General features: G+C 56.7%; 54 protein-coding genes and 2 riboswitches (1 of these 56 cut by a window edge). Of the genes, 9 read left to right on the forward strand and 45 right to left on the reverse strand.

Translation table 11 applies throughout. From position 1 onward, the window contains the following. Positions 1–540 precede the first annotated feature (540 nt). From ACFO1S_RS08550 to upp, 12 genes are all read right to left on the reverse strand, one after another. Positions 541–945 (reverse strand): F0F1 ATP synthase subunit epsilon, encoded by a 405-nt coding sequence (locus tag ACFO1S_RS08550; RefSeq protein ID WP_204602775.1) that lies wholly within the window; start codon positions 943–945, stop codon positions 541–543. A 27-nt stretch (positions 946–972) separates the two neighbouring features. Next, positions 973–2,391: a F0F1 ATP synthase subunit beta gene (atpD, locus tag ACFO1S_RS08555; RefSeq protein ID WP_204602774.1), complete on the reverse strand. Its 1,419-nt coding sequence runs from the start codon at positions 2,389–2,391 to the stop codon at positions 973–975. Positions 2,392–2,456: 65 nt separating this feature from the next. Next, on the reverse strand, positions 2,457–3,317 hold the full coding sequence (gene atpG, locus ACFO1S_RS08560) for an ATP synthase F1 subunit gamma (protein WP_378126600.1): 861 nt from the start codon (positions 3,315–3,317) through the stop codon (positions 2,457–2,459). Positions 3,318–3,400: 83 nt separating this feature from the next. Then, positions 3,401–4,915, reverse strand: coding sequence for a F0F1 ATP synthase subunit alpha (gene atpA / locus ACFO1S_RS08565; protein WP_204602773.1), 1,515 nt, complete (start codon positions 4,913–4,915; stop codon positions 3,401–3,403). A gap of 46 nt (positions 4,916–4,961) precedes the next feature. Further along, entirely contained in the window at positions 4,962–5,510 is a 549-nt protein-coding gene (locus tag ACFO1S_RS08570; RefSeq protein ID WP_204602772.1) for a F0F1 ATP synthase subunit delta, read from the reverse strand. Further along, the gene (atpF, locus tag ACFO1S_RS08575; protein ID WP_204602771.1) at positions 5,507–5,992 is read right to left on the reverse strand and encodes a F0F1 ATP synthase subunit B; all 486 of its coding nucleotides are present in this window, start codon (positions 5,990–5,992) and stop codon (positions 5,507–5,509) included. Before atpF ends, ACFO1S_RS08570 begins: the two co-directional genes overlap by 4 nt. Positions 5,993–6,098: 106 nt before the next feature. Continuing rightward, positions 6,099–6,323 (reverse strand): F0F1 ATP synthase subunit C, encoded by a 225-nt coding sequence (gene atpE, locus ACFO1S_RS08580; protein WP_204602770.1) that lies wholly within the window; start codon positions 6,321–6,323, stop codon positions 6,099–6,101. Positions 6,324–6,379: 56 nt separating this feature from the next. Beyond that, a complete protein-coding gene (atpB, locus tag ACFO1S_RS08585; protein WP_204602769.1) occupies positions 6,380–7,135 on the reverse strand; it encodes a F0F1 ATP synthase subunit A in 756 nt (251 codons plus the stop codon). A 1-nt stretch (position 7,136) separates the two neighbouring features. After that, on the reverse strand, positions 7,137–7,547 hold the full coding sequence (locus ACFO1S_RS08590; protein ID WP_204602768.1) for an ATP synthase subunit I: 411 nt from the start codon (positions 7,545–7,547) through the stop codon (positions 7,137–7,139). After that, entirely contained in the window at positions 7,544–7,786 is a 243-nt protein-coding gene (locus tag ACFO1S_RS08595; RefSeq protein ID WP_204602767.1) for an AtpZ/AtpI family protein, read from the reverse strand. Before ACFO1S_RS08595 ends, ACFO1S_RS08590 begins: the two co-directional genes overlap by 4 nt. Before the next feature lie 249 nt (positions 7,787–8,035). Then, the gene (gene wecB, locus ACFO1S_RS08600; protein ID WP_378126663.1) at positions 8,036–9,157 is read right to left on the reverse strand and encodes a non-hydrolyzing UDP-N-acetylglucosamine 2-epimerase; all 1,122 of its coding nucleotides are present in this window, start codon (positions 9,155–9,157) and stop codon (positions 8,036–8,038) included. A gap of 51 nt (positions 9,158–9,208) precedes the next feature. Next, positions 9,209–9,838, reverse strand: a complete 630-nt coding sequence (gene upp / locus ACFO1S_RS08605) for a uracil phosphoribosyltransferase (protein WP_204602765.1) — start codon at positions 9,836–9,838, stop codon at positions 9,209–9,211. A gap of 227 nt (positions 9,839–10,065) precedes the next feature. Between upp and ACFO1S_RS08610 the strand changes: the two genes are divergently transcribed. Then, entirely contained in the window at positions 10,066–10,359 is a 294-nt protein-coding gene (locus tag ACFO1S_RS08610) for an LSm family protein (protein WP_204602764.1), read from the forward strand. A gap of 67 nt (positions 10,360–10,426) precedes the next feature. Here ACFO1S_RS08610 and rbsK read toward each other — a convergent pair whose 3' ends face one another. From rbsK to ACFO1S_RS08710, 20 genes are all read right to left on the reverse strand, one after another. Then, on the reverse strand, positions 10,427–11,353 hold the full coding sequence (gene rbsK, locus ACFO1S_RS08615) for a ribokinase (RefSeq protein ID WP_204602763.1): 927 nt from the start codon (positions 11,351–11,353) through the stop codon (positions 10,427–10,429). A 43-nt stretch (positions 11,354–11,396) separates the two neighbouring features. After that, positions 11,397–12,413: a LacI family DNA-binding transcriptional regulator gene (locus ACFO1S_RS08620; RefSeq protein WP_204602762.1), complete on the reverse strand. Its 1,017-nt coding sequence runs from the start codon at positions 12,411–12,413 to the stop codon at positions 11,397–11,399. Positions 12,414–13,340: 927 nt separating this feature from the next. Continuing rightward, entirely contained in the window at positions 13,341–14,156 is an 816-nt protein-coding gene (locus ACFO1S_RS08625) for a sugar phosphate isomerase/epimerase family protein (RefSeq protein ID WP_204602761.1), read from the reverse strand. Between the two features lie 21 nt (positions 14,157–14,177). Further along, complete coding sequence (locus tag ACFO1S_RS08630) at positions 14,178–14,990, reverse strand: carbohydrate ABC transporter permease (RefSeq protein ID WP_204602760.1); 813 nt, start codon at positions 14,988–14,990, stop codon at positions 14,178–14,180. Between the two features lie 18 nt (positions 14,991–15,008). After that, positions 15,009–15,896: a carbohydrate ABC transporter permease gene (locus tag ACFO1S_RS08635; protein ID WP_204602759.1), complete on the reverse strand. Its 888-nt coding sequence runs from the start codon at positions 15,894–15,896 to the stop codon at positions 15,009–15,011. Between the two features lie 97 nt (positions 15,897–15,993). Next, positions 15,994–17,349, reverse strand: coding sequence for an ABC transporter substrate-binding protein (locus ACFO1S_RS08640; protein ID WP_204602758.1), 1,356 nt, complete (start codon positions 17,347–17,349; stop codon positions 15,994–15,996). Positions 17,350–17,470: 121 nt separating this feature from the next. After that, complete coding sequence (locus ACFO1S_RS08645; protein WP_378126604.1) at positions 17,471–18,286, reverse strand: HAD-IIA family hydrolase; 816 nt, start codon at positions 18,284–18,286, stop codon at positions 17,471–17,473. A gap of 220 nt (positions 18,287–18,506) precedes the next feature. Continuing rightward, positions 18,507–23,975: a glycerophosphodiester phosphodiesterase family protein gene (locus ACFO1S_RS08650; protein ID WP_204602757.1), complete on the reverse strand. Its 5,469-nt coding sequence runs from the start codon at positions 23,973–23,975 to the stop codon at positions 18,507–18,509. Positions 23,976–24,227: 252 nt separating this feature from the next. Further along, the gene (locus ACFO1S_RS08655; protein ID WP_204602756.1) at positions 24,228–24,791 is read right to left on the reverse strand and encodes a glycerol-3-phosphate responsive antiterminator; all 564 of its coding nucleotides are present in this window, start codon (positions 24,789–24,791) and stop codon (positions 24,228–24,230) included. Positions 24,792–24,954: 163 nt separating this feature from the next. Continuing rightward, positions 24,955–26,205, reverse strand: coding sequence for a serine hydroxymethyltransferase (locus ACFO1S_RS08660; RefSeq protein ID WP_378126607.1), 1,251 nt, complete (start codon positions 26,203–26,205; stop codon positions 24,955–24,957). A 33-nt stretch (positions 26,206–26,238) separates the two neighbouring features. Then, positions 26,239–26,832: a TIGR01440 family protein gene (locus ACFO1S_RS08665; RefSeq protein ID WP_204602755.1), complete on the reverse strand. Its 594-nt coding sequence runs from the start codon at positions 26,830–26,832 to the stop codon at positions 26,239–26,241. A 171-nt stretch (positions 26,833–27,003) separates the two neighbouring features. Then, positions 27,004–27,085: riboswitch (ZMP/ZTP riboswitch) on the reverse strand. A gap of 44 nt (positions 27,086–27,129) precedes the next feature. Further along, the gene (locus tag ACFO1S_RS08670) at positions 27,130–27,720 is read right to left on the reverse strand and encodes a low molecular weight protein arginine phosphatase (protein WP_204602754.1); all 591 of its coding nucleotides are present in this window, start codon (positions 27,718–27,720) and stop codon (positions 27,130–27,132) included. 31 nt (positions 27,721–27,751) lie between these two features. Beyond that, on the reverse strand, positions 27,752–28,312 hold the full coding sequence (locus ACFO1S_RS08675) for a manganese efflux pump MntP (RefSeq protein ID WP_204602913.1): 561 nt from the start codon (positions 28,310–28,312) through the stop codon (positions 27,752–27,754). 129 nt (positions 28,313–28,441) lie between these two features. Then, positions 28,442–29,536: an L-threonylcarbamoyladenylate synthase gene (locus tag ACFO1S_RS08680; protein WP_204602753.1), complete on the reverse strand. Its 1,095-nt coding sequence runs from the start codon at positions 29,534–29,536 to the stop codon at positions 28,442–28,444. Between the two features lie 69 nt (positions 29,537–29,605). Continuing rightward, complete coding sequence (locus ACFO1S_RS08685; protein WP_204602752.1) at positions 29,606–30,280, reverse strand: stage II sporulation protein R; 675 nt, start codon at positions 30,278–30,280, stop codon at positions 29,606–29,608. A 191-nt stretch (positions 30,281–30,471) separates the two neighbouring features. Next, positions 30,472–31,377: a peptide chain release factor N(5)-glutamine methyltransferase gene (prmC, locus tag ACFO1S_RS08690; protein ID WP_204602751.1), complete on the reverse strand. Its 906-nt coding sequence runs from the start codon at positions 31,375–31,377 to the stop codon at positions 30,472–30,474. Positions 31,378–31,390: 13 nt separating this feature from the next. After that, entirely contained in the window at positions 31,391–32,467 is a 1,077-nt protein-coding gene (gene prfA / locus ACFO1S_RS08695; protein WP_204602750.1) for a peptide chain release factor 1, read from the reverse strand. Between the two features lie 141 nt (positions 32,468–32,608). Next, positions 32,609–33,727: a stalk domain-containing protein gene (locus tag ACFO1S_RS08700; RefSeq protein WP_204602749.1), complete on the reverse strand. Its 1,119-nt coding sequence runs from the start codon at positions 33,725–33,727 to the stop codon at positions 32,609–32,611. A 186-nt stretch (positions 33,728–33,913) separates the two neighbouring features. Further along, positions 33,914–35,014 (reverse strand): redox-regulated ATPase YchF, encoded by a 1,101-nt coding sequence (gene ychF, locus ACFO1S_RS08705; protein WP_204602748.1) that lies wholly within the window; start codon positions 35,012–35,014, stop codon positions 33,914–33,916. A 169-nt stretch (positions 35,015–35,183) separates the two neighbouring features. After that, positions 35,184–36,068, reverse strand: coding sequence for a DUF6612 family protein (locus ACFO1S_RS08710; protein ID WP_378126665.1), 885 nt, complete (start codon positions 36,066–36,068; stop codon positions 35,184–35,186). A 76-nt stretch (positions 36,069–36,144) separates the two neighbouring features. Here ACFO1S_RS08710 and ACFO1S_RS08715 point away from each other — a divergent pair, with 76 nt between their 5' ends. Both ACFO1S_RS08715 and ACFO1S_RS08720 read left to right on the forward strand, forming a co-directional pair. After that, a complete protein-coding gene (locus ACFO1S_RS08715; protein WP_204602746.1) occupies positions 36,145–36,288 on the forward strand; it encodes a hypothetical protein in 144 nt (47 codons plus the stop codon). A 310-nt stretch (positions 36,289–36,598) separates the two neighbouring features. Next, positions 36,599–37,324, forward strand: a complete 726-nt coding sequence (locus ACFO1S_RS08720; protein WP_204602745.1) for a hypothetical protein — start codon at positions 36,599–36,601, stop codon at positions 37,322–37,324. 67 nt (positions 37,325–37,391) lie between these two features. Here ACFO1S_RS08720 and ACFO1S_RS08725 read toward each other — a convergent pair whose 3' ends face one another. From ACFO1S_RS08725 to ACFO1S_RS08745, 5 genes are all read right to left on the reverse strand, one after another. Then, entirely contained in the window at positions 37,392–39,413 is a 2,022-nt protein-coding gene (locus tag ACFO1S_RS08725) for a YhgE/Pip family protein (protein ID WP_204602744.1), read from the reverse strand. Positions 39,414–39,512: 99 nt separating this feature from the next. Beyond that, positions 39,513–40,088: a TetR/AcrR family transcriptional regulator gene (locus ACFO1S_RS08730; protein WP_204602743.1), complete on the reverse strand. Its 576-nt coding sequence runs from the start codon at positions 40,086–40,088 to the stop codon at positions 39,513–39,515. A gap of 156 nt (positions 40,089–40,244) precedes the next feature. Continuing rightward, positions 40,245–40,556: a thioredoxin gene (gene trxA, locus ACFO1S_RS08735; protein ID WP_204602742.1), complete on the reverse strand. Its 312-nt coding sequence runs from the start codon at positions 40,554–40,556 to the stop codon at positions 40,245–40,247. 116 nt (positions 40,557–40,672) lie between these two features. Further along, positions 40,673–41,098, reverse strand: a complete 426-nt coding sequence (locus tag ACFO1S_RS08740; RefSeq protein WP_204602741.1) for an RrF2 family transcriptional regulator — start codon at positions 41,096–41,098, stop codon at positions 40,673–40,675. Positions 41,099–41,231: 133 nt separating this feature from the next. Next, a complete protein-coding gene (locus ACFO1S_RS08745; RefSeq protein ID WP_204602912.1) occupies positions 41,232–42,011 on the reverse strand; it encodes an aldo/keto reductase in 780 nt (259 codons plus the stop codon). 180 nt (positions 42,012–42,191) lie between these two features. Between ACFO1S_RS08745 and ACFO1S_RS08750 the strand changes: the two genes are divergently transcribed. After that, positions 42,192–42,827 (forward strand): DsbA family oxidoreductase, encoded by a 636-nt coding sequence (locus ACFO1S_RS08750; RefSeq protein WP_204602740.1) that lies wholly within the window; start codon positions 42,192–42,194, stop codon positions 42,825–42,827. Here the strand turns inward: ACFO1S_RS08750 and ACFO1S_RS08755 are convergent. Continuing rightward, the gene (locus ACFO1S_RS08755; protein ID WP_204602739.1) at positions 42,815–43,738 is read right to left on the reverse strand and encodes a LysR family transcriptional regulator; all 924 of its coding nucleotides are present in this window, start codon (positions 43,736–43,738) and stop codon (positions 42,815–42,817) included. The genes ACFO1S_RS08750 and ACFO1S_RS08755 overlap by 13 nt on opposite strands. A gap of 121 nt (positions 43,739–43,859) precedes the next feature. Between ACFO1S_RS08755 and ACFO1S_RS08760 the strand changes: the two genes are divergently transcribed. Continuing rightward, a complete protein-coding gene (locus tag ACFO1S_RS08760; protein WP_204602738.1) occupies positions 43,860–44,900 on the forward strand; it encodes a YeiH family protein in 1,041 nt (346 codons plus the stop codon). A gap of 68 nt (positions 44,901–44,968) precedes the next feature. On the opposite strand, the gene ACFO1S_RS08765 is transcribed toward ACFO1S_RS08760, so the two are convergent. The 4 genes from ACFO1S_RS08765 to ACFO1S_RS08780 form a co-directional block, all read right to left on the reverse strand. Further along, on the reverse strand, positions 44,969–46,405 hold the full coding sequence (locus ACFO1S_RS08765; protein WP_204602737.1) for an NAD(P)/FAD-dependent oxidoreductase: 1,437 nt from the start codon (positions 46,403–46,405) through the stop codon (positions 44,969–44,971). 180 nt (positions 46,406–46,585) lie between these two features. After that, a riboswitch (purine riboswitch) is annotated at positions 46,586–46,685 on the reverse strand. A 170-nt stretch (positions 46,686–46,855) separates the two neighbouring features. Next, the gene (locus tag ACFO1S_RS08770) at positions 46,856–47,722 is read right to left on the reverse strand and encodes a transglutaminase family protein (RefSeq protein WP_204602736.1); all 867 of its coding nucleotides are present in this window, start codon (positions 47,720–47,722) and stop codon (positions 46,856–46,858) included. Continuing rightward, the gene (locus tag ACFO1S_RS08775; RefSeq protein WP_204602735.1) at positions 47,719–48,672 is read right to left on the reverse strand and encodes an alpha-E domain-containing protein; all 954 of its coding nucleotides are present in this window, start codon (positions 48,670–48,672) and stop codon (positions 47,719–47,721) included. The genes ACFO1S_RS08770 and ACFO1S_RS08775 overlap by 4 nt, the downstream gene beginning before the upstream one ends. A 47-nt stretch (positions 48,673–48,719) precedes the next feature. Further along, positions 48,720–50,174: a circularly permuted type 2 ATP-grasp protein gene (locus ACFO1S_RS08780; protein ID WP_204602734.1), complete on the reverse strand. Its 1,455-nt coding sequence runs from the start codon at positions 50,172–50,174 to the stop codon at positions 48,720–48,722. 378 nt (positions 50,175–50,552) lie between these two features. Here ACFO1S_RS08780 and ACFO1S_RS08785 point away from each other — a divergent pair, with 378 nt between their 5' ends. Continuing rightward, the gene (locus tag ACFO1S_RS08785) at positions 50,553–51,461 is read left to right on the forward strand and encodes a cation diffusion facilitator family transporter (protein WP_204602733.1); all 909 of its coding nucleotides are present in this window, start codon (positions 50,553–50,555) and stop codon (positions 51,459–51,461) included. Between the two features lie 83 nt (positions 51,462–51,544). Further along, the gene (locus ACFO1S_RS08790; protein ID WP_204602732.1) at positions 51,545–52,027 is read left to right on the forward strand and encodes a DL-endopeptidase inhibitor IseA family protein; all 483 of its coding nucleotides are present in this window, start codon (positions 51,545–51,547) and stop codon (positions 52,025–52,027) included. Between the two features lie 110 nt (positions 52,028–52,137). Here the strand turns inward: ACFO1S_RS08790 and ACFO1S_RS08795 are convergent, their stop codons facing one another. The 3 genes from ACFO1S_RS08795 to ACFO1S_RS08805 all read right to left on the reverse strand — a co-directional run bounded on the left by ACFO1S_RS08795 (position 52,138) and on the right by ACFO1S_RS08805 (position 55,314). Further along, positions 52,138–52,962, reverse strand: coding sequence for a carbohydrate ABC transporter permease (locus tag ACFO1S_RS08795; protein WP_204602731.1), 825 nt, complete (start codon positions 52,960–52,962; stop codon positions 52,138–52,140). Between the two features lie 11 nt (positions 52,963–52,973). Then, positions 52,974–53,864, reverse strand: coding sequence for a carbohydrate ABC transporter permease (locus ACFO1S_RS08800; protein WP_204602730.1), 891 nt, complete (start codon positions 53,862–53,864; stop codon positions 52,974–52,976). Positions 53,865–53,961: 97 nt separating this feature from the next. Further along, a complete protein-coding gene (locus ACFO1S_RS08805) occupies positions 53,962–55,314 on the reverse strand; it encodes an ABC transporter substrate-binding protein (RefSeq protein ID WP_204602729.1) in 1,353 nt (450 codons plus the stop codon). 187 nt (positions 55,315–55,501) lie between these two features. Here ACFO1S_RS08805 and ACFO1S_RS08810 point away from each other — a divergent pair, with 187 nt between their 5' ends. Together ACFO1S_RS08810 and ACFO1S_RS08815 are read left to right on the forward strand one after the other, a co-directional pair. Continuing rightward, on the forward strand, positions 55,502–57,316 hold the full coding sequence (locus ACFO1S_RS08810; protein WP_378126616.1) for a sensor histidine kinase: 1,815 nt from the start codon (positions 55,502–55,504) through the stop codon (positions 57,314–57,316). Continuing rightward, positions 57,313–57,671, forward strand: the 5' portion of a protein-coding gene (locus tag ACFO1S_RS08815) for a response regulator (RefSeq protein ID WP_204602727.1). 1,249 nt of this gene lie beyond the right edge of the window; only the first 359 of its 1,608 coding nucleotides appear in the window; its start codon is at positions 57,313–57,315; its stop codon lies off the right edge, out of view. Before ACFO1S_RS08810 ends, ACFO1S_RS08815 begins: the two co-directional genes overlap by 4 nt.

A 57,671-nucleotide genomic window follows, 5' to 3' on the forward strand; every position in this document is an offset into this window, starting at 1 on the left:
ATAGATAGCGGTTGATTTAGCATCTTGTGCTAGCGTGGGGCGGTTCCTCTTTGGCGTCGATGGTGTGGCGGACACAGGAGCCTTTATTCATGCGATTTCCCCAGTACTTAAGCTCTTCGCGGACATGAGCACCGTTATTCACCCTATATTTCGGAAATTTAAGGGTTTCTAGACCATTTAACGGCTCTCAGGTCCACATCATCTTAAAAATCGCTCTGATTTTTAAAATAAGGTCTCTGATGTCCGCAAACTTGGATAGTCCAAGCGATTTAGAGAGTCATTCAATCATCCAAAGTGACTCGGCTACTTATGGCGGTCCTGCAGCTTAGGGTGACTCACAGCAACTTAGCGCAAGCCATAGCAACTTACATCAATTCACTCAATCAATAATGTCTGTCGCCGTCCCTGGGCACGGTGGCAGACATTTTGTATCGTGCTATCAGATGTCGATAAAGCATGCCTGAATCTTAACCTCTCTGATCGTTCAAAAAAAACCGCCCTCCGCAGGATTCTCTCGAATCCCGCAGAAGGCGGTCTGACTTATTTCTTGTGCTCGACCGCTTCCAACCGGGCAATCGCGCGCATGAGGGCCATTTCGGCACGCTGTGCGCTAATATCCGCTTGCTTTTGCGCCAAACGGCGCTCAGCGCGTTCCTTGGCAAGACGAGCGCGAGAGACGTCGATGTCGCTTTCGAGCTCGGCAGCCTCGGCGAGAATGACGACTTTGTCTTTACGCACTTCCATAAAGCCGCCGTGAACGGCAATAAACTCTTCCGAATTGCCGATCTTGGCTTTCACCGGAGCCACCTTCAGCGGCGTAACCAGAGGAATATGGTTGGGCAGAATCCCAAGCTCGCCCGAAACGCCCTTGACGACGACCATATTCACGTCTTTCTCGTAAACCTTGTGCTCCGGAGTGACGATCTCCAACCGTAAGGTACTCATATCGTTCCCTCCAAACCGGCCGCTTGATTATACCTCAGCAGCGAGTCTCTTCGCTTTCTCGACCGCTTCCTCGATGACGCCGACGTTGTGGAAAGCCGGTTCCGGAAGATCGTCATGTTTCCCTTCGAGGATCTCCTTAAAGCTGCGGATCGTTTCTTTAATAGGCGCATACACGCCCGGGATACCGTTGAACGCCTCGGCGACGTGCAGCGGCTGAGACAGGAACAGCTGGATGCGGCGTGCGCGTTGCACCACTTGTTTGTCTTCGTCGGACAATTCGTCCATCCCGAGAATCGCGATAATATCTTGAAGCTCTTTGTAGCGCTGGAGCAATCTCTTTACGCCTTGAGCAACGTTGTAGTGCTCTTCGCCCACGATTTCAGGCGCAAGAATCCGGGAAGAGGAAGCCAGCGGATCAACCGCAGGGAAAATCCCCATCGCCGCGATGTTACGCTCCAGGTTCGTCGTCGCGTCCAAGTGAGCGAACGCCGTAGCCGGAGCCGGGTCAGTATAGTCATCCGCAGGAACGTAGATCGCTTGGATCGACGTAACGGAGCCTTTTTTCGTGGAGGTAATACGCTCTTGAAGCTGACCCATCTCGGTTGCCAGCGTCGGTTGGTAACCAACCGCGGAAGGCATACGGCCGAGCAAGGCGGAAACCTCGGAGCCCGCTTGGGTGAAACGGAAAATGTTGTCGACGAACAGAAGCACGTCCAGACCGTCCTGGTCGCGGAAGTATTCCGCCATCGTCAAGCCTGTCAGAGCGACACGCATACGCGCGCCTGGAGGCTCGTTCATCTGGCCGAACACCATCGCCAGCTTGGCGATAACGCCGGACTCGGTCATTTCGTGATAGAGGTCGTTACCTTCGCGAGTACGCTCCCCTACGCCGGCGAATACGGAAATACCGCCGTGCTCGGATGCAATGTTATGAATCAACTCTTGCATAAGAACGGTTTTACCTACGCCCGCACCGCCGAACAGTCCGATCTTACCGCCCTTGGTATAAGGAGCAAGCAAGTCGACGACTTTAATTCCCGTCTCCAACATCTCGGTCTGGGTAGTCAGTTCTTCGAAGGTAGGCGCCGAACGGTGAATCGGATTCGTGTGCGTGCGATCTGGCTCACCTTTGCCGTCGATGGGGTCGCCAAGGACGTTAAAGACGCGGCCAAGCGTCGCAGGGCCGACCGGAATTGTGATTGGCACGCCAAGATCCACGGCTTCCGTACCTCTAACCAGACCGTCCGTGGAAGACATTGCAATTGCGCGAACAAGATTGTCGCCCAGATGCTGAGCGACTTCAACCGTCAAGCTGACATCGCTGCCGCCAGCGCTCTCGGCTTTCGCTTCAATTTTAACCGCATTGAGAATGTCAGGCAGGTGCCCGTGGTCGAATTCGATATCGACGACCGGTCCCAGTACCTGAACAACGCGACCTTTGCTCATGGATTTACCTCCTATAGTGCAATTGTATCGTTAACCGCATGGTATTAGATCAACTGTCACGCTTGTTATTGCTGTGCGTTCGCTCCGCCGACGATTTCCGCAATCTCTTGCGTGATCGCCGCTTGACGCGCACGGTTGTAGACGAGCGTCAAGTCGCCGATCATCTTCGTCGCGTTCTTCGTCGCATTGCCCATCGCCGTCATCCGCGCTCCGAACTCGCTGGCTTTGCCTTCGAGAACTGCACTGAACACAAGCGTCTCCGCATACTTCGGAAGAAGTACCTTGAGCACTTCCTCCGACGACGGTTCATACTCGTAGTCGGCTTTGTCGCTTCCTGCCTTCATATCCGCAAGCGGAAGCAGGCGTTTGAGCGTCGGGATTTGCGTGACCGCGTTCTGGAACTCGTTATAAGCCAGGTACAGCTCGTCGTAAGTGCCGGATTCGAAGCCTTGTACCGCTCTGGCGGCAATGTCTTTGATGTCCGAGAACTTCGGCGAATCGGATAAGCCCGTTACCTGATCGACAAGAGGAATGTTGCGGCGCTGGAAGAAATCGCGCCCCTTGCGTCCAATTACGAATACCGCATATTCGTCCTGGGAACGGTGCTTCTCTTTAATCGTCAATAGCACTTTACGAAGGATGTTGGCGTTGTATCCGCCGGCCAGACCGCGATCGGAGGTAATGACCAGGTAGGCCGTCCTCTTGATCGGACGGCTTTGAAGCATAGGATGCTTGCTCCCTCCGGATGCGGACGCGATGCTGGACACTACTTCCTTCAGCTTGTCCGTGTACGGTCGGGCGGCAAGCGCAGCCTCCTGGGCTCTCCGCAATCTTGAAGCCGCGACCATTTCCATCGCCTTCGTAATTTGCTTTGTATTTTGTTTGCTCTTGATCGAGCGTTTAATTTCGCGCATGCCTTTAGCCAATCGTTTCACCACCTTATTGCCAGACTTGCCGACGGCAAGCCCGGCTCAAGCTATTGTTGCGTCCCGAATTCGGTCATTCAAGCTTATCCAGTTACGGCAAAGCCCTTCTTGAACGCTGCGATCGCGTCGATCAAAGCCTTGTCGGTTTCAGCCGTCAAATCCTTCGTGTCACGGATCGAGCTGAAGATTTCCGGACGATTCGCATCCACATAAGACAGGAACTCGGATTCGAAACGGCGAACGTCCTGAACCGGAATCGTATCCAAGTGGCCTTTGGTTACAACGTAGAGGGAAACGACTTGGCGCTCGACCGCAAGCGGCTGGTTAACGCCTTGCTTGAGGATTTCGAGCGTACGAATCCCGCGATCCAGTCTCGACTTCGTGACTTTATCGAGGTCGGAGCCGAATTGCGCGAACGCCGCCAATTCGCGATATTGCGCGAGGTCGGTTTTGAGCGTGCCCGCAACCTTCTTCATCGCTTTAATTTGCGCGGAGCTACCTACCCGGGATACGGAAATACCGACGTTAACCGCCGGACGTTGGCCGGAGTAGAACAGATCCGATTCAAGGAAGATTTGACCGTCCGTAATGGAGATAACGTTGGTCGGAATATAAGCGGAGACATCGCCCGCTTGCGTCTCGATGAACGGCAACGCGGTCATCGAACCGCCGCCCAATTCGTCGCTCAGCTTGGCCGCGCGCTCCAACAAACGGGAGTGCAAGTAGAAGACGTCGCCCGGATAAGCTTCGCGGCCCGGAGGACGGCGAAGAAGCAAGGAAAGCTCACGGTATGCAGCCGCTTGCTTCGTCAAGTCATCATAGATGATCAGAACGTGCTTGCCGTTGTACATGAACTCCTCGCCCATGGATACGCCCGTATACGGCGCAAGATACAAGAGCGGAGCAGGTTCGGATGCGCTGGCCGTAACGACGATTGTGTAATCGAGAGCGTCATGCTTGCGCAGCGTTTCGACCAAGCCGCGCACGGTCGATTGCTTCTGGCCGATTGCGACGTAGATACAAATAACACCGTTGCCCTTCTGGTTAACGATGGTATCGATCGCGATCGTCGTTTTACCCGTTTGACGGTCGCCGATGATCAATTCCCGTTGGCCGCGGCCAATTGGAATCATCGCGTCGATCGCTTTAATGCCGGTTTGCATCGGCTCGTGAACGGATTTACGCGCCATAACGCCCGGAGCCGGGGATTCGACTGGACGGGTTTTGGTCGTGTTGATCGGGCCGTTGCCGTCAACCGGCTGACCCAGAGCGTTCACGACGCGGCCAAGCAATTGCTCGCCTACCGGAACTTCCATGATCCGGCCGGTTCTTTTCACTTGGTCGCCTTCGCGAATACCCTTATAAGGTCCCATGATAACGACACCAACGTTGTCTTCCTCCAAGTTGAGGGCCATGCCGACAACGCCGTTGGAGAACTCCAGAAGCTCCCCGGACATACATTTTTCCAAACCGTGCACGCGCGCGATTCCGTCACCGACCTGGATGACGGTGCCTACGTCGACGACTTGAATATCGGATTGGTATTGCTCGATTTGTTGCTTGATCAGCGTGCTGATTTCTTCGGGCCTAATACTCAATTCGTTCACCCCTGTCTCCATTGCTTGCAAATGGTATTGTTATTCGTTAGATCGCCGCCGATTGCAGCGCTTTGTCCAGACGTTCAAGCTTGCCCTTCAGGCTTCCGTCATACAGCGTATCTCCGATGCGGACGGTGAGACCGCCCAGCAGCTCGGGATTAACGGTATTGGTTACCCGGATTTTCTTGTTCAGCAAAGCTCCGAATTTCTCGGCCAGCTTCGCTTGCTCCTCCGCGCTCAAAGGCACGGCCGAAGTCACATGCGCGTCGGAACGCCCCAGAGCGTTACCCGCGACTTGCAGGTACGCGGCCAGAACGGACGCAATCTCGCCTTCGCGGCCGCGCTCGATCAGCAGACCGACCACGTTCAGCACGAGCGGGGAAACCTGCGCCCCGAATGCTTGCAGAAGCGTCTGCTTCTTCGTATCAAGCGTGATGTTCGGCGCGGTGAGGAAAGCCCGCAGATTCGCGTCTCCCTCGATCACCTCGACGACCAGACTAAGCTGAGATTCCGTCTCCGCTACGAGCCCTTTGTCTTGCGCCGCTTGGAACAGCCCCTTCGCATAGCGCTTGGCGACTACCGAACTGCGGCTCATGATTGCTTCCCTACATTCTGCAGGTATTGATCAACGAGTTCCTTCTGCGATTGCTCGTCAACTTGTTTCTCGATGATCTTGGATGCGATCAGCACGGACAGGCCGCTGACTTGCGCTCTAAGCGCCGCAACCGCTTTGTTCTTCTCGGCTTCGATCTCGCGAAGCGCCTCTTCCTTCATTCGGCTGGATTCATTGCGAGCCGACTGGACGATATCGTCCGCTTGCTTCGAGCTTGTCACACGGGCTTGCTCGATAATGTCGTGAGCTTCCTTGCGCGCTTGCTGAAGCGCTTGCTTCTGCTCTTCTATGAATTGATCCGCTTCCGCGCGATTTTTCTCGGCGCTGTTCATTTGCTCCAGAACCATCTGGCGGCGTTGCTCCATAATTCCGAACAGCGGCTTGAACGCGAAGCGTTGCAGCAGGAGGAACAAGATGATAAACGCGACCAGTTGAACGAAAAAGTTAGACCATATGATATTCATGGACGGATCTGCTCTCCTTTCACACGGCTTTCATAAGCTGTTTTCATGCCTCGCAAAGCGAAGGCGTGGAGGCATCGGCACTCCCCGCCTTATTCCTGAATCCTTATTAAACCGCTTGATTCATCAAGATGAACGCAAGAACGAGGGAGATGATCGGAAGGGCTTCTACCAGACCTACGCCGATGAACGCCGTCGTTTGAAGGGAGCCGCGCAGCTCAGGCTGACGGGAAATGCCTTCGATCGTTTTGCTGAAGATCATACCGTTACCGATACTTGCGCCGAACGCACCAAGACCAAAAACAATTGCTGCTGCCAAAAGACCGTATACCATTTGTAAATCCTCCTTAAGAGTGTGGGTTTATTTTTAGTTTTGCGTAATTCAATAGCTTAGTGTTCTTCGTGAATGCTGGCTTGACCGATGTATACCATCGTCAACATCGTAAAGACGAAGGCCTGAATGGCGCCGACGAAAATACTGAAGCCCTGCCAGACGAGCAACGCCGGAATACCGATCCAGCCCATTCCCAAGATAATTCCGATCATGACTTCGCCCGCGTAGATATTCCCGTAAAGACGAAGACCGAGCGTAAGCGGCTTAGCGGCCGTCTCGATCAAGTTAATCGGCAGGAAGAAAGGCCACGGCTCGAAGTAATGCTTCAGATAGTGCTTACGGTTGTGGCGGAGACCTTGAATATGCGAGAGTCCGATAACCGTAAGCGCCAGCGCCATCGTCATTGCAGCGTCGGCTGTAGGCGATTTCCACCAGAGCCACGCCAGATGATCGTGGGCTTCTTTGACGACCAGTTCTTGTCCGAACACGGTCTGGCCTTCATGGCCTTCCGTGACGATACCGAAGGGAAGTCCAAGCATGTTGCTCACGAAGATATACATAATGAGCGCCAGGCCAAGCCCGGTGTAAATTCTGCCCTTCTTGAAGTCCGTCGCCATGCCGATGATACTCTGAACAAATTCGACGACCCATTCAAGAAAATTCTGAAGCTTGCCCGGATTTTCCACAGAAAGATTGCGAACCGCCAATCTTGCGAGAATAAAAACGACCACGCTGGAGATGAAGACCATCAATATGGCCGAAAGATCGAATTCAATCCCGAAGATTTTAATTATGGGCACTAAATGATCCATGTTATTGCTTTTCACCCCTTTCGTCTGAACGATGTCCTCCGCGCTTGCGGCGAATGGACGATAATCCCAATACGAGTGTTGCCATCGGGGCCATAATTAATCCAGCCACCGTAGCCGCAGGATCGTACCCCAATGTTCTTACCGATATGACTGCTGCCAGCAATGCAAGGGATGCTCTGGATAAAAAGCCAAAGCCTCTTCCTCGACGCCCTCCAACCGCCATCTCGGCAATGCGTATGACCTTCCAAGCCAGCTGCCAAGTAAACAGGATACTGCCAACCGTCCCAATCAGGAACCCGCCGAAGTAAACCTCCCACTCGGGCCAGATCGCCCAGCCTAAGCAACCCAAGAACAGAAAAAAGAATATAATTCGGCTGATCTTGCGCATTAGAACCGTTAAATCGTCCATCATGACCGCCTGCCTCCCGCATATTTGCGGATAAGGCCTATCGCTGAACCGATTCCGGCCACCAGACCTACGACCAACCCGATGACGTATCCGTTATCCGTACCGTTTCTGTCATCGTATACGCTGCCAAGCCACCAACCAAGACCGACCAATGCGGCAAGCTCCACACCGATGGCCGTCACAAGTCCGGCCGCCCGCCAAGGATTCTCGTCCTGGGGAGGGCTCTTCGGGGAATTCGCCATCTTTCGTCGCTCCTCGCTATTCCCTCAGGTCAGATAATGGACAAAGTAAGCCCTTTCCACCCAAGTTCCACGATATATTGTAGCTTTGCGCAAAGCGGTTTGTCAATCAAACCAAATTCAAATTTTATGTGAACACCGACATCGAAAACCGCGTAATGCCGCGACTTTTCAGCCTCTCAAACCATACAGTTGCACTGTATACTGTACGCCCGCCAAGCCTTCCGCGATATCCTCCTCGCGATAACCCGGTTAGCTCCGAAAAGCTTCCGGGCGTTGCGCCCCCAAAAATTGGTGGAGAATCGCTTCGACAATCCGCTGCGAGGCATGACCATCTCCATAGGGATTGGAAGCGTTGGACATCTTTGCATACAATGCCTTGTCCGTTAGCAGCGCCCTTGCACGGCCATAAACCGCCTCTTCCTCCGTGCCGACAAGCTCAAGCGTTCCGGCTTCCACGCCTTCCGGCCGCTCCGTCGTATCCCGCAGCACCAGAACGGGCACGCCGAAGGAAGGAGCTTCCTCCTGCATCCCCCCGGAATCGGTCAGGATCAGATGCGTATGGGCGTAAATGTTATGGAATTCAACGACATCCAGCGGATCGATCAGCTTAATGCGCGGATGATCGCCCAATATTTCTTGGGCAGGCTCGCGCACGGCCGGGCTCGGATGCACCGGATAGACGATCGCGATGTCCTCAAACTCATCCGCTATCCGCCTGACCGCGCGGAAGATACGGCGATGCGGCTCGCCCTGGGCTTCCCGCCTATGCGCCGTCATCAGAACTAGCCGCTTGCCCGCCGACCATTCCAGCACCGGATGGGTAAAATCCGGCTTAACCGTGTACTGGAATACATCCGTTACCGTGTTGCCGGTAATATAGATATGCTCTTCGTTCTTGCTTTCCTTGCGCAGATTCCCCGCCGACCATTCTGTCGGGGCGAAGTGCATATCCGCCAGCACGCCCGTAAGCTGCCGATTCATCTCCTCCGGATAAGGAGACAGCTTGTTCCAGGTCCGCAGGCCCGCTTCCACATGACCGACCTTGATTTGCTGCATAAATGCGGAGTAGCTGGCCAGGAACGTCGTTAACGTATCCCCGTGAACCAGCACGATATCCGGTTTGGCCTCCCGAAGCACAGGCTCCAGGCCCTGAAGAACGCGGATCGAGATTTCGTTCAGCGTCTGACCGGATTGCATCACGTCCAGATCGTAATCCGGCTTGATATCGAACACCTCAAGCACCTGGTCCAGCATCTGCCGATGCTGCGCGGTGACGCAAACAATCGATTCGATTCGATCGGGGTATTTCTGCAACTCCAGGATCAGCGGCGCCATCTTGATCGCTTCCGGCCGAACGCCGAATATCGTCATGACTTTGATTTTGTCGCTCAAATCTGTTCTCTCCCTTTCCGGCATACAGCTCTATTTTGTCCCGTATAGTCGGTCGCCGGCGTCTCCCAGCCCCGGAACGATGTAGCCATGCTCATTCAGCTTCTCGTCGAGAGCGGCCAAATAAATGTCGATATCCGGATGCTTCTCCTGAACCGCCTTGACCCCTTCGGGCGCCGCAATCAGGCACATCAGCTTCGTCGGGCGGCAGCCTCTCGCCTTAAGCATATCGATCGCCGCAATGGCCGAGCCTCCCGTAGCCAGCATCGGATCGATCACGATCAGCTCGCGCTCCGTCACGTCCGAAGGCAGGCTGCAGTAATATTCCACCGGCTGCAGCGTCTCGTGATCGCGGTACAGCCCGATATGCCCGACCTTTGCGGAAGGAATGATCTTCAGCACGCCGTCGACCATGCCGAGCCCTGCGCGCAAGATCGGAATCAAGCCCATCATGCGGCCGGCAATCACCTTGCCCTCAGCGCTCTGCACCGGCGTCTCTACGCGGACCGTAGACAGCGGCACTTCCCTCGTAAGCTCGTAGGCCATCAGCATGGCCACTTCATCCACCAGCTCGCGAAATTGCTTCGTATTTGTCATTTTATCACGGATAAACGTGACCTTGTGTTGGATCAACGGATGATCGCAAATGACGAGTCGTCCCATTATGTTCTTCCCTTTCTACGACGAACCGGAGGCGCGTCTTCGGCTCCCCCGTCCGTTCTCCTATGTAGCTTGCCCGTACATTATATCATTGTCTCCGAACAGGTGCATAACATCCTTGCAGCCCTGCTCGAAAATCGTCGAACCCTGCCCGCGGGCGAGCGCCGTTCCGGGAACAACATCCTGGGCATGCGCATAACATAAAGCAGATATCTCAAGGAGGAATGCCTATGCCATCCCGTTCCGTCAGCAGCGCTTCCCCGTTGTACAAGGCGGACAATCAATGGTCCGACCAGCTTCGCAAAACCCGCCAGAAGCTGTCGGGCGTGTGCGGACAATGCATTAACCGCCGGGTCCGCGTCGAGACGATCGACGGTCATTCCTACGACGGCATCGTCGTCGGCTCGGATAACACGTATCTCCACCTGATGACCGGAGACGCGCGTTTCTTCGGGCCGTACGCTTCGAACGCCATCTTGACTTTAGTGTTGTATGAACTGCTCGTAATTACGCTGCTCATCTAGGCTTCAAGCGCAAGAACGGAACCGTCAGGCGATGAACGCCGGCCGATTCCGTTCTTTTCATTCCGATTCATTTGCCGTCTGCCCGCATCGTCGCTTCAACCTCATCCAGCGTCGGCATTCCCTCTTGCGCCCCGAAGCGGGTAACCGCCAACGAGGACACTCTAACCGCGAAGGCAACAGCGGCATCGAGGTCCCAGCCCTTGCATAGCCCGTGAGCCAGGCCGCCGTTAAACGCGTCCCCGGCGCCTACCGTATCGACCGCCTCGACCTTCAAGGGAGCGACTGTCTTCAATTGTCCGTCCGCCACATAAGCGCATCCCCGCGCGCCCCGCGTGACGATCAGCCTCACCGCATGAAGGCTTTCCCAACGAACAAGCGCCTCCTGCAATTCCGAATCCTCGCCGACCGGCTGGCCTACAAGCTGCTCAAGCTCCGTTTCGTTGGGCGTCAAGTAATCGGCCGCTTTAAGAATACCCTCATCGAGCTCGCGATAGGGGGCCGGGTTTAATAGGGTCACCGCTCCTTTGCTTCGGGAGATCCGCATCGCTTCGCGAACGGTCGCAAGCGGCACCTCCAGCTGGAAGAGAACGACATCCCCTTCCTCCAGCAGATTCTCCAGCACCTGGACATCGTCTGCGGATAACAGTCCATTCGCTCCGGCCACGACAATGATGCTGTTGTCTTCCTTCGTGTGCGTAATCGCCGCAATTCCGCTCGCCGCTTCCGCGCGAACGCCGACATGGCGGGTATCGACTCCGTTCTCGTTCAAGTAGGAAACCAGTTGCTTGCCGAACAGGTCGTCCCCGACGTGGCCGATCAACGTTGTATTGGAGCCGAGCCTTGCGCAGCAAAGCGCCTGATTCGCCCCCTTGCCCCCTGGAACGTAGCGGATCGCACTCCCCTGAATCGTCTCGCCCGATTTCGGCATGCGTTCAGCGCTCACGACCAAATCCATATTCAAGCTTCCTACGACGAAGATTTTCTTGTTATTCATGATGATCTCCTTTGCAATTCGAGAATAGGTACGGCAGACAGCCCTACGGATACAAGGAATCTTGCGAAGAAACGCCGGTTGTGCCGCGAACGATCAGGGACACGCCCAGCCGCCGTTCCGTTCGTTCGATCGGCTTGCCGTCGATCAGATCCGCCAGCTGCCTGACGGCCGTCGCGCCCATCTCGTCGATCGGCTGCGAGACGGTGGACAGCTCTTGCGCCAGCAGCGGCATGTCCAGGCCGTCGAATCCGACGACCTTCACGTCCCCCGGAACCTGGCGTCCGGCTTCCCGAAGCGCCTGCAACGCGCCCGCCGCCATCAGATCGTTGCCTGCGAACAGACCGTCGATTCGGGGATGACGATCAAGCAGTGCCAGCGTTGCGGAATACGCTTTCTCGGCGCTATAATCCCCTTGAGCAATCAGATCGGGCTCGAATATTCCCGATTGCAGCAGCTCTTCCTTGTAGCCCTCATATCTTTCTTCCGCCGTGTACACGCCGCGAGGACCGCGCAAGTGGCCGATCCTCCGGCAGCCGCTCTCTGCAAGATGGCGTACCGCTAATCTGGCGCCGCCGCGGTTGTCCGCCGTGACGGCGAGCATCGGATAATCGGCATCAAACACATTGTCTACGGAGACGACCGGAAAGTCCCTTTCCAGCAGTTCCCTGAGTCCCGAAGGGCGGGCGCTGTACGACGCCAGAATAATCCCGTCCATCTTCTTCCGGCGAAGCGTCTCGAAATAGCGCTCCTCCTTCGCCGGGTCATGATCGGAATCGCACAGCAAGACGTTGTATCCGCGCGCCTCCGCCTCTCGCTCGACCGACTTGGCAATTCTCGGGAAGTAGGGATTCAAGATATCCGGCACCATCAGCGCAATCGTATGGCTCTTCTTGCCTGCCAGGCTTCGGGCCACTTCATTCGGCGAATAGTCCAGCTCGCGCATGGCGCTCAGAATCGATTTCTCGGCCTCCTGACTGACGTATCCGCTTTTGTTAAGCAGCCGCGAGACGGTCGCCACGGAGACGCCCGCCAGCTTGCTGACATCGCGGATCGTAGGCATGGTGCAGCCTCCTCATTAAATAACACTCTCTTGAGTGTCTCGTAATATCATTACGGCCGCACACTATGTGGTACCGGTTACACATTGCACATGAAATATACCACTGCCGGACCGATAACGTCAAGCAGCGAACGGCTTTCAGTGTCGTTATGCTGTGATCATGTCACCCTATAACTGTTCTGAGATAATGTCACCATGGGACAGGAGACAGGAGACAGGAGACAGTGACATTGAGCAGCGGAATTGAAGAAGATTGTCGTCGTGGAGAAAATCATTAGCGGACGGATGACGAATGCGGAAGGAGCAGCCGAACTCGGCCCGAGCGAGTATGTGTTAGGAAAACATGAATTCCTCAGAGTCATAGCTTGCACGGAGCAGGTGAGGAGACGAGTAGTGCTGCAAAGTCGAACTAATGGCCAGCGCAGAGCAGGTGAGGAGAAGAGTAGTGCTGCAAAGTCGAACTAACGGCCAGTACGGAGCAGGTGAGGAGAAGAGTAGTGCTGCATAGTCGAACTAACGGCCAGCACGGAGCGGGTGAGGAGAAGAGTAGTGCTGCATAGTCGAACTAACGACCAGCACGGAGCAGGGGATGAGCAGAATAGTGCTGCAAAGTGGAACTAACGGCCAGTACGGAGTAGGTGATGAGCAGAATAGTGCTGCAAAGTGGAACTAACGGCTAGTACAGAGCAGGTATCCAGCATACCACAAACAAGTACAATTCCCATGGCGTCCTGTATTCTCAACATAATCGCCATTTCGATGCGCTCTGGTGAGTCGCCTCGGCACCACTTGAACATGACATTTTCTCGGACGAGTTAAGGTGACACTTTCTCAGGCATTTAACAGCAGCGAACGGCTTCCAGGGCGGGAGATGCGGGAGCCGAGAGCGGACAGGAGAATGTCGTCCCCTCCCCTCTCAGCAGCCCTTTACACGGACCTTTCGACAAGCCATGAGGCGGACGGCTCCACATCGAACTCCTCCCGCATCTCGATCACATACGAGCCGGAATAGCCCTCCGCTTGCAGCACCGCAACCGTTTCCGCCAACGGGGCCGTTCCCGCTCCGAGCCGCCAATGATCGTCGTTTATGCCGCCGTTATCGCTCAGATGGAGACTTGCCAAATGGGGCAGAACAAGCCGCAACGCAGCAATCTCCTCCCCCGGCTCCGACAGATGAGCATGCCCGATATCATATACGATTCGGAGCCTCGGCGTGCGCGCCGCTTCGAGAACCCGCAGCAGAAAATCCGTTCTCGCGCCAAGGAGGCCTGGATAAGGCGGAACGTTCTCCAACGCGATCTCGACATTCGTTGCCTCGGCGGATTGCAGCGCCTCGCTCAGGAACGACGCGATTCGCAGCGCCGCTTCCTCGTCCCCGCCCTGGGCTCCGACATCAGCCCACATACCGGGATGCACGACGATATGCGCGCAGCCCAAGCGACCGGCCGCCTCAAGCGTACGCCTCAACAGCTTGGCCGAGGCGTTGCGCTCCTCGGCATCGCGCGCGGCCGGGTTGCAACCGGCGATCGGCGCATGAAGCGTCCAAGCGATGGCCCGGCTGTCGCCAAGCCTCTTTAAGCTGCCGAGCCTCTCTTCCGACCATTCCAGCAATTCGCCGTGCGGACCTTCGCACATGATTTCGATCGACTTCCAGCCCTCTTCGGCCAGTTGAATCGCCGCTTCTTCCAGCGACTTGTCCATGTAGGCGTAAGTCGACACCGCATACCGCTCCTTCGCTCGCAAGCGCCATCCCTCCCGCTCCGATTATTTGATTCCCGAATGAATGAAGCCGTTCATGAATTGCCGCTGAAAAAACACGAAGGCGATCAACAGCGGGGCTACGACGATCAGCGTAGCGGCGCTCACCTCGGTCCACTGGGCTCCGGTTTCGAACGATTGCGCGAAGATGGCCAGTCCGACCGTCAGCGGACGGTTCTCTACCGAGTTCGTTACGATCAGCGGCCACAGGAAATTGTTCCAATGGTAGCTTACCGATACGAGCCCGAAAGCGATATAGGCCGGGCGAGCAAGCGGAAAATAGATTTTCCACAAGATCCGCCACCTCGAATATCCCTCCACGCGAGCCGCCTCGTCCAGCTCCGGAGGAAGCGTCTTGAACATCTGCCTAAGCAGGAATATGCCGAACGCCGAGGCGAAATAGGGAATCATAATGCCGAGCTTCGTATCCAGCAAGGACATCTCGTTCAAAATGCTGTAATTCGGAAAAATGAGCACGTCCGCCGGAATCATGATTTGTGCCAGAAAGAGAAGAAACAAGATGTTCTTCCCGGCAAATTCGACACGCGCGAACGCGAACGCCGCCATCGTCGCGGTAATCATCTGAACGGCGAAAATCCCGACCACGATGAGCAGCGTATTGACAAGGTATTGGGCGAACGGCGCCGCGGACCACACTGCGGCGAAATTGTCCCAGGTCAAATTGAACGTCCAGGAAGGCGACAGCGCCTCCCGTTTCGGCCGAAAGGCCGTCGCCGCCATCCAGATGAACGGGGCGAACCAGACCGCCGACAAGGCCAGAAACAACCCGTGGCCGATATTCCATTTGCGTAATCGCATCCTATCGCCTTTCTTCCTTTAGTGATAGTGGATCTTTTTGTCCAATCCGAAAAAGTTCAGCGCGGCGAACAGCAGCAGCACAGCGATCATCACAACGGTCAAAGTCGAAGCCATGCCCTGATCCCAGAAGCCGAACGCCGTTTCGTAGATGTAATAGAGAAGCAGGCTGCTCGCATTGTTCGGTCCGCCCTTCGTCATCACGAACAGATGGTCGACGAGTTTGAACGCGTTGGTCAAGGCGACGATGGACACGAACAGCGTCGTCGGCATGAGCAGCGGGAAAGTGATTTTGCGGAACACGGTCCATCGGCTTACGCCGTCCACCTGCGCCGATTCATACAGATCGGGAGCAATGTTCTGCAGCCCGGCCAAATAAAAGATCATCAGGTAGCCCGCTTCCTTCCAGATCATCATGAAGATCATCGCCCACATGACGTAATCGGGGGAGCCAAGCCAATTGACAGAGCCAATGTCCAAGCTTCGCATCAATCTGTCCAACAAACCGTATTGCGGCGTATAGATGAACAGCCAGATGTTCGCGACAGCGATCATCGGAATGAGCGTCGGATAGAAAAAGGCGGTCCTCATGAAGCCCGTTCCGCGAATGGCCTTGTTGGCGAATAGGGCCATAACAAGCCCAAGCGCAATGGAAGTGGGGACGGTGCCGAGAGCGAAGAGCGCATTATTCGCCATCACTTTCGCGAACACCTCGTCGCCCAGCAACCGGACGTAATTGTCCAATCCGGCGAACAACGGCGCCGGCGTCGCCAGATCCGATTGGTAGAAGCTGAGGCGAATCGTCTTCGCGATCGGGTAGAACGTAAACAGAAACAGGAACAAAAGCGAAGGCAGCAAGAGCAGCCAGGCAAACGCGTTCGTTCTCCAATGCAGGTTCGATTTGCCCACTGGGGAAAACCTCCAAGCCTAGTCGATTTGGGCGCATACGGACGGAAGTCCCGCTGCCCAGAACAGCAGCGGGACTCCGAGCCGATGACGCAAGCAGTTACTTATTAAACGGAGCGAGCGCCTTGTCCGCTTCCTCCTGCGCTTTCGCGAGCGCATCCGCCGCCGATATCGTTCCGGTCAATACGGCTTGGACCTGATCGCTGAGCGCTTTCGTCACTTTGCCGTTGTTGTGGGTGGACAGCTCGGCCGCCGCATATTCGAGCTGGTCTCGTGCGACGAGTGCCTGCGGGAAATCCGCCGCATAGCTCTTCATGAGCTCGGTCTCGTAAGCCGACTTCTTGACCGCGACGTAACCGGTGTCGATGCTCCATTGCGCCGCGCGCTCGGTCTCGGTCATAAACTTGACGAACTCCCATGCCGCCGCCTGCTTCTTCGGGTCGATGTCTTTGAAAATATAGAAGTTGCCGCCCCCGGTCGGGCTTCCGAAGCTTTTGTTTTTCGGCAGGAAGCTGACGCCGAAATCGAATTTGGCGTTGCTCTTCACATTCGACAGATTGCCGGTCGTGTGATACATCATCGCCGTTTTGCCCTCAAGGAAATCGGATGGCACCGTTCCCCATTCCGTAACTCCCTCCGGCATAACCTTGTCCTTCATCGCAAGATCCGCCCAGTACTGCAAGCCTTCGATATTTTCCGGCGTATTGAACATGACCTTCTTTCCGTCCGGGCTCATCAGGTTATCGCCGTTCTGCAAGGCAAACGTCTGAAGCATCCAGTAGGAGAAACCGGATACCGGAATTTCAAGACCCCATTTGCCGTCCTTCGTCAGCTGTTTGGCGTAATCACGCATTTCATCCCACGTCTGCGGCGCTTTCTCCGGATCAAGGCCGGCGGCCTTAAACAGTTCCTTGTTGTAATAGAGCACGATTGTACTGCGTTGGAACGGAATGCTGTACGTGCGGTCTTCGGTTTGCGAATTCGCCATGAAGGCCGGATAGAAGTCCGACAAGTAGTCGCCGTTTTCCTTGGCGATAAAGTCGTCCAGCGGAATAATGGCATCCATATCGAGCAAGCTGTACAGCTCGGTCGACAGAAGCACGGCGACATCGGGCGGGGTCTTGCTCTTGACGCCCGCTTGCGTCTTGACCGTCGTGTCGGCATAGCTGCCCGTATATACCGGCTTGACCGTAATGTTCGGGTGAAGCGCCGTGAATTCCTTGGCCATCCCCTCGATCTTCTCGGTCAGAGGCCCTCCGACGGCGATTGGATAGTAGAACGTCAGCTCCACTTGCTCTTCCTTATCGCCGCTAGGCTCCGTTGAAGCGCTTGGGCTAGCCTGTCCGGTCGGACTGGCTGCGCCGGGCGAAGCAGACTCGGCCGCCGGCTTGGAGCAGGCCGCCAGCAGCAGGATACATATCGCGAACAGGATTCCTTTAATGGTTTGAGTGCGCATGAAATTCTCTCCTTCAATTTGGGTTTAAATCTTGTACAACCGACAGCCTGTCCCGATCACAAGTCCCTTTGACTTTAACCGCTCCGCGTCCTCGCACGATTAGAGCAGTGTCATTGGGCGGTTAATTCGGCCGGGCTCCGTCATCCGCCCGGGCCAGCTTCACGAACTGCTCCAGCGAGCGCCACACGTAATCCGCCTGAATCGAAGATCGGACGGCGTCTTCCTCGGAGGCGACACCCGTCAGCACGAGCGCGGTCCGAAAGCCGTTGGCCTCCCCGAACAGAATGTCCGTCTCCAGCCGATCCCCGATCATCAGGCACCGTTCCCTCGACAACCCGCTCCATTCGAGCACTTTGGCCGCATAGAACGAAGACGGCTTGCCGATAACAGCCGAAGGCTCAACGCAGCTGGCTGCTTCAATCGCCTTGACCATCGACCACGTATCCGGGATGACGTCGCCGGGAACCGGACAATTCGGATCGGGGTTGGCCGCGACCAGCTTCGCTCCGAGCCGTACCGCCTTCATCGCCCGGTGGAGCCTGACATAGTCGAAATGCATGTCCATGCCGACAAGCACGTGAGTCGCCTCCTCCGGCAGCTCCGTCATGCCGACCTCGCATTCCCGCAGCTCTTCGGCGAAGGCAGGCTCTCCTACGACGAGAACGATCGGCTTCGGCTCCAATTCGCTCATGTAGACGGCCGCGACGTATGCGGCGGTCACGATCTCGTGCAGCTCAGTCGTCAAGCCCAACCGCCATAGACGGGCCTGGCACTCCTTGCGCGTACGGATCGTCGTGTTAGTCAGAAACCTCACTTGCTTTCCCGCGTTCCGCAGCAGTCCGATCGTCTCTTGGACTCCGGGAAGCAGTCGCTCTCCGAGAAAGACGGTGCCATCCAGATCGAAAAAATACCCCTCATACTTCATTACATCCGGCAAATGGCTTGCAGCTCCCTTTCCGAGAAACGCAAAAACCCCTTTACGCACCGGAGCGGAAAACGGTTGCCCCAAAAAAGCGGATGGCCGTCTTGCGTCCGGTGAATAAAAGGGTTTTCTCCTCGTCTCGTACCCTTATATTAGGTTGTTCGACTTCATGAACATTGTAACAGCCGATTGTTATCCGATCGTTAAGCCGAAGTCAAGGCTGTGTAATACCTGCTTAATCGAGAAGACCGGCTTTGACCAGGAACCGCTTAAGCATGACTGCCGCTTGAGCCCGCGTAGCGGTGCCTTCCGCTTCAAGCAAACCTCCCGAGGTCCCGTTCATCAGCCCCGCGCCCACGGCCGCCGCAATGTCCGACCGCGCCCAGCCGAGGCTTGCCGCGTCTTTGAACGGGGCAAGCAGGCGCGTTTGCTCGGATTCCGAGACTTTCGTCTCGATTCCCGAATAAGCCAGAGCCCTCATCAGCATGACCGCCTGTTCCTGCCGCGTTATCGTCCTCTCCGGACGGAACGTTCCGTCGCTTTGACCGGTCAGAAGACCGGCCGCCGCCGCCGCGTTCACGTCTCCGGCATACCAGGCATCGGCAGGAACATCCCGGAATCCGGAGCCTTCCGAATCCGCAGTCAGTCCCAGCGCCCGGGCAAGAAGCGTGGCGAATTCCGCGCGGGAGATGCTGCGATTGGCGTCGAACCGCTTCTCGCTTACGCCCTTGATCAAGAACAGGCTTGCAAGTTGCTCAACGTCCGTCCGGGCCCAATGCCCGACCAGGTCGTCGAAGCTTTTGCCGCTTTCGACGATCGCGAAGACATGATTGCCCTCCCGATTGAACAGAGCCGTCGTTATGCCGTTCGCCAAGGCGAATGCAGTCGGAACGAAGCGGATTTGCTGCGATGGCGACGCTAGCTGTACCCCCGTTGCTTTCGCCGGGTCTAAGCTGCCGGCCGCGACGATGGAAGCCGTGCCTTTTGCAGCCGGAACCGATTTCCCGTTGCTCCCCACCGCCGCAACCTCGAAGCGATACACGTCGGACGCCAGCTTGCCGCCTGCCGCGCCAATGGCGCTGCGGACCGCCTCGAGCTCGCTTCCGCTCAGCTTCTTAAGCGTGAAACGGATGGATACCTCGTTCTCGTCTACGCCCATTTGACGCGCCCATTCTTGGATGTTCATTGCCGATACCGGATAGCGGTAAGCGGCGTTGCCCGCTTCAATGACAAGCGTTTTGCCATTCGCGCCAGTTCCGAGCGGCAGCGCGCCAGCCGCTATCTCCACAGTATCTGCGGCGGAGGAAACGATGACCGTCGATGCGGAAGCGAAGGCTTGCTTTAACGCTTCGGCATCCACTTGTCCACCCGTCGATGCAAGCGAAGCCGTATCGGATTCCAAGCCGCCGTTGCTGCCGTTGCTTCCTCCCGACCCGGAGCCGGAACCATTTCCGTTGCCGGAGCCCCCGCCATTGCCGTTCCCGCTGTCGCCGCCCTCGCGCTTGACCTCGATGGTCAGCGGCTGCGTATACAGATCGTATTTATTCGTCTCGTCCATCGAGGCGGTATAGCGCAGCAGAGCATGTGCCGTTCCCGGCTTTACGGCCGTAACGGAATTGCCGTTTACCTGCACGACATCTTGTCCGTCCAGCAGCACGATGACCGGCGTTACAGCCTTTGTCGCCTGCGCGTAACCCGCAGGAGCGCCATCGTCGATCACCTCGTCCCTACCGAATAGCTGCGCGGTCGCCGACAGGGCCAGCGTCTCTCCCTGCTTCATCGAATATTCGCTCTTGTCGGCCTGAAGCGAATACGCCCAATCCTTGGACCAAGCGGCGTAATCGGTCGTGATGGCATAGGCGCCATACCCGAAAAACGTCTTGTATGCATTCAAATCGTTGATTGTCCACGGAGATACGATAATGCCACGGTGCTTCGTCGCTTCGAAATACTTTTTACCCATATCGAAGTATCCCGGATTATAGGTCGCATTCAGAGATTGGGTCATTCTCTGCGTGTCCCTCAGCGCCTTGTTGACGTTGGCTTCGGTCGGAAAGCCGTTCGCCAGCAGACCGATCGGCATTTCCGGCATGAGCTCGGCGAACCGCTTTAGCTGGTCCGGCAGAAATGCCATCACATTCATGACATCTTCGGCGTCCTTCTCCTTAATCAACCGCACCAAGACGTCGACCGCCCGCGGATTGGTCGTTTTGATCTCGGCGTAGATCATGACCCCCCGTTCGCGCGCCAAATCGATCTGCTCGTCCAGCGTCGGAATTCTCAGCTCCCCGTACTGCGGGTATCGGCCGCTTACGTTGGCGTTCAACTGCTTCAACTCGGCCAGCGTATAATCTTCCACGTTTCCGCGGCCGTTCGTCGTATTCTGAAGCACCGAATCGTGAATGATGACGAGTCTGTCGTCCTTCGTTACATAGATGTCGTTCTCGATAAAATCGGCGCCATAGTCGATCGACAGCTTATTGCTCTCGATTGTATTTTCCGGAGCCTCCGAAGGAATGCCCCGATGCCCGATGATGTAAGGCTTGCGTATGAGCGTCGTTTCGTTCGAATACAGCTTCAAGGCGTCGTACGCCGTCTTCGGCGAATCGGTGACGATGCCGTTGACCTCTGCCGTAATCAGCTTATGCATGGCCAAGCTCTTGCCCTTCGAATCTGCGGACTGCTTCGCCCAAGTTACGATAAGCCGTTGCTGCAAATAGGTCACGTTCTCAAGCGTAGCCGCATTCTCCGGCAGAATCGCGATTTTGGCCAAAGCGGTCGTTGTCTGGCGGCGAATATCGAGCAAGCGCTCCTTCGTGATGCCCGGCATGCGGCTGAAATCGACGATTCCCCGCAGCATCGGATAAGCCTGCCGCGCGCGCTTCACCAATTCCCCATCGCTCGCGAGCACGAATGCATCCTCAATCTCGTTCGTTAGCGCATATTCGGCCAGACGATCGGCCGCTTGCGCGGTTTTCACCTCGAACGCGGGAATCATCCTCGTCCCGATCGCCGCAAGCGCGGCATCCAACGTGCCGATCCGAAGAAGCCCCGTAGAATCGGTCCAGTTCAGCTCATCGTCCACATGAAGGACGACCGTCGCCGGCAGGGCGTCTGCATTCAAGCCGGCCAACTGCTCGGCACTTTCGATGTCAGTGACAATGGAAGGCGCCATCGAGATTTTCGTCGTCGGCTCGGATACGGTCACGAACCGATCCGCTGGCATGGGAGGAAGAGGCTCCTGCAGCAGCGTCACGCGAACATTGTCCACCTTCATTTTGCTGCCGTTGGCCTGCAATCCGATTCTCCCTTTGGCATATGCGGACGCAGCGTCCGTGTTCACGACCAACCGATTGTCGATCAGCTCCTGCACGCGGTTGCCGTAGGCTTTCACCGTATACCGGTACATTTTCCCCGCATCGATCGCTTCCGAATGCGAGCCTCGGTCCATGACGTTCCAGGCGTTCCCCGGCGTTCTCTCCGCGAATTCGACTCCGTTAGCCGAGGCTGCGTCTTTACGTACAGCCATCTGATAATACGGAAAGTTATTGTTCTGGATGCGATACATGATGGAATGCCATCTTGCGGCATCGTTCGCAGCCAGATGAGTAACGTCGGCCTCGATTTTATAATCGCCGAACAGGCCCAGATATTCCGGCAGCAACACCCGGGAAGGATTGTCCGGCGATGCGCTGGCGTTCATCTCGAACGCACCGGACTTGACCGCGGCTGCGGCCGGCGTCGCGCCTTCGATTCTCGTCCACCCCGCCGGCATCGATCCGTCCGCCGCCGCGTCGAAATTCTCCTCATACAGCACGTATTCGGCGTCTCCCGCATCCTTCGCGACTACGAGCAGCGTCAGCGTCGCATTGTCTTTTCGAACGGTTACCGTATGGACGCCCTTGCGCAGCGCCTCCATTTGGCCGTTCGAGAACTCCAGAGCGTCGGTGTCTGGCACCCACTCCAGCTGATCGCCGGAGAGGGTCCCGGACGTGAAGTCGCTAAGCTCCGTTTGAAAGGCAAGCTTGGCCAAGTCGACCGACTTGCCGGTTTCGGCCAACTCGTATCCCGTTCCATGCTTCAGCGCAACCACCTGCGCTCCCGTCGCCGAAGGCGCAACGGCAACGGCTGCGGTCGCTTCCGCATTAGCGTATACCGCCTTGATCGTCGCGTTGCCCGCCTGAACCGGATAGGCTTGATTGTTCATGATCTTAATCACGGTATCGTCGCTGGAATAGAGCTTGAGCTGGCCGGGATCAACCGGCTCCGCCAGTCCGTCCGAATAATACACGGCACCCGTGACGCTCATAGGCCCTGTTAATGCTTCCACCGAGGACGGAACCGACAAGTCCAGCCGATCGGCCGTAATGCGCGTCACCTTCAGATTGTCGAACGATACTTTGCTCTGATCGGCCTGGAAGCCAACCTTGCCGCGCTCCAGCAAGTTCGCCGTCAAGCTTTTATCCAGGAGCAGCGTATAATCCGGATCGGATTTCGCTTTGATGTATTCCTTCACGTTATTGCCGAATACCCGCACCTTCATCGTATAGTCGCCATTCAGGTCGAGAGGCCTCCATTCCCCATTCTCCATGACGACCCAATTGTTGTCGGGCTTCCGATAAGCAAGCTCGAAGGTCCCTCTTTGGCGAATCGCCATCTGGTTATAGGGCTGGCTCCCCTGCGAAGAGCCGCGGAACATCACAGAGGCCCAACGGCCCGAATCCAGGACGCTCTCGAACCGTACGTCGGCTTCGATGGCGTAGTTGTCCCATTGAACGGGCGCCACGACACGGGCCTGCTTGCCTGAAGAGCTGCCGCTGAACGTCAGCCTTCCATTCCCGTATGTATCCTGCGTAACGCTGAATGGCGCGCTGCCCGAATTAACGCTGGAAATCCAGCCATACGGCAGGGAGCCGTCCGCCGTCCCGTCGAAGGACTCCTCCAGCAGAACGGAATTCGTTGCAGCCGTTTGCGGATCGGTATCGGCAAGCACGAGCGTTCCGTATCCTCTCGTATCGTTCCAGAACGAGGTCGTCCCGTTCGCGCTCCAGAAGCTCGACCTCGCTTGGGACGCGTCTTCCCCGAAGCGATCCGTCGCCCCGATCTCGAAGCCAAGCTGCTTCGTCAGTTGGGGATCCATATTCAGCATATCCCACGGCACCGCCGCCTCCAGCGTCCAGCCGTCGCCCGTCGAATGAATCGCCCGCAAAATCCGCTTCTCGTCCTTGGCGCTATGATTGTTGAGCGCTGCGCCGAAATGAAACTTCGGCGTCGAAGAGGACGGATCGAATACGAACCCGACCTGCATGTCATCGTCGGCGAAAGGAGCGGAACGATGAAGCGTCGGATCGAAAAAGAAATTGATATTGTCCTGTTCAAACCAGTAGCCGGCCTTGTCGGAGGCAGGCGTCGTATCCGCCACCTTAACGCCTACGTACAAGTATTGGTTGTCCCATAGCAAGCCGAACGCCGGCGCTTGCCCGGGAGCGCCTCCGACGTGAACGCCCATCGTCTGGTCGAGATGCCATACCGCATCGTCGAGCAAGCCGTCGATGACCGGCGCATGCAGCGTTTTCCTCACCTCAAGCGTTTTCCCTCCATCAGCCTGCGCGCTCGCGCGGGAGGCTAACGGAAAGCTAAAAAACATACTGCTGAGCAAGGTAATCATCATGACGTAAGAGAACAGCTTTGTTGCTCGTTTCATGGTTTTCTTCCTCTCCTGTTAGTAATGAGCCGATGGAAGAGAACGCCAAAAAACCCCTTATCACGCTTAAGAGAGAAGCGTCGCCGCTGGCGACTCTTCCGTCCACACGCACTAAAGGGGTTTTCTCCACGTCTCGTACCCTTGGCTATTCGATTGTTCTCAGACTCTACTATACCGCCCATTTGTTTTTCCAGCGTTAACTGGAAGTGAACGCACGATTAAAGAACATAACCGATCTGCTAGAGTCAAAGACTAGCTCCACAGCTTTCGGTTGCCCATCGACACCGCGCTCGCTCCCGCGCGATGCGCCGTCTCGATCTCCGTCTCGTCCTGAATCAAGCCTCCGGCGATGATCGGAACAGAGACGGTTGCGCGAAGCTCCGCAATTACCCGGGGAATCAGGCCGGGCATGATCTCGACTGCATCCGGCTCGCTCTGCCGGATATTATGGATTCCTTGCTCCAGTGCCGAAGTATCGATAATAAACAGACGCTGGATGGCCAGCATTCCATACTTCTTGGCGTGCTTGACGAAATGGCTTTTCGTCGAGATAATGCCATGCGGCTTTATTCTCTCGGCCACAAACCTCAACGCCACCGGGTCGCCTCCCAAGCCGGCGATGAAATCCACGTGCAGGAACACCGTCTTGCCCGCGCTTTTCGCCCTGGCGACATACTCTTCCGATGTAAACAAATCCCCGATCAGCAGAAACACGACCGGCCAATCGTTGCTCAAGGCGGCCTGCAAATGTTCCGGCTTGCGGACGGCGGCGATTCTCCTCTGCGCTCCAAAGCCAAGCTGCGACACCCGCGACATGTCCGATCCCCTCTCGTCGTTCCGGGACGTCGTTGCCCTTCGTCCTCGTCCTTCCCACCATAGCAGACGATTGTTAGCGACATGTTAACTGGATAGAATCTCGGGTTATAAGCAAAAAAGCCGGAATCCGCCCAAGGCGAATTCCGGCTTTCAGGTGTATTTCTTAATAGCCCAGGTTCGGGTACAACGGATATTGCGCGGTCAGGTCGGCAACCATCTTGCGCGCTTGATCCAGCTTGGCCTCGTCCTTCGGATTGTTCAGCGTCAGGGCGATCACCTTCGCGATTGTCTTCATGGCATTCGTATCCATGCCGCGAGTCGTGACGGCCGGCGTGCCGATCCGAATTCCGCTTGTGATGAACGGGCTGGTCGGATCGAACGGAATCGCGTTCTTATTTACCGTAATCGCTACGGAATCCAGTACGTGCTCGGCTTCCTTGCCGGTAATGTTCAGGCTGCGCGTGTCGATCAGCATCAGGTGGTTATCCGTGCCTCCGGAAACGATGTTCAAGCCTTCCGCGACAAGCGCTTCGGACAACGCTTTGGCATTCGCCACGACATTGCGCGCGTATTCCTTGAAGGAAGGCTCCAGTGCCTCGCCCAGGGCAACGGCCTTGGCTGCGATGATGTGCATCAACGGTCCGCCTTGCGTACCCGGGAATACCGCCTTGTCGATCGCCGCCGCCCATGCCTTGCGGCAAAGGATCAGACCGCCGCGAGGGCCGCGAAGCGTTTTGTGCGTCGTTGTCGTAACGAAGTGCGCGTGCGGCACCGGGCTTGGGTGCTCGCCGCCGGCCACGAGGCCTGCGATGTGCGCCATGTCGACCATGAACAGCGCGCCTACGTCGTTAGCGATTTGGCCGATTTTCTCGAAATCGATCGTGCGCGGATACGCTGAAGCGCCCGCTACGATCAAGCGCGGACGGTGCTTGAACGCCGCTTTGCGCAATTCCTCGTAATCGATTCTGAAGGTTTGGTCGTCTACGCCGTAAGCGACGAAGTTGTACAGCAAGCCGGAAGCATTGGCAGGATTGCCGTGCGTGAGATGGCCGCCGTGGGCGAGATTCATGCCGAGAACCGTATCGCCCGGCTTAAGAACGGCCAGATAGACGGCCAGGTTCGCTTGGGCGCCGGAGTGCGGCTGAACGTTGGCATGCTCCGCACCGAACAATTCCTTCGCGCGGTCGCGGGCGATTTGCTCCGGAATGTCTACATATTCGCAGCCGCCATAGTAGCGTTTGCCCGGATAGCCTTCCGCGTATTTGTTCGTCAGCACGGTTCCCATCGTCTCAAGCACCGCTTCGCTTACGATGTTCTCCGAAGCGATCAATTCAATATTATCGCGCTGACGTTTCAATTCCAGATTAAGAGCTTCGACGATTGCCGGGTCCTGCTTGCGTAAGTTTTCCAACATAATAGCGATTCCTCCCGAGAGTTTGTATTGTTGTTAATCGCAATTCTGCGTATCGGAATGATTCCGATCCTCGCGTGTCGCCTCATAGACGGCTCGGGCGCCCCCGATAAGCCTTGGCCGGGTCGCCGCCATATTGACCCGCGCTTGCCCCACCGAGCGAATCGCCGGCCTCAAGGGGACGGCCACCGGCCGAAGATGCATCCCGATCAGCGTTTCGCCGATATCTATGCCGGCGTGAACCTGAACGGCTTCGACGAGGCACGGCTCCTCCATCTGGCGATATGCGTATGCGGCCATGGAGCCCCCCGCTTTGGGAACGGGAACCGCCGACACTTCCGTCCAGCCTTGGGCTTCGGCGAGACGGCGTTCCGTCACCAGAGCCCGATTCAGATGCTCGCAGCATTGCCAGACGATATGAACGCCCGCTTGTTGGCGCACCCGCTCGATGCCTTCATGAATCTGCTCCGCGATCGCTTCCGCGCCGGAAGACCCAATCCGTTCGCCCCTGACCTCGCTCGTGCTGACGCCCAGCACGACGATCTGCCCCGGGCGAACGCCTCCCGATCGCACAAGCTCCTGCAGCGCGCCTTCCGCTTGATCGGCGATAGAATGAAGCTCCGAAGCCATTTCCCAGCCTCCCAACCCTGAAGTTTGTACTGCGGACAACGTTAAAGGTATTATACCTGAATTGTCCGGGCTCAGTCATCGGGAGAGGATATTTCCCGCCGGACGGATACCAGCGAACGACGGCTTCAAGGGGGAAAAAGACAAAAAAGAGCTAGCGTGCATAAGCACGCTGCTCTTTGCCCAGGCGACCGGCCGTCATTCCGATGCTCCACCGTGGTAGGCTCCACTGTCGTCGCCAGTTACATCGGAATCTTGAAGTTATAGCCCTATCATACCGAACAGACCGCAAAAAAGCAATCATCTATCTCGCGGTTGTTGGTCCCATTTGTCGACAAGCGTCAGCAAAATATCTTCAATCTCATCCGCCGTTCTCTCGTACAGCGACAGCGGCCCCCCGAAGGGATCCCCGATATCGAAATTGGGAATTCTGCGTTGCAGCTCGAACAGGCGAGCCTTCTCCTCATCCGTCAGAGGATGACCCAGAAGCTGCTTCACCTGCCACTCCGAATAAAGCCTCTCCGCCTCGGCTACGTCATCCATCACCGGGTCCCCGCGCAAAGCGTATTCCTTTAACGTGTACGTCTTCGATAGCGCTTCGGGATAACGCTCCAGAATCGCCCTCTTATGTCCCGAGGTCATCGTCAGAATCACATTCGCCCACAGCACCTCATCCGCAGTCAACGCTGTCGACGGGCCGGGCTGCTCCAGCTTGCGTCTGCGGAGCGTCTCTGCCGCATGTGCGGAGATGGGCGTTCCATTCGCCGCCGCTACCCCGGCGGAGCGAATCTCCAGCGGCTTCCCGCTTCGAGCGGCCAGATCCTTCAATATCGCTTCGGCCATCGGACTGCGGCAAGTATTGCCTGTGCAAACGATCAAAACCCGATTCATGGCTTCCTCCTGCATGCTTCGATGTGTAAGCTTATATTAGAAATAATAGACCAAATCCGAATAAAATGACACCGCCCAGCGCTTCCCCGTATCCGCCCAAGTTGCGGCTGGCTCGCCGTCCCAGCATAAGTCCCGACACGCTCATTAATCCGCCGAAAATGCCAAACAGTATAACGGTCATCCACATATGCGAGGAAAACATGCCCAGCGATACTCCAACGGAGAAGGAATCTATGCTGACGCTGAACGAAAACACGAGCATCCCCCACAAGGTCCGGTGGTTAATGGAGTCGACCGATTCCCCGCGCAGCGAGCTGTAGACCATATGCCCGCCCAAGAGAAGCAGCAGCGCTCCGGCAGCGGATGTGGCGATTTCCCCAAGCAGCTCGCCGACATACTGGCCTGTATACATGCCGCCAAGCGGCATCAGCACATGAAAGAGGCCAATCAGGCCGCTTAGCCTAACGATATCGTAGAGCCGCACGCCCTTCAAGCCGATTCCAATCCCCAGCGAGAATGCGTCCATGCCCAACGCGACCGCCATAACCAATATGGTCAGCGCCTGTCCGGTTGCCGCAGACACGTCAACCATCGCTTGTCCCCCTCCCGCACCGAGAGCGTTCGCCGATACGCATCGCTCGGTCATGCGCGACATCTGCCTTTTTCCTCTTCCAGCATATGCGGACAAGGAGGGGTTCATGCAAAGGGGGTCTTGCCGGCCCTAACCGCGCGCGATCATTTCCCGCCCGCCGGCCGCCTTGCGCAAACGATTCATGAGCGCCGCGCCGATTCCGGCTTCCGGATAGCCCTCAGCGACGATATAGGCCATATCGAGCTCGTCGCATCGTCGCAACATCGCGTACAAGGAACGAGCCGCAGATTCCGGTTCGCTTCGCGGTCCGCAATCGAATACGGCAGTGGCCCGATAGAAGGCAGCATGCTCGGAGCACGCGAGAACCGCGACCCGTTTCCCGGCCAGGCTTGCGTCCCGTATCAGCTCCTGAACGGCGGAGAGCATTGGAGCAGCCTCCCCGGTGACAAGCACCATCTCTCCTCTGGGAGCATAATGGGTATATTTGACTCCGGGGGAACGGGGGGCATCCGCCCCGCCCGTCGCCTCTGTTCCTGCGCTAGCTTCCGTCGCCTCCGAAGACTCCGACTGCGCCACACTCGCCCCGATCTCCTTGACCGCGCGGCGCAGCTGCTCCTCCGTAATGCCTCCCGGCCGCAAAATAAAAATCTCCCTGCCCCGCACGCGAACCACTGTAGACTCCAGGCCGACCCCTGTCGCTCCGCCGTCCAGCACGCCGTCTATCCGTCCATCAAGATCTTCCCTGACATGCGCGGCGCATGTCGGGCTCGGGCGGCCGGAGCGGTTGGCGCTGGGCGCGGCAATGGGGCAGCCCGAACGCTCAATTAGTTCCCTCGCCAACTCGTGGCCCGGGACCCTTACGGCTACCGTATCCAACCCGGCCGTAACCAGCGGCGATACCGCACCCTCCCGCACCGGAACCACCAGCGTCAGCGGGCCCGGCCAGAAGGCCTTCATCAACGCCGACTCTACGTCGTTGACTTCCCGGGCCAACGCCCCGATATCTTCGCTTCGCGCCAGATGAACGATAAGCGGGTTGTCGGACGGACGGCCCTTGGCCGCGAAGATCCGCTGCACCGCCTCCGTGCTTCTCGCATCCCCGCCCAGACCGTATACGGTCTCTGTCGGGAAAGCAACAACGCCGCCTGCGGCCAGAGCCGCGGCGGCTTCCTCGATCTGGGTCCGCGCTTGCTCCGCCGGCCAGTATTTCGTATCGCATCTCATCGTTCGTTCATCCTTATCGATTGCCTTGTCCCTGCAAAGCCTTGTTTTGTTGCTATTATAGCATATCGATTAAGAGAACAAGGAAGCGATGAAGGAGAATAGCTGCTGGAGCAGCTCCCACAAAAAAAACTTCGCTTTCGGCGCTTCCTCCGCACCTGCCTGCGTGCCGGAGGCTTCGGCTGAGGACGCAGACTTCACGGCGTTCCCCGAAGCCTTGTCTTCCTTCGCGGTGGCAGCGGTCAGGCACAGCGGCGGAAACAGCACGCACCACCAGTTCGCGCCCGATCCGTCTCCGAGAGTAATGCGAAGCGCTTCGTAGTTCCCTGCCTCGTACACCGCATCCTCGAAGGACTTTTCCGGGAACGGCACGACGCCCAGCTCTGCAACTCCTTCGTAAGGCGCTTTGAGCTCATTCAGCTTCTTATCGACTAGTCTCTGAATTCGGGGCAGACGGGACTCGATCAGCTCGTACGCTTCGTCATGCGTCTCCGGCATGCCTCCCCATGTCCGAATATACGCGGCGATCTGGGCGCGTACTTTATTTTTCACGGCTTGATCCTCGGCGCTGTCGGAATTCGCGATAATTCGTATCCGGATCGCATCCTCAGGGATAGGCTCTCCGGCGCTGGCATTGACGTAACGTCCGCTTAGCGAGATCAGGATAAACCCCGATAGAATGGCAATAATCATGGCTTTGGCAATCAGACGGCAAAAGGATAAATGAAGAAAAGGGCTCATACGCATAGTTCCCGCTCCTTGTCGCACCCGTCGGTGCAGCGCTATGCGTTCCGGAACGTCTTAGCCTCATTATGTCCGGATTTCAAATCTATAAACCTTCTCTATTCATTTCCATGAATCGTCTGATAGAAAATTCCCGCAGAAATAGAAAAAACCGCCCCTCTCCCGAAGGAAGGTGCGGTCAGGCTGTCGCCTTCTTACTTTACAGCTACGACGTGGCGGTCTATGCCTGCATAATCCTTCACGAAGCGCACGTCTCCCCAGTCGGCAACAGCTCGCAGCAGCTCCGCCGCTTCCGGGGCTTGCCCCGCTCCAACCTCCCATGCGACAATACGCGGCAGCCGGGGGAGCAGCGGCAATTGTCCCGCCATCGCCCGGTACGGATCTAAGCCGTCGTCTCCGCCGTCAAGCGCAAGCCGGGGCTCGTGGTCCCGCACCTCTCGCTGCAGACCGGGAATGTCCGCCGAGGGAATGTAGGGCGGATTGGATACAAGCACGTCGACGGCAAGCTCATGGCTTGATCCCCGCAGGAAGGGCGACAGCAGATCTCCTTGAATGAAAGCTATTCGGGCGTCCGCCCCGTGACTCTGGGCATTGCTTCGAGCCACTTGAAGCGCCTCGTCCGACAGATCGGAAGCGACCACCTGCCAATCAGGCCGTTCCGCCGCGAGGGTAACCGCAAGCGCGCCGCTACCGGTTCCGACGTCCAGCACGACCGGCGCAGAGTTGCCGCTTCCCGGCCATATGCGATCCGCAGCCTCCAGCACCGCCTCCGCCAGCAGCTCCGTTTCCGGGCGCGGGATAAGCACGGCTTCCGTCACCTTGAAGGCTCGGCCATAGAAGTATTGCTCCCCGATAACGTACTGCACCGGGATGCCCGACGCCCGTCGCGCCAGCAGCGCCTGCCAGTCCTCCGACTTGCCCGCAGGAAAGGCCTCGCGCCAATCGCGAAGCAGAGCCGACTTGCCGATGCCAAGCAAATAAAGAAGAAGAAGCTCCGCATCCGCGTTCGCTTCCTCCACCCCGGCTTGCCGCAATTGCGCCGCTCCCCGGCGCCAAAGCTCGCCCAGCGAGCCGACGCCGGTCTCACGTTCTACACTCACGCCAAGTCCTCCATTATTGCCTCATCTGTTCGCGTTCAAGAATATCGGCCTGCTCGGCCAGCGTCAGCGCTTGAACGATCTCTTCCATATCTCCGTTCAGCACATAATCCAAGCGATGAAGAGTTAGGCCGATCCGGTGGTCGGTTACCCGGCTCTGCGGGAAATTGTAAGTGCGAATCCGCTCGCTGCGGTCCCCGGTCCCGATTTTCTCCCTGCGCTCGCCCGAATACTTGGCTTCCTCTTCCTGCCGCTTGACGTCCATAATTCTTGTCCGCAGCACCTGAAGTGCCTTATCCTTGTTATCGTTCTGCGACTTGCCGTCCTGACAGGTAGCCACGATGCCCGTCGGCACATGAGTCACGCGAACCGCCGATTTCGTCGTATTGACGGATTGACCGCCCGCGCCGCTGGAGCAGAACGTATCTACGCGAATATCCTTGTCGTGAATGACAATGTCCAGCTCTTCGGCTTCAGGCATAACGACAACGGTAGACGTCGACGTATGAATCCGGCCGCCGGATTCCGTCTCGGGAACCCGTTGCACGCGATGGGCGCCGCTCTCGTACTTCATTTTGCGATAGGCTTCCGGCCCGCTGATCGAGAAGATAACTTCCTTGAAGCCGCCCAGATCGCTTACGCTGGCTTCCAGCATTTCCGTGCGCCAGCCCTGGCTGTCCGCAAACTTCGCATACATCCGGTACAGCTCCGAAGCGAACAGATTCGCCTCTTCCCCGCCGGCCGCGCCGCGAATTTCCACGATAATGTCCTTGCCGTCATTAGGGTCCTTAGGCAGCAGCAGCACGCGGATATTTTCTTCCAGCTCGGAGCGCCGGGCATCCAGCTCCTCGATCTCCAGCTTCACCATCTCGCGCATTTCCTCGTCCAGCTTGTCATCCTGCATCGCCTTCGCATCCTGCAGCTGGACAAGCACTTGCTTATATTCTTCGTATGCGCGGTAAGCCTCCTCAAGGCCGGCTTGCTCCTTCGCGTACGTTCTGAGCCGCGTCGAATCGTTTACCACGTCGGGATCGCTCAACAATTCGTTAAGCTTCTCGTATCGTTCCGCCAATATTTGCAGACGGTCCAGCACTGTTCCTCATCCTCCGTTAACCATCAGTGTTTTCGTTAATCCCTATTATAACACACGATGGACGTTTCGTGCGGACCCCTGTCGCCAAAGACGAAGACGACCCCAAGCGGGGCCGTCTTCGTCTATTCTCAATATTGACGTCTACTTCCGGGGCATGAAGCCCAGAAGCTCTTTGGTGTCCGTAGTAAACAGCATCGACAAGGGACCGAGCAGAGCGTCTTGATCCGTACTGTAGGTCACCTGTACCAGCTTGCCGTTCGCGGCCTGGATCTCTTGCAGCTTTTTCTTCTGGGCCTCCGTGGAAGCCATCAATCCTATGTTAGCGGAATCGACCTCCTCTACGGCCGCCTCTTCCTTCTTCGTAATCAAGTGCGACTTCTCGCCGGCAGGGACGTGCTTCCACGCCAGCTCCCGATATTCCTCGATTGTCGCCGGGGCAAGCTGTGCCTTATCCGACAGCACGACGAGGAAGTGAAGCGGACCTTTCGGAGGAAGACTTTCTTGCAGATGCGGGCCGTAGTAGGCACGCACATGGTCGCCGGCCTTCAGGTCTGCGAAGGGAACGGACTCGCCCTGCGCCGTCATGACGCTCGTTTCCTTGCCCGCGTTCAGCACCAGCGTCGTGACGGACTTTCCGTCCTTCGTTTCGCCGAATTTGACTTGCCAGCCGTCCTCCGTTTTTTCGATCGACTGGATGACATCCTCCTTCACAAGCGATTCGCTGCTAAAGACGATCTTATGAGCATGGGATTGTCCCGGGAAGCTCATCGTGATCATCGGCCCGAATTCCGCCATGATTCTGCTTCCGGCTTTCAGATCGGCGGCGGCGATCGCCTTGCCGCTCTCATCGGAAAGCTCCGTATCCTTATCCACTGTAAGAATCATCCAGCGCTGATCTCCGTAGCCGAGCAGCTCGACGCGGTATTGCCCCGCCTTATCCGTAGGCTTCACGTCAACGACGACGCCCAGCATTCTGGCAAGCTCGGCCTCCTGTGCCTCCTTCGCGTTGATTTGAATTTCTTTGCCTTTCGCGTTCCAGTTCAACGTATAGCCAAGCTCGGCCGCCGCATCGCGCGCAGGCAGGTAGGCTTTGCCGTTAATATAGACCGGCGTCAGCGACGTGCTCTGGCCATTGACCGATACGGTGATATCCTTATGCCAGATTCCCGTTACTTTGCTCACGACTCCGCTGGCTCCGACAGCGGCGCCTGTGCCCAGAAGCCCCACGGCCGTCAGCACGACCAACAATTTTTTCTGCATATTCATTTCTCCCTTCGGCATATGCCGCAATGTATTAGATATCAGACCAGGTATGACTTGCTATCAGCCTCATTGACGCAGCCAGCTTCAAAAAGGTTACATGAGAAAAAATTAACTTGGTCCAAAACGGCAAAAAAGCAGCCGGAGGGAACCGCTATCCCTCAAGCTGCTTCTTCTATATCGAGCTTATACGTTGAACAAGAAGTGCATGACGTCTCCGTCCGCAACGACGTATTCTTTGCCCTCCAGACGAACAAGACCTTTTTCCTTGGCCGCCTTCATCGAACCGTTGCCGACCAGATCCTCATATGCGACAACCTCTGCCCGGATAAATCCGCGCTCAAAGTCCGTATGAATGACTCCCGCCGCTTGGGGAGCTTTCGTTCCTTTGCGAATGGTCCAGGCCCGAACCTCTTGAACGCCCGCCGTAAAATAAGTGAACAGTCCAAGCAGTTTGTAAGACGCGCGAATCAGGCGATTAAGTCCCGATTCGGTCAGGCCCAGCTCCTCCAGAAACATTTCCTTGTCCTCGCCCTCAAGCTCGGCGATCTCGGATTCCACCTTAGCGCTGATATGAACGACTTCCGAGCCTTCTGCCGCCGCGAACTCGCGCACCTTCTGCACGTACGGATTGCCGTCGGCATTGGCCGCATCGCTCTCGCCGACATTGGTCGCGTACAGCACCGGCTTCATCGTCAGAAGATGGAGGTCGCGAACGAGTCTCGCCTCCTCCGGCGTAAGCTCAAGACTTCTCGCCGGCTTCTCCGCCGTCAAGGTTGCGTGCAGGCGCTCCAGAACCTCCATTTCCTCGGCGACCTTTTTGTCCCCGCCTTTCAGTCCTTTGCGCGTGCGTTCCATACGCTTCTCTACGGAATCGATATCCGTTAAGATCAGCTCCAGGTTAATGACCTCGATGTCGCCGATCGGATCGATCTTGCCCGAGACGTGCGTGATGTTCTCATCCTGAAAGCAGCGAACGACGTGAACGATCGCGTCAACCTCGCGGATATTGCCCAGGAATTTGTTGCCCAGCCCTTCTCCCCGGCTTGCGCCTTTGACCAGACCGGCAATATCGACGAATTCGAAGGCCGTAGGGACGATCCGATTCGGATTGACGATCTCGGCCAGCTTATCCATGCGCACATCCGGCACTTCGACAACTCCGACATTCGGATCGATGGTGCAGAACGGATAATTCGCCATCTCCGCTCCCGCTTGGGTAATTGCATTAAACAAGGTCGACTTCCCTACGTTCGGAAGGCCGACAATTCCGCACGACAGTGCCATGATCTTAACACTCCTGACTTCTTGCGACCGCCCTTCGCCATAGCGCGAAGCCAATCGTCAAGCTGTTCCATTCTCACGCCATTATAGCGGAACTGCGCATGAACGTCCACCGCCAACCTCCGCATTCCGACCGAAGCCTCCGGCTAATCCCGGCGCTCGCCCCTCCCGCTTACTCGTTCAGCTCCAACTGCTCGCCAAGCTCGTCCGGGTCCGGCGCCCTCAACGCTTCATCGGGCACCGCGATAGGCGATGTTGCGTTCGGCTTGCCGTAGCTGCCCGACACCGTTTGGACGATTGGGGACTTCTGTCCAGGCTCAAGCTCGATCGCCAGCTTCGTTTCGATTCGGTAAGCCAGCGGCCAGTCGCGTTCGGCGTCTATCCGGTAAACTACGCTCAGCTTCTCCACCTCAAGCTTGGCCGCAATCTCCCCTTCCGACTCCGTCAATCCAAGCGTGCTTCGCAGCATGCCTGCGACAAAAGGCTTGGCCGCCGGTCCGGTCCCTTCATAGCCCACCACGATTTCCGCCCCGTTGCGCCGGGCTTCAAGATTCGGAGCAAGCCCGCGAATCCGTTCGATTGCGCGCTCCGGATCTGCCTGAAACTCCGACAGCGTCGCCCGGTTCTCGGCGGACACTTGCTTGGAGAGCTTGCTCCATTCCTCATACTCGGGCAGATACATATAATAAGCCTCCGGCGTAAGGATGGTCCGCAGCTTCGACTTCTCTCCGTCGATATCGCTGTCTATCGTCTGATCCAGCCGGAACGGCTCACGCTCCACTCGGCCCGTCATGTCGACCAGAACGTTCGTGCGCGCCTTGTCCCCATCCGGCCCCAGATGCTGATCCATCCGCAGTTCGAAGCTGTATCGCGTCATCTTCTTGGCCGCCGCCTCTGCCCGGGCCAGCCATTCGTCAGCCGACGATTGGAGCGGCGCGGCCGATTTCTCTAACGCCGGGGCTGGCTGCGCTTGTTTGCTTGAACAAGCGGTGACGACCAATACGCCGGCAAGCCCGATATACCCTAGAGCTCGACACACTGCCGACCTTCCCTTCATCAACACCAACGACCTCCTTATCTGGATAACACGGTTATGGAATGCGCACAATGACGACGAGGAAGGAGGGATATCCATGGAAAATAAATCGCGTCGCGGCAATTACAAAGGCACGACACATATGAAAGCCCCCCATCAAGATATGGCCTTCGTCAACGACACGCTGGAGAATACCAAATCCGTCGCTCCGGTGCCATCCGCCAAGAAGGAGACGGACTAAGAAGCATGCTCTTCGGATAATCGGCCAATCGCCCTCAGCTCTTCTGCACTTCAGCCCCCTGGCTTCAGGGGGCTCATTCTCGAAGCCGAGCTCCTGCTTGGCGCTATTTCCTCCCTGTAGCTTAACCAGAGAAAGCCGAAAGCACCCGCGCTCTCCCGCGCGTGGAATGCACCCTCCTATAATCGGCCTTTTCCCTTCTTTCACCGGCCCGATTGGGCGACGCCCCGCAAATAAAACAGCATTTTCCATCGGAACATCTCGGTCATTTCTGCGTCTAACTTAATACTTGACTGCAAGGAGGAAGAAGACCATGCGTAAAATTTACCCGTTGCTGGCCGCGGCCCTTCTCGCTGTCCTATTGGCTGGATGCGGAGCCGATTCCAATAAGAATGAAGCAACTGAAGCTCCGAATATTTTCTCGTCTGCTCCTGCGTCCCTCGGAACCCCGTCTACTGGCGGCGCCGGCAAGGAGGCGCCCGCTCCTTCAAGCGGAGAGAGCCCCTCGGGAACTCCGACTGCAGAGCTGGCCAACGACCAGCAAAGCACTCTAAAAGAGCTCGCGCGGGAAACGATCGGTTATTTGCGGGAAAGAGACCTCGCTTCCCTGGTGACCTTGGTGGATCCCGAGCAGGGCCTGCGCTTCTCCCCGTACTCTCATGTCAACACCGACAGCGATCTTGTGTTCAAGCCGGACGATTTTCCGACCTTCAAGGACAAGGAAAAACGGATTTGGGGCACGGCTGACGGCAGCGGAGAGCCGATCGAGCTTTCGTTCCGCGATTATTACGAGAAGTTTGTGTACAACAAGGATTTTGCCGATGCGCCCGACGTCAGCGTTAACCAGGTCATCGGCACCGGCAATTCCGAATTCAATGTTCCCAGCGTGTACCCGAACGCCTCTTACGTCGAGCTTCACTTTCCCGGCTTCGACGAGGAACTCGACGGAATGGACTGGCAAAGCCTTGTGCTCGTCTTTGTTCCATCCGGAGAAGAGTGGAAGCTTGCCGGAATCGTACACGGCCAATGGACGATTTAAGGCCAATAGACAAAAGGGTTATGTCCCGGACGCAGTTAGTTGCCCCGAGTCATAACCCTTTGTCGTTTTAAGCCGTTTGCGGCTGATCCCCCCTGTCTGTGGAACGGTATTCCCTGCGATAGGCGATCGCGTAATAGCCGAACGAGAGCAGCGCGAACGCCGCGAAGTAGAGGAGCAGCAAACCGGCGTTGTGCTGCAGCACGGCGTAATCTCCGTTGGAAATAACCGCCCTGAATCCGGAGATAGCGTGAGTCATAGGCAGCCATTCGCTCACCTTCTGCAGTCCGCCCGGAATCATCTCCAGCGGGAAGGTGCCCCCCGAGCTGGTGAGCTGGAAAATCAGCAGGATGATCGCCAGGAACCGCCCCGGATTCTTCATCGAAGCGACCAGAAATTGAATGATCGCCATGAAGGTGATGCTGGTCACGGCACTGAACAGGAAAAATAGAGGAACGCTTTCCACCTCAAGCCCGACCCCATAGAGCAGAATAACGTCCGCGATAACGGCTTGTCCCAGCCCGATTGCCGCCATCGTCAGCAGCTTCCCGACGAACCAGCTCCAAGCGCCGGCTGGCTCGTGCAGAGGCTCCTTCACCGTATAGACCACCGTCAAGAGCAGCGCCCCTACGAACAATCCCAGAGATATGAAATAGGGAGCGAAGCCCGTACCGTAATTGGGAACGTCGCTTGTCTTCTCGACATGAAGCTGAACCGGATTCGAGAACATGTCTACCAGCCGCTCATCTCCGCCAATGCCCCCGGTTGACGCCGCCGCTTCCTCAAGCTTGCCCGACAGCTCGCCGGTACCGTTCGTCAGCTTGATCAGCCCGTTCGTGATCTGCCGTGCGCCCTGATCCAATTGCGCGGAGCCGTCCGCCAGCCGTTCCACGCCACCCGATAAGCCGGTTAGCCCTTCTTGCAGCCGCGAGGCGCCTCTATACAATCGGTCCGCCCCGTCCGCCGCCGAAGCCGCTCCGTCCGCCGCCGTATTCACCTGCGAATCGAACTGGCGAAGACCGTCGGCCAGCCGCGCCGTCCCTTCGCTCAGCCTTGCCGCTCCATCCGCAAGCTTGCTCTGACCCTTCTTGGCCTCATCCGCGCCCGCCGCCACCTGCTGACTGGCGGCCAGAAGCTGCTGCCAGCTTTCGTCGGCTTCAAGCTCGGGATGAGCCTGGGCATACTGCTTCAAGCCGACTGCGACCGTATGCGCCCCCGTGCTCAGTCTCTCCGCGCCTTCAACGGACTGCTTCAAGCCCGCAGTCAAATCCGACGATCCTTGCTTCGTCATCAGAGCGCCCGCTTCGAGCGGCTTTCCTGCTTCGGCAAGCTTGCTCAGCCCTTCCGCAAGCGCGCTGCCGCCGCGCTTCAATTCGGACGCTCCGTGCACGAGCTTCGAGCCGCCCTCTGCCAGCTTCGCGACCCCGTTCTTCAGCGTTACCGAACCTTCAGCCAGTTGACTCAGATTACGCTCGATTCGGGCAGCTCCGTCCTTGGCGCTGCTCGTGCCTTGGGCAATCTCGCTCGCGCCCTCGCTCGCCTCGCCCAAGCCATCCGACAGCGTATGAATTTGCTCGAACATCGTCCGGGTATAAGCTTTCGTCACTTCCCTGCCAAGCTCGGTTTTCATCTTCTCTACCGCATTGCTTCCAATCTGGGAAGCCAGGAAGTTCGAGCTTTCGTTCGGCTTAAACCATATTTCCGCGGGCGAAGGCTGATCGGAGGTCAACGTCGCCGCATGCTCGGAGAAGCTCTCGGGAATCTCGATGGACATATAATACCGATTCGCCTTCAGTCCCGCTTCCGCCTCCGAATGATCGACGAAGCGGTAATCGAAGGTTTGGTTTGCACGGAGCTGTTCCACGAAATCCTGGCCGATATGCAGCGTCCGGCCCTCATAGACCGCTCCCCGGTCCGAGTTGACGACGGCCACGGGAAGCCGATCCATATGTCCGTAGGGGTCCCAGAACGCGCTGAGGAAGGTTCCGCTGTACATGATGGGAATCATCAGAATACCGATTACGGGAATCAACAGCTTCGGGTTGCGCCCGATCGCCGACATCTCTTTCGCAAATTGCTTTAATCCTTTCATTTCGAGCACACCCCTTATTATTTTGACCATTTTGGTCATTTAGTCATTTTGGGCAAAAAAGAAAAGCGGAGCGCCTTGGCCCGCAGCACGCAAGCTCTCTTACTCCGCAGCCAAGCCATGCAACAAATAAAGCTCGAACAGCTCCGCAATCTTCTCCTTCGGCAGCGCCTCATGAAACTGCTGCCAATCGGAAGCCAACGCCACATACAGCTTAAGCATGACAAAGGCCGTAACTTCCGGATTGCAATGCTTTAATTGTCCCTTATCCACGGCAACCTGAATTCTCGCCTGAATGTAAGACAAAATCGCCGCCTCCAGCTTCTGCAAGCCCTCCAGCGCTTTTGCCGTTCCCATATCGCGAACCTCGTGAGCCATTTTGACAGCCAGCTGGTGTTTGTCGCGATAATCGAGAATCCGGCGCAGCACCCGGCTCAGATTGTCGAAGAACGGCTGGTACTCGTCATACTCGGCATCTGCAATTTGCCTGACCTCCCGGATCAAGCCGCTCATGATCTCGTCAAACAGCTCCTCCTTATTCGAGAAGAAGGTGTAGATCGTTCCTTTCCCGACATTGGCCAACTTGGCAACCTGATCCATTGTAGTTGCCTTGTAGCCGAACAAGGCGAACGATTGGGACGCGGCTTCCACAATCTGCTTTCTTCGATCGACAGCCATATCTCCATGCTCCCGTCTGCTAAATTGACCAAATTTCAATATTGGTCATTCGGTCAGAAGTGATCATACCACCTTCTTCGCGTTTCCGCAAGGAGGCATCAAAAAACGCCGCAGCCCCCGGATTTAACAAGGGCTAGCGGCGTTCAGGCACCCGGCTTACAGGTGGTTTTGGATCTTTGCTTTCAACGATTCTTTGCTTTGCAGGCCAACGAGCTTATCTACAGGCTGACCGTCCTTAAACAGAATCAACGTTGGAATGCTCATGACGCCGAATTGGCTGGCCAGCTCCGGCTCTTCGTCGACATTAACCTTCGCAATCGTCGCCGTGCCTTTCAACTCGTCGGACAGCTCCTCAACGATCGGAAGCTGCATTTTGCAAGGACCGCACCATGGGGCCCAGAAATCAAGCAAGGATACGCCTTGCGCGACGTTCTCCGTAAAATTGTCTTTTGTAATCGCTACTGCCATGACACATCTCTCCTATCCTTAGAGAATGATTGGATAACACCATATGATGATCGGGCATTCTGAATTACCCGCTCCATCCCAAATCAAATCCCGCTTCGGCGGCAGCCCTCCGGCCGCTAAGCCCTTGCCTTGGCGGTTAACCGCTCCAGCATCTGTCCGATGGTGATCGAATCCAGATAAGCTTCAAGCTGCCGATCCGCGCCGCAGAAAACGTCGTTCATCACATCGCTCATATTCGAGCCGACCAGACAGTCCGACTCCGGATCCCCGCTGCACCAATTCGGAGCCAGGGAGCCTGCGGCGAGCGCGCGATAAACCTCGGCCAACGTCATTCCGTCCGGTTCCCGGGATAGCCGATATCCGCCGCCCGAGCCTTCCCTTGTGTCCACGATGCCGTTTCGGCGCAAACAGCTCATCACCTTGCGCACCCGCACCGGATTCGTGCAGACGTTAGTCGCGATTTCTTCGCTGGAAGCCATGCCGTCGGGACGATGCGCCAGTAGGACAAGACTGTGGACAGCTATAATGAATTCACTGTTCATGGCTATATCCTCCCCGGTTACTGTAATGATAACAGTTACAGTTGGAGGTGTCAAGAGACTTCCCCTTCGTATTATCTCTAAGCGGCAATCCTTCTATCCCTCGCCGCGATTGCGGCCCGCTGGCGCTCTGCGCCTAGAAATCGATATGATCCGGGTCCGCGCCGAAACGGCGGTTTTCGTTCAGTCCGTCAATCGCGACGACATCTTCCGGGGCCAGCTCGAAATCGAATACGTCGGCATTTTCGCGTATGCGCTGCCCCTTCGAGGACTTCGGTATGGTGATCGCCCCGATCTGCAGATGCCAGCGAATGATAATCTGGGCCGGCGTTTTGCCGTACTTGACGGCCAGCTCTCCGATCAGCGGAAGCTCCAGCCTCCCTTGCATCAACGGCCTCCAGGACTGCAGCTGGATGCCTTCCTTTCGGCAGAAGGCAAAGAGCTTCTTCTGCGTATGCAGCGGGTGCATCTCCACCTGATTGACCATCGGCTTGATACGGCAGCTCCCCATCAAATCCTCAAGGTGGTGAATGTTGAAGTTGCTTACTCCGATTGCCCTGATCAGCCCTTGCTCATACAGGTCTTCAATCGCCCGATAGGTATCCTTGTATTTGCCCACCACAGGCCAATGAACCAAATACAAATCCGCATAGTCCATGTCCAGCCGTTCGAGGCTTCTTCGAAAGGCCGCGATCGTCTCGGCGTAGCCCTGCTCGTTGTTCCAAACCTTTGTGGTCACGAATACGGAGTCGCGAGCCACTCCGGACGCCTTCAAGGCTCGTCCCACGCTGCGTTCATTGTCGTACAAGGAAGCCGTGTCGATCCCCCTGTACCCCGCCTCCAACGCGGCAAGCACCGCATTTTCCGTTTCCTCGCCGTCCTTGGCGCGCCATACGCCCAGGCCCAGCCGAGGCATCTCCACCCCGTTCAACAGTTCAACCTTCGAATCGATCGTCCATTTCAAATTGTCCGCCGCCCCTTGTCGCTCGTATGCTTGCTATTCTATCACGATCCGGCGCCAGCCGCACATTGAATCCGCCAAAGCCGTCTGCCATACTAAAGAAACAAACTCATTCCATACCAAGAGGTGTTCAAGATGAAGATAGACGTTTATTCGGATATGGTATGTCCCTGGTGCCGAATCGGCAAGAAAAACATGAACGATGCGATCGACGCCTGGCGCGAGCAGAGCGGACAAACCGTCGAGGTAAGCTATCACGCCTACCAGCTCGACCCCACTCTCCCTCCCGACGGCCTGCCCTTCAACAGCGTCATGGAGAAAAAAATGGGCGGAGCCGAGCGATTGCGCCCGATGCTCCAGCGGGTAACGGATGCCGGCGCGGCGGTTGAAGTTACGTTTAACTTCGACAAGGTGGAGCGCATGCCGAACACGGTGCTCGCCCACCGGATAACGGCGCTGCTGCCCCAGGAAGACGAAGCGCATTGGATCGAAGCGGTCATGAAGGCGTATTTCGAGGACGGCCGGGATATCGCCAAGCTCGATGTGCTGCTGGAGATCGCGGCCGAGCTCGGACTCGACGCCGAAGAGGCTCGCCGCCTTCTGGATAACGGAGAAGGCGTTCAAGCCGTCGAGCAGGATTTCGCCGCAGCCAAGGCCATGGGCATCTCCGGCGTTCCGTTCTTTGTCGTCAACGACAAATACGCTTTGTCCGGCGCATACCCCTCCGCGCAATTTCTGGAGGCCTTCCGCAAAATCTCTCAGTCCGAATAAGACATCCCCGAGCGCTGATCCTTAAGCGCGGCTGCGGTGGCGTGGCGCAGAGTATCCAGGAACGCGATTATCGTTCGGGTTCTCAGCTCGCCTCGCCGCAGCAAAATTTGAAAGCTGCGCTTGAACGGCAGGCCTTCCACGCCCAGCAGCCTTAAGGAGCCGAGCCCGAGCTCTTTGCGAAGCGCCCAGTGCGACAGCAGAGAGACCCCGAGCCCGGCTTCTATCGTTTCTTTGATCGACTGCGTGCTGCCCAGCTCGATCAGTCGCCCCGGCTGAATGCCGAGGGCTTCGAACAGGCTGTCCGCAGCCGCCCGCGTGCCGGAGCCCCGTTCGCGGACCAACCACGCCTGCCGCTCCAGCAGGTCCGGGGAGATGCGGACCATTCCGGCAAGAGGATGTCCCGCGCCCGCCGCAATATGCATTTCATCCTCGGCAAGCCTCTCAACGGAAAGCCCCGGACCGATCTCCTCCCCTTCCACGATCCCGACGTCCAAGACTCGGTTGCGCACCTTCTCAGCGATATCCGCCGTGTTGCCGATAGTCACATTCGGCCGGATATCGGGAAACTCCTCATGCAGGCTGGCCAGCGTAAGCGGAAGAACGTATTCCCCGAACGTATAGCTCGCCCCGATGGCTATCGGCCCTCCCGCGTACCTCATGAGCTCATCGACCATCTCTTCCATATGCCGATACAGCCCGCCGATTTCCCTCGCATGATGCAGCACGATTTCCCCCGCCTTGGTCAAGGCTACCGACTTGTTGCTGCGCTCCAGCAGCCGCGCCTTAAGCCTATCCTCCAGTGCCCGGACATGCTGGCTGACCGCAGGCTGTGTCATATGCAGCCGCTCGGCGGCCCGGGAGAAATTCCTCAACTCGGCAACTGCGACGAATACCATAAGCGCTTGATCCAAGGCCGTCCACCCCATTCATAAGTTAAAACTTATTATAAATATTATAATAATTAATTTCACTTATTTCATGCACGGATTTATGCTGAATCTAACTTATCCGTTATGGAGGTGAACGGTCAGCATGTCTATCCCATTCTTCCGACGTCACGCCTTCCCCGCTCCTAGCCCCTCGCTGGGCACGGGGATTGCGCTGACGCTGACTCTGGCCCTCGCGGGCTGGGGAATCTCGCTGCTGCCCGGGTTGACGAAGCTCGGCCCTCTCGCCTGCACGCTGCTGCTTGCCGCCGTCTATCGCCACCGCTTCGGATATCCCTCGACAGCGAGCGAAGGCGTTCGCTTCTCCTCCGGCACCCTGCTTCGCTTGGCGATCGTCTTATTCGGCCTCAGGCTGAATATCGCCCAGCTGCTGGAAGCCGGTTTGCCGCTGCTGCTGCGGAGCGGCGCGACCGTCCTCTTCTCGCTGGCGGCGGTCATGGCGCTGGGCCGCCTCCTTCGCGCCGATCGCAAATTAATCGTGCTGCTGGCGGCAGGAACCGCGATATGCGGGGCGGCGGCCATCGCCGCAGTAGCTCCGCTATTGCGGTCGAGGGATGACGACACGGCATTCAGCGCAGGACTGATCGCCCTGATCGGAACCGTATTCGCTGCCTTCTACACGCTCGCCCTGCCCTTGCTTCCCTTGGACCCTGCAGTCTACGGCGCTTGGTCCGGACTTACGCTGCATGAGATCGCCCACGTCGCAATGGCCGCCGCCCCCGCCGGATCGGAGGCATTGGCCGAAGGCCTGCTCGCCAAGCTGTGCAGGGTCGCCCTGCTTGTCCCGGTGTGTCTGGGAATCCTCGCCCTCGGCAAGCTTCGCCGCCGCCGCGCGCCGGACAGCTCCCCGGCCGAACGGACTCCCTTCCCGTTCCCGTGGTTTCTACTCGGCTTCATTGCCGCCAGTCTGTTCGGCAGCTACGCGCTTCCGGCCCTGGTTGCTCATCCTGCCGAAATAACTGAAGAGTTGGCCGGCATTACGACGCTTCTGCTCGGCATGGCGATGGCGGGATTAGGTCTTAACGTAAACCTGCGCGAATTCCGCAGCCGCGCAGGCCGTCCGTTCGCAGCCATGCTCATCGCCTCCGTGCTGCTATCGGCGCTGACTTACGTATCGCTGATGTAAGACCTCCAACCGTAGGGAGGGTCGCAGGAATTCGCTCCTCCCTCGGGTCCGGCGCGCCCCTTCAGGCGCTACCGGCTCTGCCGTTGCGAGATCGCCCGCGCCATCCATACGCCCGCCGCCCCGGCCTGCGCCAGCCCGCGCGTTACGCCGGCGCCGTCGCCTCCGCAATAGAGACCGGCAATCTCCGTCTCCAGCGACTCGTTCAGCTTCGGACGCGCCGAATAAAACTTCGCCTCCACTCCGTAAAACAGCGTATGCTCCGAAGCGATGCCGGGCGTCACCTTGTCCAGCGCATGCACCATCTCGATCAGACTCTTCATCGTATTATACGGCAGAACAAGCCCCAGATCGCCCGGAACCGCCTCTTGCAGGGTCGGCTCGATAAAACCCTCCCCAATGCGGCCGACCGTCGATCTCCTGCCGCGCAGAATATCCCCGAACTTCTGGACGATTACGCCGCCGCCCGACAGATCGTTCGCCCGCTTGCAGATCTCGCGGGCGTATTCGTTCGGCTTGTCGAAGGGCTCCGTGAATTTGTGGGAAACGAGCAGCGCAAAGTTCGTATTGGCCGAGCCCAGTTTCGGATCCTTGAACGCATGGCCGTTGGCGGCCATCACTCCGCTGTGGTTTTCCACCACAACGTGCCCCGACGGGTTGCTGCAGAATGTCCGAACCCGGGTGCCGACCGAAGTGTTGAACACGAATTTGCCTTCGTATAGATGCTCGTTGATCTCGCGCATGACGACATCCGACGTCTCTACGCGGACGCCGACATCCACCTGGTTATTCGCCATCCCCAGACGCCGCCGCCTCAGCACCTCGGACAGCCAGCCTGAACCGTCCCTCCCCGGAGCGATCACCACTGCATCCGCACCGATCTCCTCGCCGTCCTTCAGCAGAATCCCGCTCGCGCGATATCCGCCTTCCGTCTTTACGGTCAGCAGGTCCGCGACCTCCGTCTTGAACCTCATCTCGACTCGGCCTTGCAGATAAGCGTTAATCGACTTTAATATCTCCAGGTTCTGCTCGGTTCCCAGATGCCGAACCTGGGCCCGCAGCAGCTTCAGGCCCGCCGCGTACCCTTTACGCTCGATTTCCCGAACCGTATCGGTCGTCGGATCGGTCAAGCCGGGCGCAGCCCCGTGCTCCAGATTGATCCCGTCGACATAACGGATAAGCTCCAGCACGCGCGACGGCGGCAAATAATCCGTCAGCCAGCCTCCGAACTCTGTCGTAATATTGAATTTGCCGTCGCTGTACGCCCCCGCCCCTCCAAAGCCCGCCGTAATCGAGCAAGCCGGCAGGCAGCCGGCATACTCTTTTTTCCCCGCCGGCGGAGGGCACAGCTCGATTTTGTTTTCAAGAATCGGACACCGTCGCCGTTGAATGTCATGCCCCTTATCCACGAGAAGCACTTTAAGCTGCGGAGCGACTCTCGTTAACTCGTAACATGCGAATATTCCCGTCGGGCCAGCGCCTACTACAATGACATCGTACCTGTTCATTCCCGCATCTCCTCCCGGCGCCCTTCGACCCCCAAGATCGATAGGCACCAAGTAAAAACGGCTTCGCCGTCCTTGGGTACGGCGGCATACGTTTTGTATCGCGCTATCAGATGAGTATAAAGGAGGTCAGCATCTTATACTTTCTGATAGGCGCAAAAAAATCCCGACCAGCAAAGGGTGTGGGTATCCCACATCCTTCGTAGTCAGGAATTCATGGTTCCTGGTAGAGACCCTCAGCCCATATTGCCGAGGATATACGAATGGATGAATCGAAGATTAGCTGATCGTATCCACTTCGTACATTACCCGATTTAGGCAAACGAGTCAATCGGGCATTCGCCCAAATATTCGTTTTTCACGAGAAAAATATCTACAAAGACGATTTTGACTAAGATTTACCCTCAATTTCACGAACATTAAACCATAGGAGAAGCAATCAAAACGCCTCCTTCACCCCGTCTCCGCCAATTGAACGTCTACGGTCACCAGCAGCCTCTGCCCCGAGGTTCCCCTGTAGATGCCTTTAACCGGCACAATATCGGGATAGTCCCGTCCGTGGCCAAGCTTCACATAGCGCCAATCGATCAGATTGTTGTTGGTCGGATCGATCCCCTGCCAGCCTACGCCGGGAATGTAAGCTTCCACCCACGCATGAGAGGCCTGCTCGAAGTCCGCGTCCCGTCCCTGCAGATCGCCGACGAAATGATACCCGCTGACATATCTCGCCGGGACCCCGCGCAATCGGCAGATCGAGATGAGCAGATGGGCGAAATCCTGGCATACGCCCGAGCCGATCTCCAGAAGCTCTTCCGCCGTCGTATTTACGCCCGTCGACAGCGGCTTGTATTGAAAATCCCGATACACCGCGCTTGCCGCGTGGCGAAGGAAGCCGAACACGCCCTCTTCCTTCCCTTCAATAGCATTCGCGTAAGCCGCGACGGAGGGATGGAATGACGAATATGCGGTAGGGAGCAAATATTCCGCATTGGCGTCGATAAAGTCCAAGCTTCCGAGCCGCTGCCAGGATTCCTCCGCCCCCCAGGCCGCCTTCCACAGCACATCGCGATCCCTCGTCACAACCGTAGAGTGAGCCGTGATCACCAGCTCCGCATGAGGCGCATTGGCCGTGAAGGAGTGAACCCGGTTGCCAAAATAATCTTCATACGATTGCATTTGAACATTCGGCTCGATGACAAGCCGATGCTGATAGCAAGCTTGCCTCTCGTCGGTGCGCGGCGTTAAGCGAATCTCATTGACACTGTCCGTCACCGGCGTGTCGTAACGATAGCGGGTGACGTGGCAGATTTCGAGCCTCATGCGGTAACCTCCCGTCCAGGGGAAAAAAAGATGCTGGCCACCGCTTCTCCAAGCTGCCTGTTCGTCGACAGAAGCTGCTGCAGCACGGCGTTTAAAGACTCCATCGTAATATCGTTGCGGTCCAGCCACCCCAGCTCCGAACGCGCCTTGCCCGCGAGGCGGATCGTCCGCTCAAGCGCCGAATCGGACTTGCCCGACTCGCGCCGGATTTCCTTCAGATGGCGCTCGAAGGCCGCCAAGGCAAAATGCGCCGAACGGGGGAAAGCCTCCTGCAGGACAAGAAAACGCGATACTCCCTCTAACGTCAAGTCGTCGTGATCCAGCCGCCGGAAGGCTTCATATCCGCCGACCGACTTGAGCAGCGCCATTGTATAGCCGTAAGAGCCTTTACGCTCCTCAGGCGCTATCCCTCCTACGGACCGGAGGAGGCGGACAACGTTCTCGGAACGCTCCAGATATCGCCCGCTCTCCAGCATATGCCAGGACTCATCCCGAAGAGAGATCGATACCGCCGTTCCCTGAAAGGCCGCCAGCCCCTCCTTCAAGCGGCGGAAGAAGTGATGTGGCGCTTGCCGCGCAATCTCGTCCATCTCCATTCCCCTGAGCCACAGGTAGAAGCCGTTGAGCAAGTTCCATAGCTCCGACGGAAGCTGCTCGCGAATTTTCTTCAGATTGTTCCGCGCCTGAGACACGCATGAAAGGATAGAATTCGGCTGGTCCGCATCCAGCGTCAGAAAAAACAAAACATCCCGCTCCCGGTAGCCCTCGTGCTTCTCTTCGTACAGCGCGCAGTCGCCGATCGCCTCCGCAATTCGCTTCCAGGTCGATTCCGCCTCTTCGCCCCCATCCTCGCGCAAATGGTAATAGACGTCCAGCAGCCGCGTGTGATTTTCGGCCCGCTCCGTATACCTGCCTATCCAGAACAAGCATTCCGCTATCCGATCCAGCATAGAGCCACACTCCTCATGGACACGAATCTTGATTTCGCATATCCGTCTTAACGAGCCAATACCCAGGTATCTTTAACCCCTCCGCCTTGCGAAGAATTCACCACCAGAGAGCCTTCCTTCATCGCCACTCTCGTCAAGCCCCCGGGCAGAACGTGCACGTTGGCGCCGTCGGCAAGGGCAAATACCCGCAGGTCAATATGCCTATGGGCCATGCGCCCATCCAGGCTGATCGGCGAAGTCGACAATTTGATCGTAGGCTGCGCAATATAATTATCGGGATTCTCGCGAATCTTCGCAGCGAACCTCTCCCGCTCCGCCTCTGTCGAAGAAGGACCGACCAGCATCCCGTATCCGCCGGACAGCGACGTCTCCTTGACCACCATCTCCTCCAACCGACCGAGCACATGCTCCCTCTCGTCCCTGCGGCTCATCAGAAAAGTCGGCACGTTGCTGAGAATCGGCCGTTCGTTCAGGTAGTAACGAATCATCTCCGGAACGAACGTGTAGATCGCCTTGTCATCCGCGACCCCGGTTCCGGGAGCGTTCGCGATCGTAATGTTGCCATAACGATAAGAGTTCATGAGGCCGGCTACGCCGAGCAGGGAATCGGGACGGAAGGCAAGCGGATCGAGGAAGTCGTCGTCGATCCGTCGGTACAGCACGTCTACCTTCTTGTAGCCGGACAAGCCGCGGATGTAGATTTTGTGGTCGCGGCAGACAAGGTCTCTTCCTTCCACCAGTTCGATTCCTAGCTGCTGGGCGAGAAACGTATGCTCGAAATACGCCGAATTGTAGCTTCCCGGCGTCAGCAGCGCGATGACCGGCTCGGCTTTGTCTGTCGGCGACAGCTTGCGCAAGGAGGCTTTGAAATCGGACAAGAAACGTTCAATCCCCCGAACCGGGTAGGAAAACATCAGCTCGGGAAAATCGTGCGTCATGATGGAGCGGCTCTTGAACACGTAAGAGAAGCCCGAGGGAGAACGAAGATTGTCCTCCAGCACGTAATAAGCGCCCTTCTCATCCCGGATGAGATCGATGCCGGAAGCCGTCACATACGCCCCTCCGGGAACGGAAAGCCTCATCATCTCGGTTCTGAAGTATCGGTTGCCCATGACCATCCGACGCGGAATCAGCCCATCCTTGAGAATGCATTGCTCATGGTAGATGTCGGCGAGGAAAGCATTGAGCGCCCTTACCCGCTGCCTGGTTCCCCGCTCGATCAGCTCCCATTCGTCCGCGGGAATAATTCGCGGAATCAGATCGAATGGAATGGTTCTCTCCAGCGCATCGGGCTGCTCAGTCCCGGCCAGCGTGAACGTGATCCCTTCCTCCAGAAGCCGTCCGTTCATTTTGTCTTGCCGCGCGATTCGATCCTCGGCCGACATTCGCGAGAGCTGTTCGTGTACTTTGCCGTAATGCGAGCGCACATGCGCCCCGTCGTACATCTCGTTGTAGAAACGGGAGGGAAGCGATGGTGCCGGCGTTTCGTTCGTGATTCCCATGCTCAGCAGCTCCTCCCCTGGCGGTTTTTTATTGTAATCATATTCCTTTGGTATATCAATGTCAATAATAGTTACATTAAAATGGAGTTTTATTTGTGTAATTAACACATACATTACATTATGGGTAATGTGAGAGGGAGGGAGGGGCAGAGTATCGGATGCTACAGCTCCATTCGCCCCTTATGCCCAGGTGTGGTACAATAAAGGATAGTGCAGAAATAAACCGCATCAGTTCGTGATTCAGGAGGGCGATATCAACCATGCTTTCGCTCCGCTTCGACATCAATTCCAATTTCTCCATTCAAGCTTTCGGCCCGCGAGCCGGAAGCTTGTTTTTATTTTTGCGCAGGGCAAACATTGTTAGAGGGAGTAATCATTATGGCTAACGGGCATCATTCCGGCATTATCGCAATTTGGATCAGCTTGATCAGCAACATTATCTTGACCGTCGTGAAGGTCGCCGCCGGCCTCCTTTTCTCCAGCCCGGTGCTGCTGGCGGACGGCGTGCATAACGCGGGGGATATCCTTGCGACAATAGCCGCACTCACCTCCTCCATGATCTCCAACAAGCCCGCAGACAGGGACCACCCATACGGCCACGGCAAAGCCGAGGTCGTCGCTTCCGCCTTCGTCGCCGTTATTCTCGCGCTGGCGGCTTTGTGGATCGGCGGCCAAGCGGTTCAGGCCTTGTTCGAGCCCCCGGGAGGAGGAGAAAGCTGGCTGGCTCTCGGGGCGGCAGTTCTCTCGTTGCTTTGGAAGCAGGCGCTTTACGTCTATACGATTAGAGTCGGCAAAGCCGTCAACAGCAAAAGCGTGCTCGCCACCGCCTACGATCACCTTGCCGACGTCTACGCCTCGCTGGCCGCCGTTATCGGCATCGGGATCGGTCTGCTGGGCCATCGGCTGGATTGGGAGTGGGCCGCTTACGGCGATCCGATCGCCGGCTTCATCGTATCGTTGCTGGTCCTCAAGCTCGCCTATAACATCGGCCGGGAAGCCGTAGATATCCTGATGGAGCATACCGTCTCGCCGGAGAAGCTTGCCCACTACGAGAATTTGCTCCGTACGGACATGGACGTCAAGAGAATCGACCGGGTTAGAGCCCGCGAGCACGGCCACTACATCATCGTGGATATTCGCGTCGGTATTCCGAACCATTACACGATCCAGCAAGGACACGACATCAGCCGCAAGCTGAAGCGGCTCATCATGGATTACGACCCGGATGTGGTCGAAGTCATGATTCACTTGAATCCCTGGGAAGCGGACGAGCCGAACAGCGTCTGAGCCAGATTCCTCGCTTGTCCGGCGGACAACCACCCTCGCGCAACCTGCAGCATGTACATAACATGCAATGGGGGGATGCCGAAATGCAAAATGCCGCCGCGACGTATACCGTTCGCCAGCTTACAACGTTCCTGAACACCGCAGAAAGCCAGTGGCTGGCCGTCTATGACTCCTCGTCCAACGGCGCCGCCATCGTCATCGAGGGAGACGAGTACAGAAGACTGCCGCTCCGTTACAGCACCCGCGAGAAAATTCTCGCCTATTTCCGTCGGTGCTGGAGCCCCAGATTAAGCGAAATCATGCTCTGCAATCTCATGCCTATCAGCTACAAAGGCCGATTGTACGAGATCGTCGCCGATCCCGGCCCCGTTCCGTACAAGGTCGTAAGGCTGCAGATTATCAACCAAAGCGCCAGCGAGATTCGCGTTCGCGCGGTTCTGACCGGAAGCGACGAAGGGAATACGACCATTCGTTACACGCTCTCCAAATCAGGCAAGTCATTAAGCATCGCCGCCCGGTCAGACCGCACGAACGATTATCGTTACGCCCCTTGCAGCAAGCAGTGACGGCTGTTTGAACGCCAAAAAACCATCGCGCAGATTAGGACATCTCCTTGACTCTATCCTAATTGCGTTATGGTTTTTTTATTGGACCGATGCAAGTCCATAGCTATAGATTATCCTTTGACCGCCCCTGCCGTTACGCCTTTGGTAATCTGTTCGTTGAAGAGCGCGTAGATGATAATCGCCGGAACCGAGGTCAGGACCATTACGGCAAATTGAGAGCCGAAGTCCGCGGAATATTGACCGGCAAAGTTCATCACCGAGAAGGGCAGCGTTTTGAGCGAGTCCTTGCTCAGGAAGGTTGAGGCCATAATGAATTCGTTCCAACAGTTCAGGAACGTCGTCACGACGACAGTCACAAGAGCCGGCATCGTGAGCGGCGCAATAATCGTGAAGACGATACGATAGATGCTGCAGCCGTCCATAACCGCCGATTCCTCCATCGCTTTAGGAATGCTGCGCAGAAAGCCCGTCAGGATGAAGGTGCCCAGCGGCACCGATACGGCCGTATAGGGCAGAATCAGCCCCCAGTAGGAATCCGTCAAGCCCAGCCAGCGGAAGATGGCGAAGTTCGGAAGCAACGTGGCGTGAATGGGAATCATAATGCCCAGCAGGATCACCGCAAAGAAAAACGAGCGAAACCTCCACTGCATACGGGTGAAAGCATACGCCAGAGTAAGTGACAGAACGACCGTCAGCACGATCGTGACCCCCGAAACCAGGAGGCTGTTCATGAAATATTTCAGAAATTTGCCGTCAATCCATGCGTTCTTGTAATTTTGCCACTGCGGATCGCTCGGCCACTTCAGAATGTGCTCGGAGTAGAAGTCCGCGCTGCTGTTCAACGAGAAATCAATCAGCCAGATCAGCGGGAAGAGCTGCAGGAAGGCGACAACCAGAAAGAAGATCCAGATCCTTGTTTTGCTTCGCGATTTCACGGCTGCCCCCCCTAGTATTCCGTCGCATCGCTGCGGATAAATTTGTTGCTGAGGTAAGTAGCGATCAAGCAGACGATAATAAACAGGATGGATATCGCATTGGCATATCCGTACTGGCTGGCCGAGAAAGCTTTGTTGTACAGATACACCGCAAGGAACTGCGTCGAGTCGCCCGGGCCGCCGTTGGTGGTCAGGAAAACCAATTCCATCTGCTTCAATGCCGTAATCATCGCCAGCGTCACCTGAACGGCGATTACAGGGGCCAGCAAAGGAATCGTAATTCGAAGATGAAGCCTCAGACCGGACGCCCCGTCCAGGCTCGCCGCTTCATACAGGTCCTCGGGAATCCCTTTGACGCCGGCATAGTAGAACAGCAGCCCCCAGCCGAATCCCGCCCAGATGAGGATGAACAGCATCGAGCCCAGCGCCGTGCCGCTCTCGCCTAGCCAAGCGTGCTTCAAGGCGTCAAGACCGATAACATCCAGCAATTTGTTGACCATGCCGAAGGTCGGATCGAGAATCGACAGCCACATCTTGGAGATGACGACAACCGAAATCACGCAAGGGATAAAGAAAATCGTGCGAAACACCTTCTCGGCCTTGCCGCCGATACGATCCAGCAGGATGGCGAAGAAGATACATATCGGGTGCTGAAGAAGTATGAATCCCAGCCCGAGCAAGACGGCATTTCTAAGCGCCTTCCAAAACTTTGTATCATGAACGATCAAGTCTATATAATTTTGCAGACCGACCATATGGATTTTCGTGCCCGGTCCCAGCGTGTCCGTCAAGGAGTAGTAGCCGCTCAACAGCATCGGCGCCAGGAAAGTCAGAACAAAGAGCAGCAGCCCCGGAAAAACAAACAGGAAAATCGCGGTTTTGTTGTGCAGCACTCTATGCATGGCACGATTCACCCCCTAGGAAAAGGATAAGGACAGGACTCGCCGCCTGTCCTTACCGGTGTCTTGATCATACAGGTTAATAACGGTACCGCGAGGCTTATTGGCTGTCTGCCGCCGCCTGGAGGGCAGCCAGCAGCTCCTCGGGCTTCTCTTTGCTGGAGAAAAACTTGCCGAGCGCATTTTGCACGTCGTCCTTAAACTTCGGAGAACCATAGTCTATGAAGGAAGCGCCCGGAGTCGAGGTCGCTTTCACGAGCACGTCCGTCAACTGCTTCTGCACTTCGCTTTCGTTGCCGGTTAGGTCATACTTTTGAGCCGGTACGGCCGCCCCCGTATCCCAGGCGATCTTCGGCCATTGCTTGGCATTGAAGATATAATCGAAAAACTTCTTCGCTTCCTCCGGATGCTTGGAGCTGTTCACGAGCGCGTAGCCGCCGCCGTTCCAAGCAATGAGATCGGTCGCTACGCCCTTGCCGTCCTCCGCAATCGGGAAGTACGCCGCATTGAGATTTTTGCGGAAGTCTTCGGACAGGCTTGCATTCGTCGCCATCCCCGCTTCCCACGATCCCATATACCACATCGCCGCTTTTCCTTGGGAGAACAGATTTTGCGAAGCGCCGTAATCGGCCGTCATGAACGCATCCTGGAACAGCTTTTGGTCGCGAAGCTGGGCCATGTATTGCGCCGCTTTCAGGAAGCTCTCGTCATCGGTGAATTTCTTCTTCTTGTCCACAGCGTCCAGAATCAGGTTTTGATCGCCGCTGTAGCGCTGAACGACGTTCTGGAACATCAAGCCGAAGCTCCACAGATCCTTGCCGTTAATGGACATTGGCGCGATATTCTTATCGCGGAACGCTTTGATGGTTGCAAGCAATTCGGTAAATGTGGTCGGAACCTTGACGCCGTTGTCATCGAACAGCTTCTTGTTGTAGTAGATGACCTCGTAATCGCTGTTCCGCGGCAATCCGTATAGCTTGTCGCCGAAGGTGAACGACTTGTAGACGCCGGGCAGGAAGTTGAATTGCTCTCCTTCGTACGCTTTGGGATCGATTTCTTTGACATAACCCGCCTGAACTAGCGTGTTAAGCTCCGCACCGCCATGAACCATCGTGATGTCCAGCGGCTCGTTGGAGGCCATATAAGCTTTGAGCTTGTTTTTGAACGGCTCTTCGGCCAGCGCCTCGACATCGATTTTGACGTTCGGATTTTCCTTTACGTAGTTATCGATAATCATCTGCTCGGCAAGGCCTTGACCCGACTTCCGGTCAGGCAGGTTCGAGAAGAAGCGAAGCGTAACCTGCTCGCCGCCCGATGCGGCATTGCCGCCCGTTGCGGTTGGGCTTGCGCCGTTGCCCGCGTTATTGCTGTTGCCGCAAGCGGACAATACGGTAACGGCAGCAAGCACGACGGCCGAAATGGAAGCGCGGGCCCATTTCTTCGAAATCACCATGGAATTTCCCCCTGAACGAAATGTTTTTGTGGTTCTGCAAGCATAATAACAAAGCCGGTCTGCAGCGGTCAGTAGAGAAAAGACGCGCAAGGTTTAAGATTATCGAATATATCGTTCCCATTATTGTCGAATACATGTAGGGCGGATATGATGAGAACAAATTGCGCGGAAGGTCAGGGATGCGGACATGCTCAAATTTTATTTGAATAGGAGTCTGAAGTATAAAATCATCATTTTGTTTTCCTTCCTGATGGCCGTCTTCTCCCTATCGCTCGGTTATTATTCCATCCGAACCTCCGAGAAGCAGATCGTGAACAAGGTCAGCACGACCAACCTGGGCGCCTTGAAGGTCGTTGAGAACAACTTCTCCTCGCTGCAGCGCGCCATGGCCAATTGGGTAACGGTGTTCAGCATAGCTCCGGTCATCCAGAACATCCTGACGAAGCCCGCCGCAGACTCCGATTCGCTTGAGCCCTTATTGTTCAACGAGTCCAACTCCACCCTGATGGATCAGATGCTCGTTACGGGAAACTTTGATTACGTCGCGCTTTACGGCCGCTCGGGACTTCCGCTGTTTCAGGTGGCGACCGACGACAGCAGCGGAGCCTATACGCTCGAAGAGATCAAGTCCAACGATATCTATCGCAAGACCGCGGCATTAAGCGGCGCCTCTTATTGGTTTCCGCTTACCGAAGAGAACAATACGTTCATCCAGAACAACAGGAACGACAAAATCGGCATGACCCGAATCGTACGCGATGTGAAGAACGGCAAAAATATCGGCTTTATCTTCGTGGGCGTGAATAAGAGGACCATCATGAACAGGTACTTGAACAATATGTACGATAGAGACCACGGCATCGTTATCCTGGACGAGAACGGCGCTTTAATGCTGTCCGCCGGCAAAGAATTCTATACCGGAAACGAGCAAGAGCTGCGGCAGATCCGCGACAACAGCGGCGGTTCCGGCTCCAAGGTCATTTCCGTCGGCGGGGAAGATCTGCTCCTGTCCTTCAGCTCCGGAGAACAGGGGTGGCAGATTCTCTATACCGTTCCGCTGAGCCTCCTGACCAATGAATTGAATTCGATCAAGCTGTTCGTCGCTCTTATGATTGTCGGCTGGCTGCTGCTCACCATCCCGATTCTCATGCTGCTCTCCTCCTTCCTGACGGCGCCCATCAAAAACCTGCTGCAATCGATGAGACGGTTTCAGAACGGCCAGTTCGACGAGAAGATCGAAATCAAGTACGGGGACGAGATCGGACACCTCAGCCGGGGGTACAACAATATGGTTGCGAATATCAAAGCGCTCGTGGATGATGCCTACGTCCTTCGATTACGTGAACAGGAAGCCGAATTGAAGGCTCTGCAATCTCAGATCAATCCTCATTTTCTGTACAACATGCTGGATACGATTTTCTGGGAGGCCGAGGCGGCCGGACAGGAGAGAATCGGCGAGATGATCATCAATCTTTCGCGCCTGTTTCGCCTCAGCCTGAATCGAGGCAAGAGCTTCACCAGCGTCTCGAAGGAGCGAGAGCTGCTAGAGCTGTATTTATCGCTGCAAAAGATGCGCTTCAAGGATCTGCTGGGCTATGAAATTCAGATTCCCCCGGACTTGGACGCCTACGTCATCTTGAAGCTGAGCCTGCAGCCTTTCGTGGAAAATGCGATCGTTCACGGCATCGAGCGCCAGCGCGGCGGCGGGTTCATTCGAATCTCCGGAAGGCGAGACGGACATCAGCTGTATTTTCGCATCGAAGACAACGGGCCGGGCATGTCCCCGAAAGCGATGGAGCAGATCAAGGAGATGCGCAGCGAGAGCGATACCTACACGGCGAAGGAAACCGGCGGATATGCCGTCCAGAACGTCCATGAGCGCCTGCGGCATTTCTATAAGGACAACTTCGAATTACGTTTCTCAAGCGAGCCGGGAGCAGGAACGATCGTGGAGATCAGAATTCCGGCGATGAAAGAATCGGAAGGCGGGCTAATCAAATGATGAATCTGATGATCGTCGACGACGAGGAACGCGCGCGGAACGGGATTCGAACCTTAATCGATTGGGACTCCCATCATATTCGCATCGTTGCTGAGGCGCGGGACGGCGCGGAGGCCTTGGAATTGCTGGAGCATACGCCTGTCGATATTCTGCTGACCGATATCCGGATGCCGGAGATTGACGGCCTTGAGCTCATCGAGCAAGTCTCCCGCCTGTATCCGGACATTAAATGCGTCATCATGAGCGGTTACGATGAATTCGCGTATGCGCAGAAGGCCATGGCGATCGGAGCTTGCCATTACTTGCTCAAGCCGAGCCGGAGGCAGGAAATTCTCGAGCTGGTGGTGGCGTTGAC

Source organism: Cohnella boryungensis, assembly GCF_042651945.1.
Taxonomy (GTDB): domain Bacteria; phylum Bacillota; class Bacilli; order Paenibacillales; family Paenibacillaceae; genus Cohnella; species Cohnella boryungensis.

Coding starts and splice junctions, on each gene's coding strand:
- ACFO1S_RS08680 (WP_204602753.1), bottom strand. CDS start 29,536: ATGAGATGCGATACGAAATACTGGCCGGCGGAGCAAGCGCGGACCCAG.
- ACFO1S_RS08810 (WP_378126616.1), top strand. CDS start 55,502: ATGCTCAAATTTTATTTGAATAGGAGTCTGAAGTATAAAATCATCATT.
- ACFO1S_RS08685 (WP_204602752.1), bottom strand. CDS start 30,280: ATGCGTATGAGCCCTTTTCTTCATTTATCCTTTTGCCGTCTGATTGCC.
- ACFO1S_RS08765 (WP_204602737.1), bottom strand. CDS start 46,405: ATGAACAGGTACGATGTCATTGTAGTAGGCGCTGGCCCGACGGGAATA.
- ACFO1S_RS08790 (WP_204602732.1), top strand. CDS start 51,545: ATGCAAAATGCCGCCGCGACGTATACCGTTCGCCAGCTTACAACGTTC.
- ACFO1S_RS08775 (WP_204602735.1), bottom strand. CDS start 48,672: ATGCTGGATCGGATAGCGGAATGCTTGTTCTGGATAGGCAGGTATACG.
- atpE (WP_204602770.1), bottom strand. CDS start 6,323: ATGGTATACGGTCTTTTGGCAGCAGCAATTGTTTTTGGTCTTGGTGCG.
- ACFO1S_RS08550 (WP_204602775.1), bottom strand. CDS start 945: ATGAGTACCTTACGGTTGGAGATCGTCACTCCGGAGCACAAGGTTTAC.
- ACFO1S_RS08700 (WP_204602749.1), bottom strand. CDS start 33,727: ATGCAGAAAAAATTGTTGGTCGTGCTGACGGCCGTGGGGCTTCTGGGC.
- ACFO1S_RS08630 (WP_204602760.1), bottom strand. CDS start 14,990: ATGCGATTACGCAAATGGAATATCGGCCACGGGTTGTTTCTGGCCTTG.
- ACFO1S_RS08740 (WP_204602741.1), bottom strand. CDS start 41,098: ATGAACAGTGAATTCATTATAGCTGTCCACAGTCTTGTCCTACTGGCG.
- ACFO1S_RS08610 (WP_204602764.1), top strand. CDS start 10,066: ATGCCATCCCGTTCCGTCAGCAGCGCTTCCCCGTTGTACAAGGCGGAC.
- atpF (WP_204602771.1), bottom strand. CDS start 5,992: ATGAATATCATATGGTCTAACTTTTTCGTTCAACTGGTCGCGTTTATC.
- ychF (WP_204602748.1), bottom strand. CDS start 35,014: ATGGCACTGTCGTGCGGAATTGTCGGCCTTCCGAACGTAGGGAAGTCG.
- ACFO1S_RS08670 (WP_204602754.1), bottom strand. CDS start 27,720: ATGAATCGGGTTTTGATCGTTTGCACAGGCAATACTTGCCGCAGTCCG.
- ACFO1S_RS08745 (WP_204602912.1), bottom strand. CDS start 42,011: ATGCCTCGGCTGGGCCTGGGCGTATGGCGCGCCAAGGACGGCGAGGAA.
- ACFO1S_RS08720 (WP_204602745.1), top strand. CDS start 36,599: ATGCGTAAAATTTACCCGTTGCTGGCCGCGGCCCTTCTCGCTGTCCTA.
- upp (WP_204602765.1), bottom strand. CDS start 9,838: ATGGGACGACTCGTCATTTGCGATCATCCGTTGATCCAACACAAGGTC.
- ACFO1S_RS08665 (WP_204602755.1), bottom strand. CDS start 26,832: ATGGCTTCGGAGCTTCATTCTATCGCCGATCAAGCGGAAGGCGCGCTG.
- ACFO1S_RS08650 (WP_204602757.1), bottom strand. CDS start 23,975: ATGAAACGAGCAACAAAGCTGTTCTCTTACGTCATGATGATTACCTTG.
- ACFO1S_RS08805 (WP_204602729.1), bottom strand. CDS start 55,314: ATGGTGATTTCGAAGAAATGGGCCCGCGCTTCCATTTCGGCCGTCGTG.
- ACFO1S_RS08785 (WP_204602733.1), top strand. CDS start 50,553: ATGGCTAACGGGCATCATTCCGGCATTATCGCAATTTGGATCAGCTTG.
- ACFO1S_RS08750 (WP_204602740.1), top strand. CDS start 42,192: ATGAAGATAGACGTTTATTCGGATATGGTATGTCCCTGGTGCCGAATC.
- ACFO1S_RS08770 (WP_204602736.1), bottom strand. CDS start 47,722: ATGAGGCTCGAAATCTGCCACGTCACCCGCTATCGTTACGACACGCCG.
- ACFO1S_RS08660 (WP_378126607.1), bottom strand. CDS start 26,205: ATGTTGGAAAACTTACGCAAGCAGGACCCGGCAATCGTCGAAGCTCTT.
- rbsK (WP_204602763.1), bottom strand. CDS start 11,353: ATGAATAACAAGAAAATCTTCGTCGTAGGAAGCTTGAATATGGATTTG.
- ACFO1S_RS08730 (WP_204602743.1), bottom strand. CDS start 40,088: ATGGCTGTCGATCGAAGAAAGCAGATTGTGGAAGCCGCGTCCCAATCG.
- ACFO1S_RS08800 (WP_204602730.1), bottom strand. CDS start 53,864: ATGCATAGAGTGCTGCACAACAAAACCGCGATTTTCCTGTTTGTTTTT.
- ACFO1S_RS08640 (WP_204602758.1), bottom strand. CDS start 17,349: ATGCGCACTCAAACCATTAAAGGAATCCTGTTCGCGATATGTATCCTG.
- ACFO1S_RS08760 (WP_204602738.1), top strand. CDS start 43,860: ATGTCTATCCCATTCTTCCGACGTCACGCCTTCCCCGCTCCTAGCCCC.
- ACFO1S_RS08715 (WP_204602746.1), top strand. CDS start 36,145: ATGGAAAATAAATCGCGTCGCGGCAATTACAAAGGCACGACACATATG.
- wecB (WP_378126663.1), bottom strand. CDS start 9,157: ATGACGATATTCGGCGTTCGGCCGGAAGCGATCAAGATGGCGCCGCTG.
- ACFO1S_RS08590 (WP_204602768.1), bottom strand. CDS start 7,547: ATGATGGACGATTTAACGGTTCTAATGCGCAAGATCAGCCGAATTATA.
- trxA (WP_204602742.1), bottom strand. CDS start 40,556: ATGGCAGTAGCGATTACAAAAGACAATTTTACGGAGAACGTCGCGCAA.
- ACFO1S_RS08780 (WP_204602734.1), bottom strand. CDS start 50,174: ATGGGAATCACGAACGAAACGCCGGCACCATCGCTTCCCTCCCGTTTC.
- ACFO1S_RS08620 (WP_204602762.1), bottom strand. CDS start 12,413: ATGCCTACGATCCGCGATGTCAGCAAGCTGGCGGGCGTCTCCGTGGCG.
- atpD (WP_204602774.1), bottom strand. CDS start 2,391: ATGAGCAAAGGTCGCGTTGTTCAGGTACTGGGACCGGTCGTCGATATC.
- ACFO1S_RS08570 (WP_204602772.1), bottom strand. CDS start 5,510: ATGAGCCGCAGTTCGGTAGTCGCCAAGCGCTATGCGAAGGGGCTGTTC.
- ACFO1S_RS08595 (WP_204602767.1), bottom strand. CDS start 7,786: ATGGCGAATTCCCCGAAGAGCCCTCCCCAGGACGAGAATCCTTGGCGG.
- ACFO1S_RS08655 (WP_204602756.1), bottom strand. CDS start 24,791: ATGTCGCGGGTGTCGCAGCTTGGCTTTGGAGCGCAGAGGAGAATCGCC.
- ACFO1S_RS08710 (WP_378126665.1), bottom strand. CDS start 36,068: ATGAAGGGAAGGTCGGCAGTGTGTCGAGCTCTAGGGTATATCGGGCTT.
- ACFO1S_RS08725 (WP_204602744.1), bottom strand. CDS start 39,413: ATGAAAGGATTAAAGCAATTTGCGAAAGAGATGTCGGCGATCGGGCGC.
- ACFO1S_RS08675 (WP_204602913.1), bottom strand. CDS start 28,312: ATGGTTGACGTGTCTGCGGCAACCGGACAGGCGCTGACCATATTGGTT.
- atpB (WP_204602769.1), bottom strand. CDS start 7,135: ATGGATCATTTAGTGCCCATAATTAAAATCTTCGGGATTGAATTCGAT.